The organism is Carboxylicivirga marina (assembly GCF_016612505.1).
Taxonomy (GTDB): domain Bacteria; phylum Bacteroidota; class Bacteroidia; order Bacteroidales; family Marinilabiliaceae; genus Carboxylicivirga; species Carboxylicivirga marina.
Genome location: NZ_JAENRR010000010.1, coordinates 1 through 57671, shown reverse-complemented (window position 1 = coordinate 57671; position 57671 = coordinate 1). Strand labels below are relative to the sequence as shown.

The window sequence follows — 57671 nt, the reverse complement described above, 5'->3', positions numbered from 1 at the left end:
TTCGTTGTCAAGTTAAATCCAATATCCCACATAAAGTCTGCCCTTGAAATTGGTTTAACATTAACTGCAAATTCGAAACCTGTATTTTCTAGAGATCCTACATTTGTAAAAATACCGTTAGTAAGGTTGGTTCCGGCAGGAACCGGAATAAAGTTTAATAAGTCTTTTGTTTCTCTATGGTAAAAATCCATTGTACCATAAATACGACCATTTAAGTAACCATAGTCAAGACCAATATTGTAAGTCGTTGTCTCTTCCCATTTAATTTCAGCATCATATCCTTCTGGACGTAGTGTGGTATAATATTGGTTTCCGAACAGGTACTGCGAACGCTCGTCTCCAATTGTATAACGTGGCATATATGGGTAATTCGAACCAATATCTTGCTGACCAGTTATACCATATCCAAGACGTAGTTTTAAATCGCTTAATGAATTTACATCTTGTAAAAAGCTCTCTTCCTTTATTTTCCATGCAAAAGCCAAAGATGGGAATAAGCCCCAACGTTGATCTTCATGAAAACGCGAAGAACCATCCTGACGCACAGTCGCGGTAAATAAATATTTATTTTGGAATGTATAATTCAAACGTCCAAAAAGTGACACTAAATAATACTCTGATGCATATCGTCCATCTTTCGTTTTATCTTTTGTGATATTCTCAGTTCCATCTTCAAAAAAGTTCATTTCATGAGTATAACCCTCCGTATGAAAATGCTGCCAAGAATATCCTCCCATAGCTTTTATATCATGGTCACCAATTGTTCTGGCATACTCTAAATAAAAATCTAACAATTTGTTCGTCTTCTCTTCGTTGTAATCCCTATAGAAACCACTAACTGGTAAATCATTAAACGTAGTCTGGGTCCATGCTGCAGTATTATCAGTATTCACTTCCCCATTAGTGTCTGCATAGTCTATACCAACATTCAAATTAGCTCTTAACTCAGGAAGGAAATGAAATTTATAATCAAATTGTGCATTACCAATAAAACGATTAACTGTATTCTCATCAGATTGCTGTTCTAATTGCCCAATTGGGTTTGACGGAGCCAATGTCATACGAGTTCCATCATTTGCTAACCAGGTATAATAACCACCAAACTGCTCATAAGCAGCCTCATCAACTCGAACTGGTTTTGTTGGATCAAAATAGACAGCTGTACCTATGGCTCCTTTATTAGCAAACGTATTGTCAAGAAGCATACCTTTTGCATTTAAATTTACTTTTAAATGCTTATTGAAGAATGAAGGGTTAAAACCAACAGAACCTGTGAAACGTTGCATGTTATCGCCTTCTAAAATACCATTTTGATCTGTAAAACCGACTGATGCTCTAATAGGGAAGCTTCCGGCAGTACCTGTAAAACCAACATTGTGGTCTTGGCTTACAGCTGTCGTATAAATAAGATCTTGCCAATCTGTATTGTAGATTTCTCCATTATATCCAAGAGCATTGGCGGCATCACTGTTCTCTCCATAATAAGAGCGAATTAAACTTGCATATTGGTCTGCTCCGTATACATCAATGCTATTAGCCTTTGTAGAAACAGACATATTTCCTGCATATGAGATACTTAATGGAGCACCTTCACGTCCTGTTTTGGTAGTGATAATGATAACGCCATTTGACGCACGAGAACCGTAAATAGCTGTTGCAGAAGCATCCTTTAAAACTGTAAATGTTTCAATATCATTTGGATTAACTGTCGTCAGTGGATTTCTCATACCTGCAATACTATTATCAACAGGGACTCCATCAATTACGATTAAAGGATCATTACTTGCAGAAAGAGACGATCCACCTCGTATACGAATTGTTGCTCCTGCGCCAGGCTCACCACCGGCACTTGTAATTTGAACACCAGGTGTGCGACCTACGAGTAATTCCTGTGGAGATGTAATTGCTCCTTTATTGAAGTCTTTTGTTGAAATTGCAGTTACAGAGCCTGTAGCATCTTCTTTTTTAACTGTACCGTAACCGATAACCACAACTTCTTCCATTCCAATCACATCTTCTTCCAATGCGATATTAATAGTTGTATTAGCAGCTACAATCTCTTGTGATTTATAACCGATAAATGAGAAAACTAATGTTTGCCCACTTTCTACATTTAAAGAATAATTTCCGTCAGGTGTAGTAATTGTACCTGTGGTGGTACCTTTTACTGCAACTGTTACGCCAGGTAATGGCATACCATCAACTGAGTCAGTTACTGTACCTGACACTGTTATTTGTTGCGCATTAATAGCTGAAAAGCTAAAAAGGGCAACAATAATAAACAGTAACTTAAAAAGATTTGACTGTCTTTTCATAAAAACTAGATTTTCATGTGTTGATAAAACATTTTTATTTATCATCTGAAACAAATTACAAATAGCAAAACTTGCAATTGCATTTCATTAATTAAACATCCGTTATCCGTTTTAAAGGATTTTTTAATTGTGGATTAATTGAGAAGTGACTCTGTTAATACCTTTAAAACTATGCTTAATTCACCACTAAGAATGCTACAAACATATGCAAATTATCATGAAGTATAAACATTTATTAACACTCAAATACATTCTTTTGCAGAAAAATTACCGCAAACGTTTGCGGTGTCGTTTGCGGTGTCGTTTGCAATAAAAACACCTGTTATAAAACATGTTTTAAAATTTTACACTTTTTGTTGTTTTTTAATTTTCACCTTCAGTTAATGTGATTTTATTATCTTTAGTTTTTATCAGCAAAGAATGAATCCATAATTGAAGTATGAAGTCACAACCTATCACAATAAAAGATATAGCCAGAATACTTGGCATTTCCCCATCAACTGTTTCTCGTGCCCTAAAAGATCACCCTGATATCAGCCCTAAAACCAAACAGTTAGTCCAAACATTTGCCGAGAAAGTTAATTACAGGCCCAATGCCTTAGCATTAAGTTTGCGAAGCAGTAAAACCAATACGATAGGCATAGTCATACCAGAAATTGTACACCATTTTTTCTCATCAGTAATTAGTGGTATTGAAGATGTCGCTTACGGCCGTGGCTACAATGCTATCATATGCCAAACCAACGAAAACTACCAGCGCGAAGTCATTGACCTGCAAGCATTAGTTGACAACAGAGTAGATGGCATTTTAGTATCAATGAGCAAAAACACCCATGAATTTACACACTTTGAAAACTTGCGTGAGAATGGCGTTCCAGTGGTATTTTTTGACCGGATTTGTGAACAGATTAGCTCTGATCGTGTAATTGCAGATGACTTCGAAGGTGCCCGCATTGCCACAAAGCACCTAATCGGTAAAGGTTGTAAGAAAATAATGCACCTGGCAGCCCCGCAACATTTATTAATAGGAAAAAACCGCAAAGAAGGCTTTACCAGTGCCTTAAAGGAGCATAAACTCGTAAGTGATGATCGCTATATTATTAAATGTGACACGCGCGAAGCTGTGTTTGCCAAGGCTGATGACATTATTCGTTTGGCACCGGAAATAGATGGCATATTTGCGGTTAACGACAGCACTGCTATAGCAGCTATGCAGGTACTACAACGCAATGGTTATTCAATTCCGAAAGACATCGCAGTAGCAGGTTTTGGAGATGGGCCAAATGCCAACATTGCCTATCCACCACTTACTACGGTTGAGCAAAAAGGATACGATATTGGTCAGGCTGCCATGCGCTTATTAATTGGCCATATTGAAGGCACGGTTGAAGATGAAGAATTCGAAACAAAGATATTTACTCCTGAACTGGTTGAACGCACATCGTCGCAATTGGGACATAACGTACGATAACGGCTAACACTTCGTAAAGCCTTAACTGCTAATATATCGCATTTCAATAATTATCAAAATCATAATATCAAGCCATTATCCGCAATAGATAATGGCTTTTTAATGTAAAACGTCTTATCGCTTTAAGCGAGTTACCATGATGATATCAAGCAGTTATTAAACACATAGTAATCTCATATTTAAGTCATACTAAACTCATATTAAATTCGAATTGAATCGAATTTAATATAGCTTTAATGTTAACTTACTAAGTATTAAATGTGTGTTTATACCAACAAAGGTATTAGCCTGGTTACAATCTATTATTTGGCTGTCTCTAATGAACCTCACATTTTTTTCAATGAAGTAGAATAGCATACTATTTAATGCTTAAAGGCTATTCAGGAAGTTTAAGGCTGATTTGAATAGTGTTATTGCAACAATCTGCTTTCAAACTGAAACGCACCGCAAACGTTTGCAGAAATATTACAACAATATTTTCCACTTTTTCTTCTGTGCATTAAAAGTATTTCCGCAAACGTTTGCAATAGGTAAATACAATGATTCCAATCAAGATACAACCAATCACCGCAACGACTTTCGCTGGCCGTTTTGTAATTTTTCCCTTAAGTTTGTTGTGGATTTAATTGAAAAGAGACTTACCTGTTAATACCTTTTATACTGCTTGTAGATTCTTTACAAGAGAATAGGTGTGATTTACCACTATTAAGTTTTGTTACCAGCATAAGCCGGTCTGCTATTCTTGAATAGTTGCCGCTTATTAGGTATTTTACAAAGAAAACATCGTAGTTATGAAACAATTACCAAAGTTATCATTTTGGCAAATTTGGAATTTAAGCTTCGGCTTTTTAGGAGTACAGTTTGGCTTTGCATTGCAAAATGCCAATGCCAGTCGTATTTTAACAAGCCTGGGAGCTGACCCGCATAATTTGTCATTCTTTTGGTTAGTTGCTCCAATAATGGGGCTTATTGTACAACCGGTTGTTGGTGCTGCCAGTGATAAAACCTGGACACGCATCGGGCGTCGTTCTCCTTATATATTAGGAGGAGCTATTGTTTCGATGATTGCCATGTTTTTTATGCCTAATGCGCCTTTAATAATGAAAGCAGGTGGTGCTGGTGTATTGTTTTTTGGTGTGGCTATGCTCGCCCTAATGGATGGTTCTTTTAATGTCACCTTCCAGCCTTTTAGGGCACTGGTTGCAGATATGACACCCGAAGAACAGCGTAACCTTGGCTATTCTGTTCAAAGCTTCTTAATTAATGCAGGAGCTGTTATTGGTTCTGCTTTGCCTTTTATTTTGGCAATGGGTGGAATCGAAAACAACCCGGAAGCAGGTCAAGTAGCACCATCGGTTATTTGGTCGTTTTATATTGGCGGCGCACTACTTTTGCTTAGTGTTTTAGTCACTGTAATTAAAACAAAAGAATACCCACCTAAAGAATTTGAGGCTTATAAAAACATTACACAAGAAGATAAAGAGAAGAAAGAAGGCTTTTTCACTTTATTAATGAATATGCCTAAAACAATGAAACAATTGGCAGTCGTTCAGTTGTTCTCATGGTTTCCATTTTTCTTATTGTGGGTGTATGCCACTACAGCCATTTCGCAGCATTATTATGGTGTAGCTGTTGATTTTAATGCAGAAACAGCTAGCGATGCTGAACGAGCTATTTTTAATAATGCAGGCGACTGGGTTAACTTGTGCTTTGCCATTTATAGTTTAACAGCCGCCTTGTTCTCAATCGTACTACCAAAGCTTATTAGCCTTACCAATAGAAAAACCATTTATGCCTTTTCTTTATTAGCTGGTGGCCTTGGTTTACTGTCCATGTATTTATTCGATGACAAAAACATGCTTGTCGTTTCAATGATAGGTATCGGAATTGCCTGGGCCGGTATTTTGGCCATGCCTTATATGATCTTGTCAGGAGCAATTCCAGCAAAGCGTATAGGAATTTACATGGGACTATTCAACCTTACTGTTGTAATACCTCAGATATTAAGTGGCGTATTTGGTGGCCCAATATTAAAAAACGTATTCAACGGCAATGGTATTTACATAATGGTACTGGCTGGTTCATTAATGCTTATCGGCTCTATAACCGTATTGTTTGTTAATACAAAAACTCAGGAACAGTCTTAATTACTTTTACTTATGGGACAAATTAAAGCTTGCTTATTTGATTTAGATGGAGTTATTGTTGATACTGCCAAGTATCATTATATAGCCTGGAGGGAACTGGCCGCAGAGCTTGGCTTTGAGTTTACCGAAGAAGATAATGAACGTTTGAAAGGTGTTAGCCGCATGACTTCACTAAACATCCTTCTTGAGATTGGAGGCGTGACATTAAGTGATGAAGATAAGCTAAAACTCGCAGAAAAGAAGAATGAAAACTATCGTACATTCATTTTGAAAATGCAACCAGATGAAATACTGGATGGTGCAGAAGCATTCTTAAAAGAGTTAAAGGCCAAAGGAATTAGAATTGCTTTGGGTTCAGCTAGTAAAAATGCCATGACGATCTTAGATCGTTTGCAATTAACACATCTTTTCGAAGCCATTATTGATGGCACTAAAGTATCAGAAGCAAAACCTGATCCTGAGGTATTCTTAAAAGGCGCAGAAGCTTTAAATGTTAAACCGGATGAGTGTGTTGTATTTGAAGATGCCGAAGCGGGCGTTGAAGCTGCCTTGGCAGGTAATATGAAGTGCATAGGCATTGGATCGCCTGATGTACTTGGCAAAGCAAATATGGTTATTGATGGCTTACACCAGATGAGCTTTGAGAAATTAATGGAACTAAACTAGTATTTACGTTTTTGATGAGAAGTGGCTTCTGCCATTAACTGAGAATCTTAAACCAATTACAATGAAGGAGTATTTAAAACACGATGAGTGGTGCATCATAGAAGAGGGCTTCAACCCTGATAACCATCAGTCTTCCGAGAGTATTTTTAGCCTCGGAAACGGTAAGATGGGACAACGAGCCAATTTTGAAGAAACCTATTCCGGACCATCTTTACAAGGCAGCTATGTAGCTGGAATCTATTACCCTGATAAAACACGTGTTGGCTGGTGGAAAAATGGTTATCCAGAGTATTTTGCCAAAGTATTAAACAGTCCAAACTGGATTGGAATTGACGTACAGGTTGATGGTCATTACCTTGACTTATACACCTGTAAAACTGAAAACTTCAAGCGTACCCTTAACATGAAAGAAGGGTATTTGCTTCGTGAGTTCACAGCGACCATGGACGACGGCAAAAAAGTGGAAATTTCAGCCAAGCGCTTTGTAAGCATGGCCGACACCGAAAATGGAGCTATCCGCTATTCGGTAACGCCGCTTAATTTCGATGGCAAGATAGCCTTTACTGCCTACCTGGATGGAGATGTTGAGAATGAAGACTCTAACTATGACGAGAAGTTCTGGAACATCATTGAGATGGAAGCACACAATGGCGAAGCGTATTTAGTAACAGAAACAAAAAAGCTAGGTTTTAGGGCCGCCTTTGGAATGAAAATAGCTGCCAGTATCGGCGATTCTAAGCTTAATATTTCTCCGGAGGTATTAAAAAAGGAAAGTTGGGTAGCTAATCGCATTGAAAGAACAGTAAAAGAAGGCGAATGCTTCACAATTGATAAAATTGCCGGTGTATGTAGTTCGCATAATTACTCAAAAGATGAATTACTTTCGGCGACTAAGAAAGTGACTGCCGCTGGTTTCAATAAAGGGTTTGATGCCTTATTGCTTGAACACATTAAAATGTGGGCCGATAAATGGGTACTAAGCGACATCCGTATTAAAGGTGATGTTGCAGCACAACAAGGTATACGCTTTAACATCTTCCACCTCAATCAGACTTACACGGGCGAAGACGAACGTTTAAATGTAGGACCCAAAGGATTTACCGGCGAAAAATATGGCGGCTCAACATATTGGGATACAGAAGCATATTGCGTTCCTTTCTACATTGCCACGGCACCTTCTGAAGTAACACGTAACCTTCTGGTCTATCGCTATAAGCACTTGGAAAATGCCATTAAAAATGCTGAAAAGCTAGGATTTAAAAACGGTGCTGCTCTTTACCCTATGGTCACCATGAATGGTGAAGAGTGTCACAATGAGTGGGAAATAACATTTGAAGAGATTCACCGTAATGGCGCTATTGCTTTCGCTATTCATAATTATATACGCCATACCAACGACGAGGCTTACCTGGCTGAATATGGATTGGAGGTATTGATGGGCATTTCTCGATTCTGGAGTCAGCGCGTTACCTTCTCCGAAGAACGACAGAAGTACGTGATGCTTGGTGTTACCGGACCAAACGAATACGAAAACAACATCAACAATAACTGGTATACAAATAAAATGGCGGTTTGGTGTTTGAAATACACCATTGAAGCATTGGCTAAAGTAAAAGCCATGAATGAAACTCGTTATAATGAGATAATAGCCAAAACTTCTTTCAACTACCATGAAGAAATACCAAGGTGGGAAGATATTATTGGCAATATGCATTTCCCGTTCAACGAAAAACTGAATGTATTTATGCAACAAGATGGCTTTATGGACAAAGAGCAAATTCTTGTTAAAGACTTAAACCCTGCCGAACGTCCAATTAACCAGTACTGGTCGTGGGATCGTATATTACGCAGCTGTTACATTAAGCAGGCTGATACTTTACAGGGCATCTATGTTTTTGAAGAGGAATATGACCTTGAAACCATCAAGCGAAACTTCGAATTCTACGAGCCTCGTACCGTTCATGAATCATCGCTATCACCTTGTGTACACTCTGTATTAGCGGCAAAAATAGGCGATTACGACAAAGCCTATGAGATGTATTTACGCACATCGCGCCTTGACATTGACGATTACAACCACGAAGCGCACGAAGGTTTGCACATCACAAGTATGGCCGGTACGTGGATGGCAATCGTTGAAGGATTTGGTGGCAAGCGTGTTCATGACGGACAGCTCTTTCTAAACCCTATTATTCCACAACAATGGCAAGAGTATTCGTTCCGTATTTCTTTTATGGGCAATGATTTGGAGGTTGTTGTCAATAATAAAGAGATAAGTATCATCTCTCATGCTCAGAATGATATAACGTTAAATGTATTTGAGCAAGAAGTTAAAGTATCACCGGGTCAATCAACAAGCATTGATGCGAAATAAAAACAACATCTTAATAAACTGAAGAAAGGAGCTTAAGGGCTCCTTTTTTTATGTTGAATAACTTGTATCTGCAAGCAGCCCTCAATTTTCTCCATATTCTGCTTTTACAAATTTGAAGGTTTCTTATCTTCCTCTTTAGGTTTAACGCAATAACCAATCACCAACTTGCATTAGTAGTTTACTTTCTTTATTTTGTAAATAAGCTACTTAGACCTATCTTACAAATTATCGGGATTATGAAAAGTCGTACCATCGTATTGCTTAAACTGTTCGTTTTTACAAGTGTCATTAGCATTGCTAATGAATTAAAAATTACGCCTGAAAATTGGTGGACTCACATGGAAAATAATAACATTGTTATTATTGTTGAAAATACGCCCATTGGTCTTAAAAAAATATCAGTCAACGACTCAAGCCTTCATATCATACAGCATTACCCAGCCGCTAATAAACAATTCCATATTATTGAGGCAGAAGTTTCAAAAAATGCAAGGCCTCAACTTGTTTATTTCACCTTCGAGTTTGAGCATCTTCCTCCAATTAAGAAACCCTTCAGAATTGAAGAACGAAAAGAACGCTTTTCAAAAACAAACCTTAGTGCTGGAGATGTTATTTATCAAGTGATTCCCGATCGTTTTTGTAATGGAAGCAGCGAAAATGATAACATAGAGGTATACTTTGAAAAAAAGGATCGTTTAAATCCCACCGGCATCCATGGAGGTGATATTGATGGCATTATCTCGCAATTAGATTATATATCACAACTTGGCTGTACTACGCTGGAGCTTATGCCAATATTAGAAAGTAATTTAATGATGAATTCCTATAAGCGCCTTGCTCCAACTAATTTTTATACGGTAGATAAACGTCTTGGCGAAATTAACACTTATAAAACACTTATAAATAGCTGCCAGGAGTTAAACCTTAAGTTCATCCAAACTTTTACACTTCATCAACTCGGCAATAAGCATCCTTACTTCCAAAACATGATTGACACCGAGTTTTTCAATAGTATTATTTATGACTTCAACAGCCCTGAACCTCATCCAAATATATTAGCTGATCCATACATTCCGGAGTCTATTAAGAGTCAAATTAGAAAACATTGGAGTCATAGTAATTTCCCAACTCTAAATCAAGAAAATCCATTGGTAAGACAATTACTGATACAGCACTTGATCTGGTGGACAGAAACAACCGGATTACAGTATATTAAAATTGAACAAGCACACAATAATACACCTCTATTTATTGATGAGTTATACAAGGCATTATCAAAAGAATATAACGATTTAACTATTGTTGCTGATAATCATGCAAGCAACTCAAGTGGCAGAGAGCAAACTTTAGATAAAGATATTCCTACAATACGTGTTAATTATCAATATCCGGCCATACTTCAGGATGCTTTCTCACCGTATGAAGATAAAGGAAGCGGCATAAATAAATTGTATCAATACCACTTAAATTTGACTAGTAGTCAAATGAATTCCAACATTATCATGCTGGATAACCATATTCTTAACCGAGCCTACACAAATGCTGATAATGACAACAAGCAATTGCAAATGATGATGGCACACTTGTTTACTTCGCCCGGCATCCCCTCTCTATATTACGGTACAGAATTGAAGATGAATGGCATTAAACGAAAAGGCTTGAGTAACCTGGCTCAGGACTTTACCGGCGGATGGCATGACGATGAGCGAAATGGTTTTACCGGCAGAGGTATGAATGACAGTCAGAAACAATTTCATCGCTTGATTAAGCTTTTACTAAACTGGAGAAAAGACCATTCTGAATTATTATCAGGCGAATTTATTCACTTTTATCCTCAAAATGAGGTGTATGCCTATGCACGCATTATGAATGATGAAGTGCTTATGGTTATAATTAACAACTCAAATAATGAATCATATCACTTAATAGAAGACGAGTACTCATCCGTTATTAAGGGCTTTAATTCATGTACTGAGATAATAAGCAATGCTACCTATCTAAAATTCAAAGACGTTGTGGTGAAACAAAAGTCTATTGCACTACTTTACATGCAACGATAGGTTAGACTACTGAAATCGAACTACATATAATATTAGCTTAACAAGTATTATAAGTTTTTTTAATTCTTTAAATACTGATGAGCCTTTTGGCATATCCAATGAGCCTTTTGGAGCAAAACATCATACCAAAGACGTATAGTTTTGTAATGTGATTAACCATTAAAAATCAAGACAGATGACAAGAAAACTGAAACACCCCTCGACTAAAAAGTATCATGAAGATCAGTTGGTTTTTATTCTTATGTCGTATCGCTTTAGGATCAATAGAATTGAGAAAATTATTGCCAGTCCTATTTTTGAGGCTCCTACACAAATAAGAAAGATTAAAGTTGAACTCGCTGAAATATTAAGGCAACTTAAACAACTTGGTTGGTATGTTCCCAACCTGCATAAACAATAGCATCTCCTTTTTTTTTAATTACTCTACGCTCCCTGTAAGCTCTCGTGGCTAATGGGGAGTTTTGTTTTCAAAGTATAGTTCATCATAATTCCATTGATGACAAAAGCAAGGTTTCTCCTTTATCGTTATTAAACCTTAACAAGTATTAATTTATTCTATATCAACATATTAATTGAAACTTTTCTACTGCATGTTCGTTAGGATTTTGCTAAGCAACCAAATATATGAAGGCAAAGTATAAGTTCTATCCAGATGATAAGCTATTGGCAGAGGCGTTTTATGGCCAATTATCACTTCAAGACTTGCAAAGAATAGTTCAACAGCAAGCTCTTAATCAGAATTTTAACAGTTTAATTCGCACTTATTCTGACATTAGAAGTGCCGAAATAGTTGTTAGCCTTAATAAACTTACGAACTACATCAATGAGCTAAAGTCTATTATGTCGAAAAAGCCATTTAGGTGGGCTATTGTTTCCAACAAACCCAATACCACTGCTTTATCAATGCTTATTAAAAATGATGAATTCTTTGATAAAAAAGTACAAATTTACAGTACACCTGGTTCAGCTCTTCGTTTCTTAGGTGTCAATATCACACCCCAAAACATTCTTAGTGCCGATTTTAATATTATTGAATAAACAATTACGGTTATTTACCGAACCACTTTCACTAATTGACTGCTGAACTTCCGGCTGCCCCTTGTAGTTTATTTCTCCAGAACCAATTATATGGGCATCAAGTGTTTTATTGACAGTTACATTAAACTCTCCACTACCATCAACAGAAGATGTACAAACCTCACTAATAACATTATAAGTATCAACAACCCCACTGCCTTCTATAGTTACATCATACAAGTCAACAGCAGACATTTCGCCGGTTGCCTGAATTTTACCACTACCTTCTAAATTAACAATCAGAGAATTAGCAAGCAATGAATTAAAAGCAATATCACCCGAACCAATAACTTCTAATTTCATTTCATTTTGATTGGCAAATTCATTAATTCTCACATGACCTGAACCAAGCATAACAGCTCCTTCAATTTCAGGAATTATTATATCAACCTGTAAGGCTAAATTTGTGACACAATCGGCCTCAAAATCGATACTCCAAACCTCATCTTTCACTTTGGTCCGTAATAAGTCAATAATATTAGCCTGTCCCGTAACCATTACTTTCTGCGTTTCTCCATATTGGATATTTACCTGCATGTCACCATAGGCCACAATACTGCTAAAATCATCCACCACAATTGTTTCTGTTATATTATCCCCTATTCCCTTGACACAATTTGTATCACAAGCAGAAAACAACACGATGCTAATCAACAGTACACCAAGACTTTCAACAACTCTCATACTTTCTTATTAAAATTTACAGTTTCTCCTACTATCAATTATTCGGCCAAAGATTAGCATTTCAATCGTATTAGAATAATAAATACTGGCAATCGCAAGATTAATTTGCTCAACAAGGGCATTCCGTTATATTTTTGTCATATGCAAAAGGTTAAATTATTGACTAAACATATTTTAAAAATAATGAGTCTTGGGCTAATTATTTCCTTCCAAGTACAGACGACAGAAGGGCAAGAGTTAGCAGACTCCATTAACCTCGTTTTGCAGCATCGGATTGTTGAAAATGATACTATTCCACATGTTAATCTTAAAGAAATACCAATCATTCCACCATATAAATTCAAAAATAAGCGACACAAACGACGCTATGGCAAGTTAGTCCGAAACATTAAAAAAGTTTTACCTTTTGCAAGAAGTGCCGGCGAAAGAATAAACGATATTAATGCACATTTAGCAACGCTTAGTTCTGAAAAAGAAAAGAAAGACTACCTAAACGAAGCTGAAGAAGAGCTCTTTAATGAGTTCGAAAGACCTTTGCGCAAGCTCACTTTTTCGCAAGGTCGATTATTGATAAAGTTGATAAATCGTGAAACTGGTGACACTACATATGAGTTAATAAAACAATATAAAGGAGGTGTTTCAGCTTTTTTTTGGCAAGGCATTGCCCGTTTGTTTGGTTCTAATTTAAAGTCGGAATACCATAAAGATGGTGATGACCAAATGATAGAACACATAATACTATTGATTGACAATGGTATTATTTAATGCTGCTCATAAACCCAATGTAGTTTACAATCTTTACTATCTTTAGCCACAAACTGAATAAGACGTTAATGACCACATCATCATATCCATCTAAATTACTCGAAAGTGCAGTTAATGAATTTGCTAAGTTACCAGGCATTGGAAAAAAAACGGCACTACGCCTAGTGCTACATTTATTAAGACAGGAAAAAGAAATGGCATTTAAGTTCGCTGACACAATACACCATATGCGTCAGGAAATTATGTACTGTAAAAGCTGCCACAATATATCTGATAGCGAAACTTGCCACATTTGTGCTGATGCCAATCGCGATAATACTCTTATTTGCGTTGTTGAAAGCATTCGTGACGTAATGGCCATTGAAAGCACACAGCAATTCACTGGTATTTATCATGTACTTGGCGGTGTTATTTCACCAATGGATGGAATTGGTCCTGATGATTTAACCATTGGACCTTTATTAGAGAAAATAAAATCGGGTGATGTTAAAGAAGTCATTTTCGCACTTAGCACCACTATGGAAGGTGATACAACTAATTTTTATCTGTATAAGAAATTTGAAAAATACAATGTAGCTACCACCACTATAGCCCGAGGAGTTTCTATTGGTGATGAATTAGAATACACAGATGAAGTAACCCTTGGACGCTCCTTAATTAACCGCTTACCATTTGAAAAAACTTTATAATATGACCTCAAAAAAGGCACTCAAACAAATCAAGCTGATATATTTCGTTGTAACATCACTTTTGGCGGTGTTCGCCATACTTTCATTTGCATTCGTATCCTTAAATGGCGCTGTTTATGTTTTGGAAGCAACAGATGAAAACAACCTAAAGTCACTCATTATCATATTAGCATTAACAGGCATACCTGCTTCTTATATGTTTCATTCACGAAAAATAAAACAGATTAACAAGGAGTTGACTACCAATCAAAAATTGATTCAATACCGCATGAGTTTCTTCATCAAGATTGTTACACTTGAGGGGATTTCACTATTAAGCCTTTTGAGTTATTTAATAATTGGCAGTATCAATCAATTATTAATATTTGGCTTGGTTTATATTGTTCTTGCCCTAAACTACCCTAGGAAAAGTAACATATTTGATGAATTAGAAATAACAGAACCTGAACTTTAAGCGATAACAATGATAATAGCAGTTGACTTTGACGGAACAATCGTTGACCATAAATATCCCCGAATTGGTAAGGAAAAAACTTTTGCCTTTGAAACTTTAAAATCGCTTCAGGACAAAGGACATCTACTGATACTTTGGACCATTAGAACAGGAAAAGAATTAGATGAAGCAGTTGAGTATTGTCGTAAAAACGGCATCGTATTTTATGCTGTTAATCGCACTCATCCCGAAGAAGAAACAAGTGATAACATTAGCAGGAAAGTAAATGCCGATGTTTTTATCGATGACCGCAATGTGGGTGGCTTTATGGGCTGGGGTGAAATTTGGCAATGGATTAATAAAGACGCTTCAAGTTCAGAAAAGGACAACTATCACAAACAATACCAGAAGGCCAAAAGGCAAACTTTGTGCGGATTTTTACAAGCTTTGTTTTGCAGGTAAATGAACATCTTACACAATAAAATACTTTAATATCTGTTTTATGTATTAAGTATTAAAAAGACGTTTATTTCAATGCAAATATCATTTATAGTCCCCCCTTCTTTTGATGACAACATGCCAGCCGAACGCTCAGCAGGTTGCACGAGAATGGTTTACCCCATGCCGAATATTTATGAACTGACCATTGCAGCAATATTCGAAAAAGAAAACTACAAGGTTGATTACTTTGATTTTGTAATAAAGAATGCAACTCCAACTGAATTTGAAGATAAAATCAAAACCCTTAGCGCTGATATTTTCTGTTTTTGGAGCGTTAACTTATCTATAGAAACAGATACTGAAGCATTCTCTGTTATAAGAAAATACCACCCGAATGCCTGGATTCTTTTTATGGGCCCGGCAGGAACATATTTTACTGACAAATTACTCTTTGACAAACAAACCATCATTGTTAGAGGCGAGCCTGATTTTAGTGTACTCCAAGTTGTAAAAGCAATAGAAGACAATACACCATTATCAGAGGTTAAAGGTATATCATACTTATCGATTGATAATGAAATCAAAAAAAACCAGACTCAGACATTAATTAAAAATCTGGATGACTTACCTTTTCCTGCAAGACATCATATCGAAAGTGTCACATATAGAAATCCTAAACTAAAGCGCTCTCCTTATACTTCGGTAGTCACATCCCGAAACTGTCCTTTCCAATGTATATATTGCGTACCCAGCTCGTTGACTTTCGCTCGCGAAATAGAGTCTAAGGATAGTAAAGGAAGTAAACCCCCCATTTATTTCAGAACACCTGAAAATGTAGAATCAGAACTAAAACTGTTAGCTGAAAAGGGATACAAAAGCATTGCATTTGTTGATGATAATTTCATCTTTAATACCAATCGACTAAGAGCCATCGTAGATGCTTTAAATAAATATGATTTCCATTGGGGTTGTCAGGCCAGAGCTGACGCCATAGATGAAGAAACAGCTCAGATTTTGGGTAATTCAAAATGCGATTACATCGATCTTGGTGTTGAATCATTTAACGATGAAATATTGAAATTTATTCGAAAAGGATTAAACCGAGAGCAAATATACAATGCGATTAAATTACTTAATAAATACAAGGTTCCGGTCAAACTGAATATTTTAATTGGCACTAGTCCCTTAGAATCTAAAGAAACTATTAAGGAAACTATACGAGAAGCCAAAAAACTAAAGGTAAGCCAGATAATGTTCAATATCGTATCTCCCTTCCCTGGTACTAAGTTTTATTCAATAGCTAAAGAAAACGGTTGGTTAAAGGAAGGCGAATATCGACCAACAGATGTGCAACGACACTCTATTCTTGAATACCCACATATAAGTGCTGAAGAAATGGAAAGAATTTTATTCAAATCGAATTTGCTTTTCTTCTTGCGCTCTTCCATTATTTGGAGGCATATTAAAGAATTTAGATCATTAAAAGACTTAACTAGTGCTTTTAAAGCACTTAAAATCAAATTTTTTGGCTAATGTCATTAAGCATTATCATTCTGACATATAACTCAGAACTCTGTATTCAACCCTGCCTTGAATCAGTTTTGAATGAGTGTTCTTCCATGCAATCAGAAATTATTGTAGTTGATAATAACTCTTCTGATTCTACAAAGGAAATTATTGTCAAAAAATTCCCCACTGTAAAGCTGATCCAAAACTGCACCAACCAAGGAGTTGCTAAGGCTCGTAACATTGGCATTCAATATTCGAGCGGTGAATACATTCTTATTCTTGATGATGATGTTATTGTACAAAACAACTCTATTAAAATGCTTCTTAACTTCATTAAAAATAATGAAAACACAGGTGTGGTGGGGCCTCAATTGGAAAACCCCGATGGTTCCATACAATATAATGGATTAGAAGTTCCTACATTTAAAAACAAACTCAAAAGGGTTTTAAACAAATTACTCCAACTACATCGCCCTAACAAATATGAAAAACAAATACTTACTAAAGAAGCATATCAACCAGGCTATTTAATTGGAGCAGTTCAACTTACCAAAAGAAGCATATTCAATAGAGTTGGTTTACTTGATGAAAAAATATTCTACGGTCCGGAAGATGCCGATTTTTGCATGAGGGTTAGAGCGTCGAATTTTGATATTGTCTGCCTGCCTAATGCAAGAATGACACATTCATACCAAAGACGCTCCTATCAAATTACACAATTACCAACTCTATTCAAACACTTTAAGGCACTATTGTATTTTTGGAAAAAACATCACATCACTATATTTGACTAAGTGTCAAACACCTTTATCCCCAATTCATTTGTCTGTCAGCAATGATTTTTGCATTTTTAATGCGAAGTATTTTAGCCGTTGACAAATAACCTCATCATGATAAGAAATCTATTGATTCTTCTTTTTTGCTGTTTTTTTATAATTGCCGAGGCATCGCGAAAAAAGCCACGTAAAAAAGATTTTGTCCCCATTGAAAACCTGATGCAAGCCGATGATTATCTGAAAGCATCAGAATTAATCGATAAACTACAAAAAAAGTATCCTGAAGATTCGTATTTGTATTTATTAGAAGGCATTTGTCTTTTAAATATCGACGGAAAAACAAAAGAAGCTATCCAACCATTATTATTGGCCCAAGAGCATTACGGCCTTTATTCTAAGAAAAACAACAATGCCATTGAGGCCAATTATTACCTGGGTCTGGCATACCATTTAAACTATCAGTTTGAAGATGCCCTAGATCTTTTTACGCAATTGCAAGATACAATTCCCGCTAAACGAGAATCCATACATCAGCAATTAAAGCAGCAGATTGATTACTGCGAGAATGCCATTTCACTCAAGCAAGATCCGGTCGATTTCAGAATTACCAACTTGGGACAAGCCATCAATTCTGAATACGATGAACATAGCCCAATTATTTCAGGTGATGAGAACCTATTGATGTTTACATCCAATAAACAAGGCCATAGTAAGCAAGGCAAAAGCACTCTTTTATATCCTGAAGATATTTATTCAAGCAAATGGCGCGATGGAGCCTGGCTACCCGCAACAAATGTTGGCAACTCAATCAACACAAGTGGATATGATGCCACGTGCAGCCTTAGTTCCGATGGTAAAACCATGATTTTGTACCGGAATAATGGAAATGGGGATTTATACATCTCAAAGCTTAGTAACGATAAATGGGGAAAACCGGTAAAGTTACCCAAGCCTATAAATTCTCCTCACGAAGAGTCTCATGCCGGCTTATCGATAGATGGTAATTCCATTGTTTTTACAAGCGATCGCCCAGGAGGCGTTGGCAACAAAGATATTTACATGGCACATAAGTTGCCTAATGGCGACTGGGGTAAAGTGACTTTATTGAACGAAAAAGTTAATACTCCATTTAATGAAGAAAGTCCCTTTTTATCGCACGATGGACAAACGATATTTTTTGCATCTGAAGGTCATAATTCGATGGGTGGATTTGATATATTCATGTCAGAAAAAGATATTAACGGACAGTGGCAGGAAGCCATTAACATCGGCTATCCGATAAACACGCCTGGTGACGACTTATTCTACATTCCTACCTTCGATGGTCAGAGAGTTTATTTTGCATCTGAAAGAAACGGTGGATATGGCCGATCTGATATATACATCATTGAATTTCCAGAGTCAGATGAACGTTCTTTAGCTGTTGTTTCGGGCTTTTTATTTACTGAATCCGGCTTAACTTCAGATAGTTCAACCATTTCCATTATAAATAAAGTAAGTGGCGAATTAGTAGGTACCTACAAACCTCAGACTCATTCAGGCAAATACACCATGATATTATCAACTGGAGTGCAGTACATCATGACCATTGAAACTCCAGGCAAGGTTAGTATTTCAAAGGAGGTTATTATCCCATATAGAGCCAACTATAAATCAAAAACAAGAGCCAGTTACCTTGATCCAATGGTCATAAAAAATGAAAGCGATTAATATACAATGGCAGCACATCTGTCATTAGAAGTAATACATTCATAAAAAAGTGAATAACATCGGGCATTAGCTACACTTTTTTAACTATTTTGCGAAGTCAATTTTAAACCAAACATTAAGTACTATAAGGCATGTTACAACCGAACGCACTAATCGTTGCACTATTACTGTTTATCACTCAAATTGCTTCGGCACAATCTGACACAAAAGTTGATAATAAGAAATTCAATGAAGCTGTTAAATTAGCAGATGATAAAGCCTTTGGAGAAGCCATCCAATTATTTTCTGAGATACTGGAAAATGATCCTCAAAACATACCAGCATTATACAATATTGGTAATTGTTACCTTAATACGTCGGACGGACCTGATACGGCCATTGTGTACTTCCAGGAAGCCTACGACTTACTTCAGGAAGATGAGAAAATTGGAGATGTTGGTGTTGACATACAGCTATCGATTGGTAAATCTCATCAATACTTATTAGAACACGAAAAAGCAATTACTGAGTATGAAGAGCTAATTGCCATTTTACCTGCCGAAGATGAATTATTGCGTTTGGAAGCCTTGCGTGAAATTGAAGTATGTGAAAATGCTATTGAACTCATGCAATCACCTGTAACCTTAAAGGTTAAAAACCTTGGGCCTACCATTAATTCAAAATACGATGATCACAGTCCGATGATTTCGGCCGATCAAAGCATGTTATTCTTCACATCTCGACGGGCATCCAGTTATAGCGAATTGTTATTTGACGGACAGTATGCTGAGCGTATTTATTCATCTTCGAAAGAAGAAGCAGAATGGAAAAAGGCTAAATCGCTGCAGGAATTATTCAATAAACCGGGACACGAAGCGGGTGTTGCTCTATCGGCACAAGCAACTGAATTGATTATTTATCGTCACGACGTTGATGGTGCTAACCTTTATGTAAGCTCCTATGATGGTTCGACATGGAGTGAGCCTGTAAAAATGAGAAGCCCGATTAATACGAAATACGAAGAAACACATGCTACAGCAACGGCTGATAAAAAAACATTGTACTTTACAAGTAATCGCCCAGGAGGCCTTGGTGGTTATGACATCTATCGAGTTAGAGAATTGCCCAATGGCGAATTAGGCAAAGCTGAAAACATGGCTGCCTTCAATACGCCTTACGATGAGGAAACACCAGTACTTCACCCCAATGGCAAAGTCATGTATTTTAGTTCTGAAGGTCATAACTCAATGGGACAATTTGACATCTTTTACAGTGTCATGGACGATGAAGGTAATTGGGGACCAGTCCAAAACATGGGTTACCCAATTAACACACCTGATGATGATTTCTTCTTTGTTCCGACCACTACCCCGAACATTGCGTACTATGCTTCGGCAAGATACGACGACAACTATGGTGGGTCAGACCTTTATTTGATTGAATATGAAGAGCCAGAAATTAATCGCCTGGCTGTTATCAAAGGTTGTATTAACGCTACTGATGATGCCCCAATCGAGAATGTGGATATTAAAGTAACACGCCAGGGAGAAAACGAAGTGATTGGTCATTACAAGCCTCATCCTGGGACCGGCAAATACATTCTTATACTTGAAGCTGATGGTAAATATAACATTGAGTATTCTGGTGAAGGTTTTGATGGTCAATCAAAAACCATTGATGTAACGCGAGAGATGACCTACAAGGGCACTAGCCAGACTAGTAATCTTGATGACGTGATGATGATAGCTGTAGCAGAACCAGAGCCTGAAGCAACAGAATCAGAAAATGTGTACGATACATCAGATGGTATTCCTTATTATACAGTGCAAATTCTATCTCTTAAAAAGCCAATTACGACATACGATATATTTGTTGACTTAGAACACGAGCAAATTACTGAATACAAATGTAACGATGGTTTCTACCGTTATTCGTATGGAGCTTTCAAAGGGTTTAAAGCAGCATTAAAAGGTAAAGACAAAGTGTTACAAACCGGTTTGTGGTTAGATAGCTTTGTTAGAAACATTGAGCAATATAATAACTTGACAGAAGACACACCTGCAGAATAATGGCAAAAGAAGAACTGGTATTAAGAGCTCTTGAACCAGAAGATATAGACCTGCTATATAAGTGGGAAAATGATATGAAGATATGGGAGGTGAGCAATACGCTCACCCCTTTTTCTAAGCACCAACTTGTAAAATACATTGAGCAATCGCAGCTGGATGTATTCCAAACCAAACAACTCCGATTGATCATCGAATTGGAAGTATCAAAACAAGTAGTTGGTATGATTGATCTTTTTGATTTTGATGCCTTCCATCAACGAGGTGGTGTTGGTATCATTATTCACCAGGATTATCGCCAAAAGGGTTATGCTTTTGAAGCACTTCAACTCTTTACCCAGTATTGTTTTAACAATCTGGCTCTCAACCAGCTTTATGCCAATATTTCAATCAACAATAATGCGAGTATTGCCCTTTTCGAGAAAATTGGTTTTGAAAGAATTGGCATCAAAAGAAAGTGGCGTAAAACAAAGGATGGTTTTGTCGACGAGTGTATGTATCAGATGCTAAAATAAGCTCCATTCGAAGCTATAAATTAACCATACAGCTCTTCGGCTCGCGGAATGACTTTAAGCAACTCATAATTCCCCTCTTCATCCAATAATTGAGCACAATAGTGTTGCAAGCCATTGGTAACAATCAGGTAATCTACATTTAACCTGGTATTATAGCGTGCCGCCTGATTAAACACCGCGCGGCTAACATTCACTTCTGGTGCTTTACATTCAACAATAACTCTGGCACAACCCTTTTTATCATACAACACAATATCGGCCCGTTGACTCAGACCATTTACCTTAACAAGCATTTCAACCGCTATTAAACCGGCCGAATAGCCTAATCCGCTCATCAGATAATGAATAAAATGTTGCCGCACCCACTCTTCAGGTGTTAAAACCACATATTTTTTTCGAACCTCATCAAATATTTGAAGCTTACCTCCTGATTGTTTCGTCCTGAACTTTACAGGCGGCAGATTAAGCGTTTGCATGCTCCCCTTTTTTTCAACAAAATAAATCAATTTCATTAGAAAAACTTACCTTAGCATGAAGAATAAAACCCTATTTGTGCACTTTATTCTACAGTGTCTGCCACTGAACTTTTGCACTTAACCTTAAAATTTATCTAGATGAAAACCAAAAAAGAAATTGTAGACAATTGGTTACCCCGTTATACCGAAAGGCCACTTAAAGACTTCACTCCCTATATTCTATTGACCAATTTTAATCATTACGTCGAGCTATTCTCAGAATGGTTTGATGCACCAATTTTGGGTAAAAATGGTAACATGCCTAATTGCAGTGCCAACGGCATTACCATAATTAACTTTGGTATGGGAAGTCCTAATGCGGCAACCATGATGGATTTATTAAGTGCTATTTCACCTAAAGCTGTACTATTTTTAGGCAAATGTGGTGGCTTAAAGAAAAAGAATGAACTGGGTGACTTTGTACTTCCTATTGCGGCCATTAGAAGCGATGGTACCTCTGATGATTATTTACCACCTGAGATACCGGCCTTGCCAGCCTTTAGTTTGCAGCGCGCCGTTTCAAGTGCCATACGTGACAATGAACTGGATTACTGGACAGGAACAGTGTTTACAACGAATAAGCGTGTGTGGGAATACGACGAACGATTCAAAAAATATTTGGAAAAAACACGAGCGATGGCTATTGATATGGAAACAGCTACTATTTTTACAGTCGGATTTTGCAATCACATACCAACTGGTGCTTTATTACTTGTTTCAGACCAGCCGATGATCTCAACAGGCGTTAAAACATCGGCCAGCGATAAGGTAGTTACTGAGAACTATGTTGAAAAGCACATACAACTAGGTATCAAAGCCCTATCAACCATTATGAACAATGGCAAATCGGTGAAGCACCTGCAGTTTGAAAGTTAAGAGATACATAAATGACCTTTGAGCAAATATTACAAGAGTTAAAACAAAAAACCTATCGTCCGATTTATTTTTTAATGGGCGATGAAGGCTATTTTATTGATGAAATTACTAATTACATTGCCAATAATGTATTAACAGAACAAGAGAAAGGCTTTAACCAAACAGTATTGTATGGCAAAGATGTGGATACAACGGAAGTTATCCATGCCGCCCGACGCTTCCCGATGATGTCACAACATCAGGTTATTATTGTAAAAGAAGCTCAAAACATACCTAAGATTGAAGATTTGGAGGTTTATGCTAATAACCCGCTAACATCAACTATTTTAGTCATTAACTATCGCTATAAGACACTCGACAAGCGTAAGAAATTCTATAAAAGCGTTGCCAAAAACGGTGTTTTATTTGAAGCCAAGAAGCTATATGACAACCAAGTACCTCAATGGATTAGCAATTATTTAAAATCTAAAGGTAAATCTATAGAACCGAAAGCTTCTGCTTTGTTGACTGAGTTTTTGGGTAGCGACCTATCAAAAATATCACATGAACTCGATAAGCTTGAATTAGCCATTGGCAGTTCTGTACAGCAAATAAATTCGGGCCATATCGAGAAAAATATTGGCGTAAGTAAAGACTACAATAATTTTGAACTTCAAAAAGCTGTTTTAAACAAAGATGTCGCAAGAGCCAATAAAATAATTCTTGCTTTTGGCAAAAATCCAAAGGCCTATCCTATTCAGATGACCACAGTTACGCTGTTTGGGTATTTTCAAAAACTATTGGCTTTTTATTACTTGCCCGATAAATCCAAAAACGCTGTAGCTTCTGCTTTAAAAATTAATCCTTTCTTTGTGGCCGATTACACAACCGGAGCACGAAATTATCCTGCTCGAAAGGTCGTTCAAATCATTAGTTTGATTCGTGAGTATGATATGAAATCCAAAGGTTTTGGGAGTTCAACAACCGAATCGGGAGAGCTATTGAAAGAATTAGTTTTTAAAATAATGCATTAGCTTTTATTATTATTAATGATAAATGATTAATAATCAATAGCAACCAGCACCTAAAGTTGGACATTAATCATTATTCACTAACAATTAATCATTATCATGGATATTTCATTTATCATTATAATCGTGATTGTTTTGGTTAGTATCGCTGGCTTTAACCAGGCAGAGCTAATCTACAAGTACCAATTTAACGCCTGGCAAATTAAAAACCGCAAAGAGTACATTCGATGGATTAGCCATGGTTTTTTTCATGGCAGTTGGATGCACCTATTTATTAACATGTTCGTTTTGTGGTCATTTGGCAGACCTGTTCGGATGTACTTCATGCAAAGTTTACCTGGCAATAGCAGTATTGTATTCCTGTTTTTCTTTTTTTCGGCTATTGTGATATCAAGTATATACTCTTACCTTAAAGAGAAAAATAATTATAACTATAATGCAATTGGTGCTTCAGGCGCTGTGTCGGCAGTTGTTTTTGCCAGCATTCTATACGATCCATTTCGCATCATTTACTTGTATTTTATTCCAATTCCCGGCATATTATTAGGTATTGGATATTTAATCTATTCGCGAGTAATGGCAGAGCGTAATGCTGACAACATTGGTCATGATGCCCATTTTTGGGGAGCTGTATATGGATTTGTATTTCCGATACTTCTTAACCCATCATTATTAGTGCGTTTTTTTAAAGAGTTATTATCAATTTTCTAATATGAAGAATAAAGCAGTATTTATCGACCGAGATGGTGTTATTAACAATGACGAAGGCCATTATTACATTTATAAAGTGAAGGATTTCAAACTAAATCCAGGCATTATTGAAGGATTACAAACCTTGCAGGATGCCGGTTACAAACTGTTTGTAATAACTAACCAAAGTGGCGTTGCCAAAGGTGAATATACCGAAGATGATGTTGAAATAATCCATGGTCACTTCCTTCAAATGATGTTCGATAATGATATTCGTATTACTGATATATATTATTGTCCGCATCATGATTCGGTTGAAGACTGCGACTGTCGCAAGCCTAAACCAGGCATGATTGAGCAAGCCATTGACGAGCACCAAATTGACAAAAAAGCGTCTTATTTAATTGGTGATTCCGACAGAGATATTGAAGCAGGTAATGCAGCCAGTTTAAAAGAATGTTTTAAAGTGGAAAAAAACAGCTCCATCGTTTCTGTGTGCCAAAACATTGCCAAGCTTTAATGAACGAAAGCCTTTACATATTACTTAACGGCAATCGAATATCTGGCGACAAAGCCATTTTTAAGGCCAGCAATCGGGCCTTCAAATTTGGTGATGCCCTATTTGAAACCATTCGCTGTATGCATCAGAAGCCAATGTGGTTTCACGACCATTATCAACGGCTCATAAATGGTATGAGCTTACTAAAAATGGATATCAAAAGCTTGCCGCCTGCATCAATTATTGAGGAGCAAATCACCTCATTAATCCAGAAAAACAAATTATTTGGAGATGTCAGAACAAGGCTCACCATCTTTCGCGAAGATGGTGGCCTGTACACTCCACTGAGTAATAAAATAAACTACCTCATAGAAGTATCTCCCCTGTCAAGTAATGGCTACCAGCTCAACCCTAAAGGTTTATTGCTTGACATTTATGAGGAAGAAAGAAAACCAACAAATCGATGGTGCCATTATAAGTCGGCCAATGCTTTATTGTTTGTTATGGCTGGCTTGTTCAAACAAGAACAGAAAAAGGATGATGTCTTAATTGTGAATACTAACAATCAAATTATAGAAGGACTGGCTTCCAACCTGTTCTGGATAAAAGATAATATTATTTTCACTCCCATGCGTTCGAGTGCTTGTGTGGATGGTATAATGCGCAAGCAACTTATACGGATATTACGAGAGCATCAGTATGTTGTGCAGGAAGTTAGCGGCACTAATTATGACACTTTGCATCAGGCTGATGAAATATTCTTAAGCAATGCTATTCAGGGCATTCAATGGGTAGTAGGATTAAAAGATAAACGCTATTACTGTAAGCTCAGTAAGGCTATCAGTCGCTTACTGAATGAAGATGCCTCTAGTTATATGTCGGATTTTCAGGAAAATTAGTCCAGGCCTTATATACATCTCCTAAGTTCTCCATAGCTTGTTTCCAGATATGGTCAATATCATCATTCATCACTAAGTCATCGTCTACATCAGCAACTATCCACGATTCCTCTTCAATTTCATTTTCTAATTGTCCCGGTGACCAACCAGAATATCCTGCAAAAAATTTGACTTGGGTATGATCGGCAACTCCAGTATTTATCAAGTCCTTAATAACCTCAAAATCTCCTCCCCAATATAAGTTATCTGTTATCTTCACCGAATCAGGCACTTTATCACCCAAGCTGTGAATAAAATATAAAGTATTGGAAGCAACAGGCCCGCCAACATAGAGCTCACCTTTAAAATTAAATAAGTCCTCAATGACTTCATCAGGATATAACTCCGATGATTTATTTAGCACAAAGCCCACAGCTCCTTCTTCCCCATGCTCGGTCAGTATTACAATTGAACGATTAAAGTAAGGACCTTGAAGAAATGGTTCTGCAATCAATATTCGTCCCCTGGCTGGTTTCAAACCCGGCTTCTGGCCTTTAAATATGTCAAAATCTAAACTTTTCATATCTAAAACATCTTGTTTAAATGTAACACTTTTAATTAAAGGTTGTACACCTCACTTTGTTCTTTCCTCAATAAAAACAGGCTATTCGCCAAAAGAAACAGCAATTTAACACGCTCATTTTCTAATAATTGTGCTTATGAAAATTAACCTTTAATTTTTCTTCAAGCCCAATTCAATCACCATTAGAGCACTCATTTTTTATTAAATGATTGAATTTCAATACAAATTCTATAGCATTATTATCAGGAATTGTATTATTAATATTATTAACTTGGATGCTTTCTTCTGTTCAAATACAGATGGAGCATTATTTATAAGTCATACTGTCTACCCAATGAATCGTAAGCAATTTCAAGCATTTATTTATCTTCTGATTTCATTTTTATTTACCTCAACTATTGCAGGTTACGCCAATGATTTTAAGCAGGAACACTTGGTTTTACCACCTGCCATCATGAAAAATATTGAAACTACAATCCAGATAAAAGGCGGCCATTCATCGGATTTCATCGAACCAATTTTACTTATCAATGGCATTAAAAAAGAATTAGACAGTAATGAAAACGGATTGTTTATTAAATACACCTTTAGTGAAAAAACTGAACTCCAACTAATTCAGCAAAACCATATTGAACGAAGAGATATCACACCAATTCCTCTATGGTTATCGATTTTACCGCCTTTAATCGCCATACTAATGGCACTTATAACCAAAGAGGTTTTTTCATCCTTATTTATTGGACTATTAATTGGCACAACAGTCATCTATAAATATTCGGGCATTGGCTTTTTTGTCGCCATATTCAAGGGTGCCTTTGCTATTATTGACACCTATTTAATGCAAGCTCTTTTAAGTCACGAGCATTTATCAATTATTATTTTTAGCATGCTCATTGGGGGAATGGTGACACTCATCTCACTCAATGGTGGCATGAGAGGTATCGTCAATATCTTGTCCAGATATGCTAATAATCGGCGTTCGGGGCAGATGATTACTTATTTGATGGGCTTGTTAATTTTCTTTGATGATTATGCCAACACATTGGTTGTGGGTAACACCATGCGCCCTGTGACAGATAAACTGAAAATATCAAGGGAAAAGCTCGCCTATCTTGTGGATTCAACCTCAGCTCCCATTGCTGCAATTGCTTTTATTACTACCTGGATTGGTGCCGAGCTAAGCTACATTCAACAAGGAATTGCCGAAATTGGGCTTGATGCTTCTGCCTATTCAGTATTTCTTCAATCGCTTAAGTACTCCTTTTATCCTTTGTTAACTTTATTATTTGTGCCCTTGCTCATTTGGCAGAAACGTGATTTTGGTCCGATGCTCAAAGCTGAAAAACAAGCCATACAAGCAAAGCCAGGCGATTTTGATAAAAAGAAACGGTCGCCACAAATAATGAAGGAATTGGAATTAGCCGATGATGTTATACCTCGCTGGTTTAATGCTGCTATTCCAGTACTAATTGTAGTCATTGGCACACTTGCCGGCCTTATTTATACAGGTTGGGACGTAAATGTATGGGGAAATTCATCTCTTAATTTTACCACTAAATTGTCTCAAACAATAGGCGATGCAGATGTTTTTAACGCGCTTATCTGGTCATCACTGGCAGGTGTATTTGCTGCTTTAATACTTACAACTTCACAACGCATCCTAAACCTAAAAGAAAGCATTGAAGGACTGATAAATGGTTTTAAAACCATGTTTCATGCCATACTTATTTTGTCACTTGCGTGGTCTTTGGCTTTATTGACAGACCATTTGCATACAGCTGAGTTTATAACCGGTCTATTAACGGCCATCAACATTAGCCCGCAATTTATACCTGCACTAACCTTTGTGTTTGCAGCAGCCATTGCTTTTAGTACTGGTTCCAGCTGGGGTACAATGGCCATTATCTATCCATTGATTTTACCAGCCATCTGGAAAATTGGATTAGAAGCAGGCATGAATACCGAAGAAATTCTGCCCTTGTTTTACAATGCTGTCTCTTGTGTTTTAGCGGGATCGGTTTTAGGCGATCACTGCTCTCCTATATCTGATACGACCATATTAAGTTCACTGGCTTGTTCGTGTAACCATATTTACCATGTCAGAACTCAAATGCCATACGCTTTATTGGTTGGAAGTACGGCCGTAATTGTTGGCACGCTTCCATCGGCCTTTGGCTTTCCAGTTATACTATCCTACTTATTAGCTGCTGGTATTTTACTGGCCTTTATCCGCTTAAAAGGAAAATTAATCTAAAAAAGAAAGCTATCAGCAAACAGAAAATCGCTGATAGCTTTTTTTATCATTATCATATCAGAGCGACTAATAAATCGCAGGGAAACGCATCGGTTCCGACTCTGCCATTAGCGCATAAATGGCCTCATACACATCTTCCGCATTTGGGTTACTAAAATAATCCCCATCTGTTCCATAGGCTGGTCGATGATCTTTGGCTGTCACTGTTTTTGGCGACGCATCGAGGTGGTAAAAGCCTCCATGCTCTTCAACTACCTTGTGCATCATATATGCAGTTGCACCTCCCGGTACATCTTCATCAAAGAATACCACGCGATTTGTTTTCTTAATTGATTCAAGGATTGCTTTATTGATATCAAATGGCAATAGTGTTTGAACATCAATCAGTTCAACCGAAATACCAATTTCAGCCAATTGTTTTACTGCATCTTCGGCAATGCGCACACAGGAACCATAAGTAACCAATGTGACATCCTTACCTTCAGTGATAATCTCTGGTATACCTAATGGCACTTTGAATTCGCCAATATTTGAAGGCCTTTCTTCGCGCAAGCGGTAGCCATTTAAGGGCTCAATAACCAAAGCCGGATCATCGGCTGCCAATAGTGTATTGTAGAAACCTGCAGCTCGTGTCATATCTCGTGGCACACATACATAAACACCACGAATTGAATTAATAACCATGCTCAATGGTGAACCACTGTGCCAGATACCTTCTAATCGGTGACCGCGAGTGCGCACAATAACCGGTGCTTTCTGCCCATTTTTAGTACGATAGCGTGTTGTTGCCAAGTCATCGCTCATCGTTTGCAAGGCATACAATAAATAATCAAAATATTGAATTTCAGCAATCGGACGAAGCCCGCGTAGAGCCATTCCAATTCCTTTACCTAAGATGGTGGTTTCACGTATGCCTGTATCTCTAATTCGCAATTCGCCATACTTGGCCTGCATCCCTTCAAGCGTCTGATTAACACCTCCTAAAAAGCCCGTATCTTCACCAAAAGTAACCACCTTGGGATTTGTTGCGAAAATATGATCGAAGTTATCACGTAATATCTCACGACCTGGCACCTTTGTTGATTCTTCATCAAAAACAGGCTGCACAGGTGTGACCTTCAGGGCTGAATGATCATCTTCGCTATACAGCCACTTGCTGTAATTCTCCCAACCTTCATCAAAGTATTTTTTAACCCATGCCTTAAGCTGCGATTTCATCGTATCAGGCTTTTCGCAGGCAGCACAGTAATGGCGTAGCACTTTGCGCGCAGCACTCAGAATTTCTTTTCTGTTTAAGGATAAACTCGATTTCAATTCAGCCACAATGGCATCAATTTTATCTTGCTTTATCTCACTACACACACAATTTTTACGGGTAATATTATCCAACAGCTCCTTACGCTCAGCTTTAAAAGCTTCATTAAACTCTTTAAAAGCCTCTTTTTGCGCCGTTCTGACCTCAAGTGCTGATTCCTCTTCTATCGTATCCAATTCTTCAACAGATGCCAAATTACTATCAATCATCCATTGACGCATTTGCACTAAGCCATCGTAATCTTTTTCCCACTGCAAACGCTCTTCAGATTTATAACGTTCGTGAGATCCACTGGTTGAATGGCCTACCGGTTGCGTTAACTCTTCAACATGAAACAAAACAGGAACATGTTCTTCACGGCATCGCTTTATACCTTTTTCATACATCTGGCAAAGGCCTGCATAATCCCAGCCCTTGGCTGTATAAATTAACATCCCGGTTTTATCTTTGGCACCTTTTTCAAAGCCATTCATGGCTTTACTGATGCTTTCTTTGGTTGTTTGGAACTTCTTGGGTACTGAAATACCATAACCATCGTCCCACACCGAAACGGCCATTGGTATTTGTAATACTCCGGCAGCATTGAGCGTTTCAAAAAAGTGCCCCTCCGATGTACTGGCATCACCAATTGTTCCGAAGGCTACTTCGTTGCCATTAATACTAAACTGGTCAAATTGTTTTAATTCAGGATTATTACGATACAGCTTAGAGGCCATTGCCAAACCAACCAAACGCGGCATTTGACCAGCTGTAGGTGAAATATCTGACGAAGTACACTTCATATCAGTGAGGCGCTTCCAATTCCCCTGCTCATCAATAATACGCGTACCAAAATGGTTATTAAATGAACGTCCTCCATTATCGGGATTTAATTCTGTTCGTGTTTCTCCATATAATTGGGCAAAAAATTCTTTTGGCGTTGTCATTCCAGCGGCCAAAATAAAGGTTTGATCGCGATAATAACCCGAGCGCCAATCGCCATTTTTAAACTGCTTGGCCATGGCAATCTGGGGGATTTCTTTGCCATCACCAAATATTCCGAATTTTGCTTTTCCTCCAAGCACTTCTTTACGGGCCAATAAGCTCATATTACGGCTTACACATGCAATTTTATAGTCGGTAATTACTTCTTTCTTAAACTCAGTAAAACTGAGTTCACTTTCTTCAACTGACATATAAATGAATTTTTACTGTTTTTAGTTGCTTCGACACAAATCTAACGAGAATGTCTCATATTTTATTGGGCATCTATCAAACATATGAAAGAGGTGGTTTGTTTGCCTTATAAACTGAGATGATAGAAATTCTAAAACTCAGTTTGAAATAAAGAGCTGATTTACATAGCCTGTTCATATTTTATCGCGTGAATAAAATTTACTGATTATGGAATTCCATCTTCATTTCAATGAAGTTTGATACTGCAAATCAGTTTTGTATAAATTTTAGTAGTTTTGTACCGAATTAAAAAGGAGAAATTATGTGGCCTGTATTATTATTGAGTATTGCATTGATGGGAATCGTTTTTGTGCTGATGGCAATCCGTATTTTATTGCAGAAAAACGGTAAGTTTCCGAATTCTCATATTGGAGGAAATAAGGCTTTAAACGACAAAGGTATTTATTGTGCTACCACACAAGATAAGCTAGCTCGTAAAGAAGCGATTAAAATTAAACCGCTTAAACTGGATGGCGATTTTGAAAGCCAAACAACCAGTTGTTGATTTGAATAATAAAAAGCTGACAAGACTTGACATAAATTAAAAAGAGGTTTTCAAAATTTGAAAACCTCTTTTTAATTCAACTATTTGCACCCAAACCCAACACATATTATTTCGTATATGTCAATTATATAATTGAGCCATTAATCTTCAAGCTCATCACACATTTCTTCACGGTATATTTGCCAAGCCAGTTTGTTAATAACTTGTTTTGACAAGTATAGTTCTTTCATTGATGCGAATAAATCAGCTAAAACCTCCTGAGAATCACCAATTAACTCAGATAGTTGTATTGGGGGTTCATCACTGAGCATTATCTGTAAATCTTTATTCTTATGCATAAACATGCAGTCGATACTTGTTGGCTCTTCACCATCTAATATGATGACATTAACAATGGCATCTTCGCGCAGTTCTCCTCCTTTATATACCACATAAACGAATTTATTATCCTCATCAAGCATTTTTACAATTCGCACATCGCCAACCTGTATTTCGTATTCGAATTGTGGTTTAGGTTTATCATCAACCATATTAATGCTTAACGAAACTTTTTCACTGTATAGAGTGTCACCTTCGGCATTTTCTAAAGAATAACTCAGCATAATAGTATCACCAAATTGTCTAATCACTTTAATAAAGTACTCTTCAGTAAAACCAAACTTTGACGAACTCTTCGTTTTAAAATAGTTACTTCGGGTTTCATTCACCCATAATTCGCCGGCGTATTCCTCATCAACATCAAAACGGGTGGCCAATTCATAATTATGGCCTGTACGCATTTTGTCGGCTTCATATAAAAACTGTGACGTTGTTATTTTAAGATTATTGGTCCATTCTTCCTCTGGATCATATTTAAAAAGCGAAGCCGGCTTTTTTACTTTTTCAAAAGGCAGATGAAGTATCAGAAGATCACTGTCTTCTAACCACTTAAAATACCACTTACAGCCCGCCTTTAATTTTGCAGCACTTTCATCAACATCCTCAACTGGATCATATTCATAAACACCGGCAATATCTTCAAGATAAATGCTATGAGCAGGAGCATCATCTGTAGTTGTAGCTTTTGTAGTTGAAGTTCGATTAAATAATTCATACGCATTTGAAGCCTCAATGGCTTCTACCGCATTATCGATATTTAATGCTGCTTTGTTAACAGCCTCTTCTAAAGAAAGTGATTCAGGATTTTGCTCCGGGCCTTGATTTGATTTCTCACATCCACTAATTAAAATGGCGGCTATTACTAATATCCACCATAAACTTGCAACTTTTTTCATAGGAACTCGGTTTAATTTGGTCTTCAAATTTGATTCATTTTCTCATTGAAGTTGCAAGTTAAAGCGAGATTTAGTGCTTGTCAATAATGAATTTAGAAAAACCTTCGGTCATTTTTATTTCGTAATCTTCATCTTCTCCATCCAATATAAAGTAGGCTTCCAGATCGTTTACCTGTCCAGCTATAACCTTGCTTTTTTCATAACCCAGCACCATAAAAGCTGTGGCGTAAGCATCAGCCGACATGCAATCTGGCGCTAAAACAGAGACGCCAAGCAAGCGATGGTTAACCGGGTAACCCGTAAAAGGACTTATGGTATGTGCGTACTTCTGACCGTCTTTGACATAAAAATTGCGATAATTACCCGATGTGGCCAAGGCAATATCTGAAATAGCAATTATCTCTTGTAACTGACGATTTAAAACTTCTGGATCATCAATGGGTTTATCAATTCCGACACGCCATGCAGAAGCTTTTGGATTGTGACCTTTTACACGCATTTCGCCACCAATTTCCACCATGTAGTTTTTAACATCGAATGACTCTAATACTTCAGCCACAACATCTACGGCAAAGCCTTTAGCAATTGCACTGCCATCAAGCATTATTTGCGGCTTCTCCTTAACGATACGGCCGTTACTCAGACTTAGCATATCCATGCCTACATAATTCATTATTGAATCAATTTGAGCGTCGGTGACACTATCTTTCTTTGAAAAACCAAAGCCCCAGACATTGACCAATGGTGCCACCGTCATATCAAAAGCCCCACCTGTGGCGGCAGTTATCTCTTTTGCCGTATTAAAAACCTTTCTAAAATAGATATCCGTTTCATTAGAGGTGTTACGGTTAATTTTACTAATTACCGACTCTTCTTTATAGGTTGACATGGACCAATCAAATGCATTTAAGGTACTTTGAATGGTATCAGATAAATCTTGGTTGCACTCATAGGTCATGTGATAAATAGTACCAAAAATAAGACCTTCGGTGCGGATGAATTCTTTATTAGGCTGGCAAGACTGAAGTAAAAGTAAAACTACAAATACAAATGCGATTAAAACTTGATATATCTTCATGGATGTATTCTTTTTGGCAAAGGTGAAAAAGCCTGTTGTATTTTCCTAATCAGGAGTGAATATTAAGGTCTTAAAAATGTATACCCTGCTCACAAGGGGAAAGTGTGAGCAGGGCATACATTAATCTGAGTAATGGCATTTAGAAACCCGTTGCAGAACCTACTGAATTATTTTACTGAATTTCTTGTCGTAAATGAAACATGTCACACACGCATCAAGCTCCATATCAAAATAACTTACTGTCAATGACTCAATGTTATGTTTTAGACAAATGATTTACTTAAAAACTTGCTCTGGCCTTTTATTACAATATCATTGGGATAAGAATAGGGACTAGAATGGTTAGTACGATACCACTAAACAGTGCAACAACAGCATACTCTTTTCCTGAAAACTTTGTAATAACCGGCAATGTTGTATCCATTGATGTGGCGCCCGAACTGGCTATTGGTGACATTTTGCCGAATGCCTTGACCAGAACCGGAGCTAACAACAATGACAGTAACTCACGGGAAATATTAGAGAGTAATGCAATAACACCCAATATTGAATCGTAGGTGTTTGATATGATAATACTTGAGAGACTGTAGTAACCAAATCCGGCTCCCACAGCCATTCCTTCTTTAAAAGATTCTGATATAGTCCAGTAAGCAATTCCTGACCCGATGATACTGCCTGCACCAATTGATATCGGCACCAACAACAAGCCCAGGTTGGCTTTTTTCAATATGTTTATTGATGATTCATCCATACCAAGACTCACTCCCACCAAGGCCATAAGGCCATATAATGCATAAGTACTTAAATCATTTTCCAACAATACTTTTGGTGTAAAATTGTATATGGACAATAAACACCCCACAACAAAAAACATTACGGTAATCAGTGTTCCTTTCATACTTTAAAAAATTGACGATAAACAATGTATGATAAAGCTATACTTCCAGCTATGCCTCCAAAGGTTAACACCACAGCCTTTCCTCCAATCACATGAATGTTATCTATCACTTGCTGATTGGCACCAATTGAGATACCCAAAAAAAGTAACAATACCCATATCATTACAGTGATACTTTTCTCTACTCCACTTCGCCAATTGCTGTTTTTCCGCAATAGGAAGCCTAGCAGAATCCCTCCGCCTAAAAATAACAAGGTCTCCATATTCGTTAATCGCTTACTTATTATATGTGTATTTTACTTGCTTTAATGTTTCACTCGCATTAGCCGGACTTAGTCGGAAACCAAATGAATAGTTACCTGCCGGAACTCTATATTGCGGATGCGCCTGTGCACGCCATCCCCAGGTTGTATCGCCACCTACACCCATGTGTTTGTGATCAAGACAAACCGTGATGCGTTCACCTGGTTCAATATCTGTACCATGCGCCATCTGACGCTGTCCTTCATGCTCAAGTTCAGAAAAATCGAACTGCTGAACATTGAAAGCCAAAGGATCGTCTGCAACAACAAGTATCCCTTCACCTGCCTGGTTAGTTAACGTGAACCAGCTAACATCTTCTTTCAGTCCCGTTTCCTGTGGGCGTACATATGGATAATACTGCTCCCATACCTTGCCATTATAAACACCTTTTTTCATGCCTGATTTTCGGTCGGCATAACTTTCCAGAGGCCCACGACCATACCATTGCAGATTATCATATTCGGCTGATATTTTAAACATCAACCCAATACGGGGCAGTTCTGGCAGTGATGAATTTATAGAATAATCAGCACTTACATTGATATCTCCACTTTCAAATATCTGATAGTTAGTCATTACATACGAACTGTCCTGACTTAAAACCTGCTTCACGCTCAGTTCAACCCAATCGTCCATTGTTGTTACTTTTGTATCAACAGCCTGCCACGTTGTGGTTTTCCATGACGCACACTTAAGGTTCATGCCCCAGGCTAAATCATTCTCGGTTGGCGCTCGCCAGAAACTGGGTTGCAAAGAAGCCTCCAGCATGTTTTTACCAGCTACCTGCCATTGAATCATTTCACCTGTTTGCTTATCAAACACCAGCTTAGTTGATTTATTGGCAATGGTAATCAGTCCTTTTTTATCGCTTACCTTATAATTCGACTTGGTCGGATTGGTAATTTCTTTCTCAAAAGTCTTGATTGCAAACTGATCCCAACCCATTTCATGCCCTTGTGCGACAAGCGCAACTGCCTTCTTATTGTGCATATAAAAAGTGATTAAGTACTCACCACTTGTTTGCTCTGGTAAGTCACCATAATCAACAGAAAAATCTGCGCTTGCTTGCGGATCGACCTGAGGCATTTCAATACGCTTCGTTTGCAATACCTCATCGTAATAAGAGATGGTATAACTTATGTCATAATCATCCGTTCCAATAAAATTAAATCGGTTCCACAGCTTAAATTTACCTTTTGAGGCATCAACTGCTTTTACTTGCAATGGCTGATACACCTTTTTAACCTCATAAATATGAGGGTTAGGCTTACGATCGCTGGTCACTAAACCATTGGCACAAAATGACGAATCGTTGCTGATTCCTACATAACCCAAGTCTCCTCCATAGGCATAGTAAGGCTTGCCATCATGATCTTCTCGAGTAAAAGTCTGATCAGCCCAATCCCATATAAAGCCACCTTGAAGACTTGGCTCACTATCAATTAAATCCCAGTATCCTTGCAAGTTACCAACTGAATTCCCCATTGCATGCGCATATTCACACAAAATGTAAGGCTTGGTGTAATCGCCTTCAATGTACTCGCGCATCCAGTCAATGGTGGCATACATGGGTGCTGTAATATCGGTATGATCTTTTGAACGTGCCTGCTCATACTGAACCGGGCGCGATTGGTCTCGAGACTTAATCCAGCCATAGGTCTGTTCGAAATTACTGCCATCACCAGCCTCATTACCTAACGACCACATAATGATGCTCGGCTGATTTTTAGTACGCTCCAACATGCGCTGAGTACGATTTAAATGCGTAGCTAACCAAGCAGTATCTTTTGCTAATGACTCTTCGCCATACCCCATGCCGTGTGATTCTATATTGGCCTCATCAACTACGTATAGTCCATATTCATCGCACAATTCATACCAGCGAGCCAAGTTAGGATAATGTGATGCACGCACAGCATTGAGGTTATATTCCTGCATCAAGCGTATATCCTTTATCATGTCTTCCTCACTTAAGATATTTCCGTTTATAGCAGAGTGTTCATGCCGGTTAACACCACGAATGGTCACGGGCTGACCGTTAACCAATAATTGGCGGTTTTTAATTTCTGAAGTTCGAAAACCAATACGACGTACAGTTGACTCCAGCGCATTCCTTTTTGCATCGTATAAAGTCAGGCGTAAAGAATAGAGGTTTGGTGTCTCTGCTGTCCATTTTTTAACATTAGGGATAACTTGCTCCAATGACAAGTTAATTTGTTTTTGTGTTCCTTTTACTACTTGTTTGCCAGAAGCTACAAGGGTATTGCCATCAAACAATTCCATGTGCACCTGCAGCTTTTCTTTATTAGTACGATTTAACTCCACATCAACATTGAGTGTGCCATCGGTGTAATTATTATTTAAGCCAGCATGCACAAAAAAGTCGCGCATATGATTAGGTGTACGAGCTACTAAATACACATCGCGTTCTATACCACTCATCTTCCACATATCCTGATCTTCAAGATATGAACCACTGCAAAAACGATACAGCTCAACGGCCAGGTCATTTTCACCTTTTTGAAGGTATTCGGTAATATCAAATTCCATTGGCGTTTTCGAGCCTTCACCATAACCTACTTTTTGCCCATTCACCCATAAGTACATAGCCGAATTAACCGCACCAAAGTGAATAATTATATGCTGCCTATCCCACGATTGCGGAATTGTAAACTTACGCTTGTAGGAACCAACCGGATTATGGTCAACGGGTACAAACGGAGGATTAGGTTCAAAAGGATAAGGTACATCGGTATAGATTGGCGCCGAATAACCTTGCAACTCGATATTGGCTGGCACTTTCATATTATCCCAATTACTAACATCATAATTGGGTTGGTAAAAGTTTTTTGGTCGTTTTGTTGGCGCCACCGACCAGTTGAATTTCCAAGTTCCGTTTAATGATTGATAGCGGTCTGAGCCCTGCCATCCCTTCGCAAATGCGTCATCAGGATTGTCATAAACATAAAAAATAGCATGAGGAGCCAACATGTTAATGGCGAACACATTTGAGTCTTCCCAATCGTGCATTTTTTGCCCCTGGCTCATCTGAACCATTCCGAGCAATAATATAATCGATAGTAATTGATTCATCATTATTAATTTGAAACCATTTATATTCTAAAACAACATTATTATGTGGGCTGCACTCCAGCTAAAATGAAAGGCATTTAACCCTTCTTTGCTTAAGGGATGGTAGTTTTCGCGTATTGGTTCCTGAGTATAAGCCATCCCCTTGGCACTCTCCACCATTTTTTGAGCCATCTGTCGTGCTTCAGCTTCAAAGCCATAATTATTCATCCCAACAATACCGAAGTATGCCTGATCGAGCCACACAGGACCACGCCAGTAACCCTTTTGTGGATTAAACTTCTCGTGGGCGGCACTTAATGTTGGAAATGGCATTGGTGTATTAAATCGGCTTGCATCCATAATGACTTTTACCACTTCCTTAGCTTGGTCTTGAGTCGCTACATTGTTATAAAGCGGTGCCCATCCTTCGGGACCTTGTATGCGTATTTTATCCTGACTTTTTAACTCCACATCATAAAAGAATCCGTCCTCTTCAGAATACATTACGTTTTGAATCTGCGCCTTTAATACTTCGGCATCATTGGCATACTTTCCAGCAACTGCCTTATCATTCAGCAGCTCGGCTATTTTTTGAATATATAATTTCTCTTGAACCAGATAGGCATTTAAATCGACTGATTCCTGATTAATAGAATAAGCCCCTTTGCTATTTTCAATGATAACTGCTTCATCAAATCGAACAGCGTTATCCATACCACTCTCCCATGCTGCAGCAATACGGGTTCCATCGGTAGAACCGTATTCGCATAAGCCATTCTGGTCATGATCACGATTGATGTACCACCACTCGTGATACTTTAACAACTTTGGATATAGTTCCTTTAGAAATTCAATATCTTTAGTTTGCTCGTATACTTCATATATACACCACCCTGATAAAGGAGCCTTGGTATTACGCCAGTTAACCCCTTCGATATCTAAGTCTCTGAAGAAACAATCCGCAATCATTCCTTCTTCATTCTGATAATCGTACATGGCACGTATATGGTCTTTTGCCAGCTGTCCTTCAAAAGGAGCAATGGCGACTGCATGTTTCCACGAATCCCAGGCCCATAAGCCCTGAAAGTATGGCGTCGCATACGATGGAACTATCCCCTGGTGATAGATGTCGCCTGCAGCACTGCGCCAGTTGTGCATCAATGTTAGTAAAGATTTTACGGCTAACTTATCGTATTTATTAACATCTAATAATCCGGCCCCTGAACCTTGAAATAAGGTTTTAATATACTTATTCCAACGTTCTTCATTTGCTGTATAAGCTGGCTTTACATCCTTAATAAATACCTGGTTGGCATTGGTATATTGTGCTCGCTCAGTTTCATTAAAAGTATATGAAAACACCGCTGTTATTGTTGTACGCTCACCACTTTTTAGTTGCAATTCTTCATCGATATAAGCATAAGTCGTATCAGCTTTTTGAATATTATTACCATTGAATAATAATTGTGCTGACTCATTCTCATTGATGTCAATTTGTAAGGCATTTCCACTAATTTGCATAGATGCGTTCAGTTTACCAAAAACACTCCCGTTCCAACCTAGCTGAACTTCCTGATTACTACCTTTATTTGTTACATCTGCAGTAATAACGGTGCTCCGTTCATTAACATTAAATAAATAAAGTTCAACCTGTAAATCATTAAGTTCAAAGCTTTGTTTTAATAAACCTGGGTAAAAAACATTGGCTATATTCTCAGCTTCGGAAAGGTTCAGTATTTCATTGTTGACAACATCCTTAATTTGCAAACCAAGAATGGAAGGGCTCAACCAAAAGCTTTGCTGCTGACGCATTAAGTATGGACCTGCGAAATTCCCAAGCTGACCATTCTCTGCTTCTTGATTAAGGCTAAATGAATGCCATGTTCCCAAATCGGAAAAAGAAGATACTCCATATTGTTGTGGAACGGTGATTGTGCCTTTTAAGTTGAGTACATCAGGGTAATCATACCGATCAACACCTTTATTTTGCTGAACTTGCTCCTGACACGATACAAACAGTATGGTAATGACATAACCAAGAATTAACTTTTTCATTGTAGAACGATTAACAGTGAAACATTTTTTTACAATGCTAATGTCTAAAGTATTATTTGAAAAGTGAAGTGTAAGACCTCTATACCAACTATACAATTAAAAGGACAATAACCAATATTACATATTAAACTATCCCACAGCACATTAGATAACACTACTGCTAAATTAACGCTATCAGTTTTTTAATTGATGTAGAGGTAAAACTCTACAATAAAACTAGAGTTTCATAATGAAATCTTTAAGCTGTACGCCTTTTTCGAGGTGTAATTTTTTACGCAATCGATAGCGACTCATCTCAATAGATTTGACTTCAACGTGGTATTTTTCAGCCAGTTCTTTGGATGTTAAATCATTGCGAATATCAACTAGTAATTGCAATTCCTTATTGGTTAAATCGGGAAATTGGGATTGTACCCGGTACTTGAAATCCTTGATAAACTTATCGGATAAAATGCTGGAGTCGGAATACTGATTGAAAGCTTGTTCGAATTTACGCCAGGCCTTCTTCACATCAGCCGAAGAAGATTTACTAACATCTTCAGCAACTTTTTTAACCAGTTCATTACGTTTCGACATGGTTAATGCCAATGTTTCTATCGCCTCATTTTTATAAGCCAGCTTACTGCTTAACTCAGCTTGTAGCTCCTCTTTTTCATCAAGCTCTTGCTTTAACAGCTTTTGTCGTAGCAATGAGCGTTCGGCTTTTGATTTAAATACATAGTACAAAATACCAATCACAATTATCGCTAATGTAATACCCACAAAGACTAATATTTGACGGTTTAAGGCAATTTTTTGTGCTTGCTCAATCAAGAGCTTATCTTGTTTTATTTTTTCATCTTGTACCTCAATCAGGTAGTTCATGACCCCTTGCACATTCCGATTATTAATTTTCTTGTAAAGTTGAATGTACTTATTCTGATAACGATAAGCACTTTTTAAATTGCCTATAACGCGTTCATACTCATAGCGCACTTTATAATATTCAATCAGGCTAAAACTGTAAGATGTTTTATAACTGACATTTTCAGCCTTATCCAAATAAGCTTTGCACTTTTCGTAATCAAGAGTATTCAAATACACTCTTGAGAGAAGCGAATATGTTTCTAACAATCCTGAAGCAACACCTGAACTATTCTCGAGCGATTGATGCAAAAATGTTTCAGCTTTCACCCAATCTTCATAATGAATATAGATAATACCCATATTATTTTGAACGGTTGATAGTAATGACCGATTCTGCTCCTCACTACTATTGAGAATAAACAGGGCCTTTTGAAAAAAACCAAGTGCCCGTTGGTAATGATTAGAAGAAAGTGCATTTAACCCCAAGGCATTGGTGTACAACACCTCTTCTGATAAATTAGCGCGCAATTGAGCAATTTCGAGTGCCTTTTGGTGATATGGTACGGCATATTGATAATTACCGATATCAAAGTATATCCATCCGATGGTGGCCTGAATATCCTGATAAAGGCGACTGGTGTCGCTTTTAGCAAACAATTCGTTGCCTTTTAGTGCATAAAACAGGGCTGTGTGATATTGATGCTTGTACAGGTAGGATTGTGCCAGATTCCAATAGGCATAGCCTTTATCCTTAATGTCGGTGTCGCTTATCTTTGTGAGAACCTTTTGAGATATCAGAATGCAGCTATCGGGCATGCTTTCCTGCATTTTTGAAGCGGTTTTAAGCTGTTGATTTACCGTTTGGCTATCAACACCCACATATACTAACAAAAATGAAAAAAACAGTAGGATACGCTTCATAAATGACTGGTATAATTAAGCAACGTTTTCAACATATACAGCAAGGATCGCATCCTTGCGATAAATACAAGTTAAAGATGCGATCCTTATATTGAATAAAAAAGGTGCAGATTAGAAATCCACACCTTTTAGTATTATTTACGATCCGAAATCATCGAAATCAACCATTTCATCTGGTACTCCTAAATCGTACAGCATTTGTGTTACTGCATCGTTCATCATTGGAGGTCCACATAAGTAGTATTCGATATCTTCCGGCTCCTCATGTTTGCTTAAGTACTCGTCATGAATCACCTGGTGGATAAATCCTGTTGAACCTTCCCAGTTATCTTCTGGCAATGGTTCAGACAAGGCAATGGTGAATTTAAAGTTCGGGAACTCTTTCTCAATCGCACGGAAGTGATCTTCGTAGAAAATCTCTTTACGTGAACGAGCTCCATACCAGAACGTCGCTTTACGACCAGTCTTTAATGTATGGAATAAGTGGAAGATGTGTGAACGCATTGGCGCCATACCAGCACCACCACCAATAAACATCATCTCACGCTCAGTTTCCTTAATGAAGAATTCACCATAAGGTCCTGAAACCGTCACTTTATCACCTGGCTTACGCGAGAAGATAAATGAAGAACAGATACCTGGATTTACTTTTTGGAACCCACCTGCAACTCTATCCCAAGGTGGAGTTGCAATACGGATGTTCAACATCACAATGTTTCCTTCTGCAGGGTGGTTAGCCATTGAGTAAGCACGGTATGTTGGTTCTGGATTTTTCATCGTTAGGTCAAACATGCCGAATTTCTCCCATTCGCCACGGTATTCTTCTTCGATGTCCATGTCCTTGAAGTCAACATCAATCTTAGGCACATCAATCTGGATGTAACCACCCGATTTAAAGTCTAAGATTTCACCATCTGGCAACTTCACCACAAACTCCTTAATAAAGGTAGCCTGACCATCGTTAGATACCACCTCACACTCCCACTTCTTGATACCCATAATTTCCTGAGGTATCTGCATGGCCATGTCTTCCTTCACCTTTACCTGACAAGCTAAACGCCAGTTATTGGCCTGCTCTTTACGTGTAAAATAACCTGTTTCGGTAGGTAATATTGAACCGGCACCGCTATCTACCTGACAGCGACACATAGCACATGTACCACCTCCACCACAAGCTGATGGAAGGAAAATTTTATTATCACCCAATGCCGAAAGTAATGTCTGACCCGGGTCTACTACCAATTCTTTCTCACCATCATTAATGTTGATTGTCACTTCGCCTGATGGCATCAGTTTTTTCTTAGCGTACAATAATATCGATACCAGAGCCAGGATAACCACCAGGAATATCACAATACTGGTAAGAATGACCATTGTACTATTTATTGCTAATAATGTCATTTCTCTTAGTTTTACTTTTTACAACTGAATACCCATGAAACTCATAAATGCCACACCCATCAGTCCGGTTACAATAAAAGTAATACCTAAACCTCGCAATGGAGCAGGTACATCAGAATATTGAATCTTTTCGCGGATAGCAGCAATACCTACAATAGCTAATAACCATCCAATACCGGAACCAACACCGAATACAGTGGCTTCACCAAGGTTGGCATATTCGCGCTCTTGCATAAATAAAGAACCACCTAAGATGGCACAGTTTACTGCAATCAGCGGTAAGAAGATACCCAATTGAGTATATAGTGTAGGTGCAAACTTCTCAACAACCATCTCAACCAATTGCACCATAGATGCAATAACTGCGATAAACATGATAAAGCTCAAGAAACTTAAATCATATTCCGCGAATAGCGGTTCCTGCACACCTAATAAATTATCTAACCATACCAAAGCACCTTCGCTCAATACATAGTCATTAAGCAAGTAGTTTACCGGCACGGTGATACTTAATACAAAAGTTACAGCCAATCCTAAGCCTAAAGAGGTATTCACGGTTTTTGATACTGCCAGGTATGAACACATACCAAAGAAGTAAGCGAATACCATGTTATCAATAAAGATTGACCGGATAAATATATTTATATAATCCATTTTTCTGCTTTTTTCTAATTACGATTCTATCAAATCTTTATCTCGAGAACGCTGTACCCAAATGATGATACCTACCACAACCAAAGCCATTGGAGGTAAAATCATAAATCCATTGTTGGCATATCCCCACTCGTAAAATACATCAGGAATAACCTGTATCGCTCCTAGTCCTGGTAATGTCAGGTTTCCGGTGCCGAATAACTCACGGAAGAAAGCCACAACAATCAGGATAAAGCCATATCCAGCACCATTACCAATACCATCCAATACGGCTGGCCATGGTTTGTTACCCAAAGCAAAGGCTTCCAAACGTCCCATGATGATACAGTTGGTAATAATCAATCCAACAAATACCGATAACTGCAGACTCACTTCGTAGGCAAAGGCTTTCAGCACCTGGTCAACAATAATTACCAATGATGCCACCACTACTAATTGTACGATAATACGAATTCGTGAAGGAATCGTATTACGCAGAAGTGATATAATCAGGTTAGAGAATACCGTTACAAACATTACAGAAATAGACAATACAATTGCCGGTTCTAACTTCACTGTTACTGCCAAAGCAGAACAGATACCCAATACCTGAATGGTAATAGGGTTTTGTGCTCCCAGAGGAGTTGTAATCAGCTTCAGATTCTTGGCTGAGAACAATGGTTCTTTTTCACTACTCATCGTCACAATATTTTTAGTTCTTTAAAAACTTTTCATATCCTACGAGACAGTCTTCTAACATCGTACCCACACCAACACTGGTGATGGTACCACCTGAGATACCATCCACTTTGTGAAGGTCGCCCTGTGACTGTCCTTGTTTAACTACCTCAATAGAAGCAAATGATCCGCCCTGGTCAAACAACTGCTTGCCTTTGAAAGGATCCTGGAACATAGGCGTTGTAATTTCAGCACCCAAACCAGGTGTCTCACCTTTGTGACCAAAGATGGCTCCAAATACAGTGTTTTTATCATCGTTCAATGATACATATCCCCAGATTGGACCCCAAAGGCCTTTTCCTCGAACAGGAATGATGTATTTTACTGAACCATTGTCAAGCTTACACTCATAAATAGGGTAAGCACGCTCAGCATCGCTCTTTTTCACCTCTTTGGCCAAATCAACCGTAAAAGCTTCCATTCCACTTTGCTTCTCACCATTGATGTTTAACACGTAGGCATTAGAACCGATGTATTTTTCAAATTTCACTTCAGCATCTGCTGCTGTACTTTCAATCTGCACCGACTTCAGGATGTCCATTTTTTTGGCAACAGCCGCATTTTTATCCTGCATTGGTTTTAACGATTGTGCTAAGAAGGCCAAAATGGCCGCTACCACAATCACCATAACAGATGCGTACAGAAAAGTATAAGTATTTCCTTGTCTATCCATTTTACTAATTATTTAGGCAGCTACTTTAGCTCTTTTTAAACGTCGTTTGATATTTCCTTGTACCACATAGTGATCAATTAACGGTGCGAATGTGTTCATCAATAAGATGGCTAACATCACGCCTTCAGGATAAGCCGGGTTGAATACACGAACCATGATGGCTAAGAAGCCAATCAGGAATCCGTAAATCCACTTACCTCTTTCGGTACGTGTTGCCGAAACCGGGTCGGTTGCCATAAACACAGCTCCAAAGGCAAATCCACCTAAACAGATGTGATGTAAAGCATCAACCTGCATTAAGGCATTTGCACCCCATAGGTTGAATAATAAGCCCATTACATAACCACCAGCAAAAACTGATACCATGATTTTCCAGCTTCCAATACCTGTATAGATTAATATTGCTGCACCAATTAAAATGGCTAATGTTGATGTTTCACCAATTGAACCAGGAATCATACCGATAAAGCTCTCAATAATTGAATGACTCGGTGCCATATTTGAAGCAGCCTCACCCAGTGGAGTGGCTCCTGAGAAACCATCTACTACACCTTCTCCTTTGGTTAAACCAGAAATCCAAACCTGATCACCCGACATTTTAGATGGGTAAGCAAAGAATAGGAAGGCACGTGCCACTAGAGCTGGGTTCCAGATATTCATACCTGTACCACCAAATACTTCTTTACCAATCACTACTGAAAAAACAGTTGCCACAGCCACCATCCACAATGGAATATCAACCGGCAATACCAAAGGAATTAACATACCTGAAACCAGGAATCCTTCTTGTACTTCGTGACCACGCATTTGAGCAAACATAAACTCAACACCTAAGCCAACACCGTATGATACAATGACTATTGGTAATACTTTTAAGGCTCCATGACCAACTTCGGCCCAAAATGAAGCATCAACACCCATTGCCAGGAAATGCTGGTAACCGGTGTTCCATATACCAAATAGCAAGGCCGGAATCAATGCTTTCACAACCAAGGCCATGGTACGTTTCAAATCAACTGCATCGCGCACATGAACACCATTTTTGCTTGTCGTATTAGGTACAAAAAACAAGGTTTCCAAGGCATCGAAGGTCGAATGAAATTTCTCAAACTTCGCGCCCTTCTGAACGTGAGGTTTGATGTTATCTAATAAATTTCTTAACGCTTTCAATGTATTTTTAGTTTAATAGTTATTAGTCAGTGCTCAGTAGTTGAATCACTAACTACTACTGTCTTCTGACTACTGACTAATTTAACTTAACTCTTTAATCATTAAATCAATACCCTTACGCAATGTGGCTTGCAATGGCTGCTTTGAAGTACACACAAACTCACAAAGAGCGATGTCCTCTTCGGCCAATTCATAAATACCTAACTGCTCCATTTTGTCGATGTCTTCAACCAAAATAGCTCTGAACAAAAATTCAGGAAGGATATCCATTGGTAATACCTGATCATACTGACCTGATACAACAAAAGAACGCAAACCACCATGCATATTTGCATCTAATTTGTATTCTTTCTTTTTACACATCCAGCTAAAGAATGAACGCGACATACTGAATTTACCGAAACCAGGCATGGCCCATCCCATAAACTCATAATAATCACCTTCAGGAATAACTGTTACTTGTGAATGATAAGTACCTAAATACCCATCTTCATCAATATGTGATCCGGTTAATACGTTACCACTAATGAAACGAAGTTTATCTTCCGTTTTAACATTGTCTTTCACCAATGTAGAGATGCTGGCGCCTAATTTTGTGCGGTAATAACCCTTCTTTTCAACTTCACTTCCTGCTAGCACTACAATGCGGTTTGCATCATAAATACCTTCAGTAAATAACTTACCAATAGCTACAATCTCCTGCGGCTGAGCTACCCATACTACTTCGCCTTTGTTAATAGGCATGGTATGATGAATCTGAACACCTACATTACCAGCCGGGTGTGGGCCGTCAAATGCATTTACAGTTACACCTTTTAAGTTATTAAATACCTTTGAAGCAGCGTCGTTCTGAACACCTACCTGAACATTGTCACACAATTGCTTTACCACATCAATACCGGCTTGCAATGCCTCTTCCTGACCTGAAAGGATGAAATCCATATCGGGTGCTAAAGGAGCACTGTCGAAACCTGAGATGAAGAAGGCCTTTGGTGTTTCAGTGGCATCGGCAATAACATCATAAGGACGCTTGCGGATGAATGGCCACAGACCAGCAGCTTGCAATTTCTCAACGATTTGTTCTTTTGATAAGTCGGCTGGTTTAGCTGTTTCAAATGTTTCATTTTCATCTGAACCATCAGCCTTTACAACTACTTCAAGGATTTTACGGCGCTCGCCACGGTTAATCGCAGCCAACTCTCCACTAACAGGAGACACAAATTTTATTTCAGGACGTGTTTTGTCGAAAAATAAAACTGTACCCGCTTTCACCTTGTCCCCAACTTTTACAGCCATTTTAGGAACCACACCATGGAAATCGGTAGGTTTCACAGCAAAAAGCTCGGGTAATTCAGCCTGACCAAAAACTTTCTCGGCTTTACCGATAAGTTGGATATCAAGACCTTTTTTGATTTTTATTACCTCTGACATGTTTGAAAAACGGTTTTTTTATTTTTACGCGCAAATGTACTTATTTTTATCACTAATCCATCTATATTGCGTTTGCAAAACTCATAATTCAATGGTTTATTTTTACAAATTCAACTATCTAGATACTTTATTTGAGATTTTTTTCTCTTATATACCAAATACAAAAAGGCTGTCTATTGCCTTTATTGCCATTTCAATCATTGGTGGTCAGTACGTTTGGAGCAACAACCCTGTACAAACTGCCTCAAATATTAAAACCGTTCAGTTGTACAAAAAAGGATGGAGTATGTCCTATCCCATCATTAACCTTTACCCTCAAGAGCAACTCACTTTAGAATTTGACGACTTTGCTTACGATTCAAAAAACTACCAGTACAGCATCATTCATTGCAACTCAAACTGGGAAGAATCAAACCTGATGCAAACAGAATATGTCGATGGTTTTATGCCCAATGCCATTCAGGATTACCAATATTCATTCAATACCACGTTTGACTATATCCATTACACATTGGATTTTCCGAACAGAGATATAAAACTGTTATTATCAGGCAACTACATCATAAAGGTATTTGAGCTAGGCAATGAAGATAACCCGATTCTGGTTCGTCCGTTTTATGTTTCTGAATCGTTAGTGAGCATATTACCCCGTATCAAATACACCTCCAACTCTAATTTCAGAGCATCAATGCAAGAGGTGAATTTCACCATTGAACATCCTAATTTCAGAATAAATAATCCGCGTGATGAAATAAAAGTGGTGCTGCAGCAAAATGGTCGATGGGATAATCAAATTGATGATTTAAAACCCTTATTTATTCGCCACGAAGAGTTGGATTACTCCTATAATCGCGAGAATTTATTTGATGGCGGTAATGAATATCGCTGGCTCGACATAAGAAGCACCCGCTTTGCTCCTGAACATGTTGAAGGCATCTCTTTTTTCGATCCTCATTATCATTTCACCCTGTTTCCGGATAAATACCTGAGTCAAAAACCCTATTTCTATCGAGAGGACTTTAATGGCAAATATTACATTGAGGTAAAAGAAAATCGTGACCCGATGATTGAGGCCGATTACACCTATGTGCATTTTAAATTCCCGGTGAAGGCGCCTTATGTTGATGGACACATCTATGTAACTGGTGGATTGAATGACTGGCAACTGAACGATGCTAACCGCATGGAGTATAACTTTACTACACGTATGTATGAGCTAAGCATGCTTCTTAAGCAAGGTTTTTACAACTATCAATATCACTTTTTAGAAAACAACTTCACCAAAGCAGAAGTAGAGCGATTCGAAGGCAGTTTTGGTCAAACCGAAAATGATTATATCATATACGTTTATTACCAAAGTGTGGGCGATAATTACGAGCGCTTGATTGGGGTTAATATTTCCAATTCGTTGAAGTATAGCATGAAAAAATGATGGCGGGTTATGTGTTTTGAGTTTCCCCCATCGGCTTGCGCCACTTCCCCATGGGGAAGTTTGATTTACAGCTTTGAATATATTATACCAAACACATTTCCCTTTTGTCTTGAGAAAAACACCTAGTTTAGAATAAGTCTAAGAACCAATATATAGAAATATTTCTATATTTATACATGAATATATCTATGTATTTATATCTACATATAAAATTACGGTTCTATGAAAAAAATCTATGTAATTACGCTGGTTATCGGAATGTTATTTCCATCGATAACCCATGCTACCGATGGCTACTTTGGGGTAGGCTATGGAGCACAAAATAAAGGTTTAGCGGGTGCTGGCGTAGCCTGGTACAAGTACTCACTAATGAATGGCAACCCTGCTGGTAAGGTATTTTTAGGCAAACAATACCAAGTTGGCGTTGGCTTCTTTAATCCAAATCGTCAGTATACTGTTACAGGTAATCCATCTCCTCAACCAGCATTTGGTTTAATGCCAGGTACCGTAGAGAGTGATTCTAAATTATTTGTCATGCCTAGCATGGGTGCTAACTGGATGATAAATGAGAAAAGTAGCTTTTCGGCAACACTATTTGGCAATGGTGGTATGAATACGGATTATCCGGCTGCAACATTCCATGACCCTACTTCATCTACAACAGGGGTTAATTTGGGACAGATGTTTTTGGGCTTAACCTATTCCAGAATGCTGGGGGAAAAACACAGTTTAGGTATAACAATACTTGGAGCGTTTCAGTATTTTGAAGCGAATGGACTGGCTATGTTTGGTATGATGTCAATGGATGATACTAAATTAACAGGCAATGGTCACGATAACTCTTATGGCATTGGGTTCAAACTGGGTTACTTAGGCCAGCTAACCGATGCTTTGTCAGTTGGCGCGAGTTACCAGCCCAAAATGGGCATGAGCAAATTTGATGAATATGCAGGCCTATTTGCCGAGCAGGGAGACTTTGATATCCCGTCAAACTTTACCATTGGCGCTGCCTACCATTTGAGTGACAAGCTGACTGCCATGTTCGATTTCAAACGCGTCAATTATTCTGAAGTGGCATCAATTGGGAATCAAATGATTCTTCCAATGCTTCCTGATGGTTCAATGAATCCGGATTTTGCACCACTTGGAGCAGATGGCGGTTCTGGTTTTGGATGGAACGATATTAATGTATACAAAATTGGTCTTGAATTTGACAAAGGAAATAGCTGGGTATTCCGTGGTGGATTCTCACATAACGATCAGCCTATACCGGAAAGCGAAGTCATGTTTAACATCTTAGCACCTGGCGTAATCGAAGACCATATTACTTTAGGCTGCTCCAAAGCTTTTGGAGAATCGGGCAAAGCTCTCCATTTAGCAATGGTATATGCTCTACCTGCATCAGTATCAGGAATGAATCCGATGGATCCTGCACAGACTATTGAATTAGAAATGAATCAATTTGAATTAGAAATTGCATTCACCTTTTAAATAAACAATCTTATGTTATTCAATAGCCAGCTATTTATAGTCGGCTGTTTTTGTTTTAATATCTCCTTTTGAATACCCTCATCCAAGAAATTGCCACAACCCTCACATGCAAGTTTTACCTTGGCGATAGCAGATTATTTCCTACTTCATGATTAGCATCATCCTAACAAATACTTCATAACCTCTAGAATGGATAAAACTCATCATATATCCAATTTTACACCTTTTGATAGGCATAATGAACGTACTTAATGCAAGCTAATATGGCATCGCTACATAAATAACACATCCAATAGTTAGTATTGCATACCATTAATACACCTTATCGTCCTTTAACAGTACACACTCAACAAAAGAGGCTTGCCGTAAAAAGCAAGCCTCTAATTTCATCGCGATTCTACTTATTATTCTATTTTCTCATCATCACCTTATGATGCATTACTTCTCCCGCCACTTCTGTTCTAATCATATAAAAGGCACTCCCCAGATCTGGCAGATCAATTCTTATTTTATCTCCTTCTTTTTCGAGCTCACCAGCTTGATACTCCCTTACTATACTACCAGATTGAGAAAGTAGTACAACTGACACTTCTTTATCCCCAAATAAAGCCGACTCAATAAATACATAATTAGCAGCAGGATTCGGATAAACTCGAGTACTCGCATAAAGATCTGCTTGCTCTAAATCAGTAGGAACCGTCTCGATTTTAACAATATCCATATCCACTATAGCATCAACCTCAAAATCAACATGTTCATAATTGAACGCCAATTCCGTTATTAGTAACTCATGTGTTGAAACCAAAGTTAAGCCTGCAACATCAACATAAATAGAGTAATTTCCGTTTGCAATGTTACTTATTTCGTAATAGCCATTTGCATCAGTTGTTACATAATCAACAGGCAATCCACTAACTTCATCGATCAACATTACCACAGCTCCAACTACTGGTGGTTGAGTGGATTTTAAAGAACCATTATCATAGGTTATCTGACCTTTTGCTTTTCCATTACCCACCTTATCAGCAGCTGGAATTTCAAACATATCTAACTCAATACTACGACTTTCAGAACAAGCCAAAGTAATAAATTCCGCCTCTTGCCATTTATGAGTCATATTGTAATAGCTATGCATTACACCAGGATACTTTTGTTTGGCATGATCATCCAACTTAACATACACGATATAAACACCTTCTTCAATATTAGTAAAGTTAAAATAACCATTACCCTGCATTCTAACTGACGCCACTTCTCTATAAGGATGATCTGTTACATCTAACAACACCACATCGGCATCATCAGCATCAACAGTACCTTTACTATACGAAGCCGTACCTGATAAAGAGGCTTTACCTTCTTCCTCTACTGTGGTTAACCAGCTGCCCGAGCAACCATTAACATCCCTTACAACAACATCATATGTGCCTGCACTCAGGGCTGTAAGATTCTGTTCAACTGAACCATTTGACCAATCGTAAGTATAAGGAGCAACTCCTCCTTCAATATTAATTGATATGGCACCCGAGGCATTTCCATTACAAGAAGCGTTTGATGAAATACCACTAATTGTTATAGCACTTAGAGGTTCATTTACTACATAAGACTCAGTAGCCGTACATCCATTAACATCTGTGATAACTACATCATACGAACCACCACTTACGTTAACCAGGTCTTTGCTTGTTTCCCCATTACTCCATAAATAACTATAATCACCTGAACCGCCACTTACAGACAAGACAATACTTCCGTTGGATTCACCAGCACAGGTCACATCTTTGATTGTTCCTAAAGTTGCAATAGCACCTGATGGCTCATTTACCGCATAAGACTCAGAAATGGTACACCCGTTAATATCAGTGATAGCTACATCATACGAACCTCCGCTCACATCAACCAAGTCTTTGCTTGACGCTCCAGTACTCCATAAATAAGTATAATCACCCGAACCGCCACTTACTGATAATACAATACTACCGTTTGATTCTCCGGCACAGCTTACATCATTAATAGACGATTCAACAGATATTAAACTTGATGGCTCTGTAACTACGTATGACTCAGAAATGGTACATCCGTTAATATCTGTGATAGCTACATCGTACGAGCCACCGCCTACATTAACCAAGTCTTTGTTGGTTGCTCCATTGCTCCATAAATAAGTATAATCACCTGAACCACCACTTACTGATAATACGATACTACCGTTCGCATCTCCGGCACAGCTTACATCATTAATAGACGATTCAACAGATATTAAACTTGATGGCTCAGTCAAAGTAAAGTCGGCTAATGAACTACAGCCATTGGCATCCGTTACATTTACTCTGTAGTATCCTGCTGCTACACCTGATAAGTCCTTCTCGGCACTACCCGTATTCCATTCATAAGCGTAAGCCTCTTTACCACCACTCACTTCTAACACAATACTACCATTGGCTTCGCCTTTACATGTGGCATCAGTGGCAACACCACTCACTAGTAATGCCTCTGGTTCAGTTAAGGTTTCTGCCAACTCAACAGCACATCCTTGTCCGTCGGTAATAGTGACACTGTATTCACCGGCGCATAAATTATTTCGGAATGGGGCACTACCACCATCACTCCATGAATAAGAATAGGTACCATCTCCACCAGTTCCTTGTGCAATGGCATAACCATTACACATATCGGCACAAGTAATAGCTGAAAGATTTATACTGCCGCTTATGGTGGTCAGATAGTTGAGCTCCGAACTCACTGTAGCTGAACAACCACCAGCATCGGTCACTGTTAAAGTATAGCTACCGGCAATTAAATCAGAAATATCAGCTGATGATGCGCCATTGGACCAACTGTAAGTGTATGGTTGCACACCTCCACTAAGCACTGGCACCAATGCTCCATTGCTCAGGCTCTCACATGTAGGCTGTGTAGCTGTCAGGCTTAACGCCAATGGCTCAGGACTAACAATCTCTACTGTTTCTGTGACTGAACACAGCAGGGCATCCGTGACCGTTACTGAATAAGTTCCTTCAGCCAGCTCATCAATACTGGCTTCTGTTGCGCCGTTTGACCAGCTGTAAGTGTATGGTGCGCGCCCCCCCGTTACATTTGCCGATGCCGAGCCATTGTTAGCATCCGAACAGCCAGGGTTAATCGTTGTCACACTCACAAGCAAAGCTTGCGGATCAGCTAATTCAACATCTAGCGTTTGTGAACAACTCATGGCATCCACTACAGTCAGACTATAGTTTCCAGCAGTAAGCGCAGAAATATCTTCTGTTGTCTCTCCATTACTCCAATTGTAAGTATATGGCCCTGTTCCTCCTGATACGGTCAGGTCAATGGAACCATTATTATTTCCAGTACAAGTTGGTTCATTTAGCAATGAGGTTACCACAATCGCATCCGGTTCTTCTACCTGGGCTATCTCATTTTCCACGCAACCATTGGCATCAGTAACGGTCAGGTAATAAAATCCACCAGACAAGTTAGCAGCGTCTTTGCTTGTTTCTCCATGATCCCAGCTGTACGCATAAGGTTCTATTCCTCCCGAAATTTCAGTACTAATCCCACCATCGGCAGCTGCACCACAAGTGACATCTGTTGGTGTTAAACTTATGGCCATAGCTTCCGGCTCATTAATCGTAAAGGTAGACTCTGCATTGCAACCATTGGCATCTGTTACGGTTACGGTGTATGTATCCTGACATAAGTTAAACTGGAAAGTACCAGTTGCTCCATTGCTCCAACTATAGGTATATGGCGCTGCTCCACCACTAGCCGAAGCCATGGCAACTCCATCGCACTGGCCGGCACAGTTGACATCGTAATTATCCATGACAACAGATAGTGTTGATGAAGTGGTCACCGTATAGGTTTCCTCCACTGAACAGCCATTGGCATCAGTTATCATCACTGTATAATCACCCTCTGTTAATGCATTGATATCTTTTGTTGCAGCTCCGTTTGACCAACTATAGTCATACGGTTCAGTACCGCCGGTAACTGATAATGTGAGTGCACCATCATTTCCATCAGCACATGTTGTTTGTTGAACACTAGCTGTTACAGCCAACAATTCAGCCTCTACCAAAGTAACTTCCGTTGTTTCGCTTAATGCATTGGCATCCGTCACAGTAACTGAATAGATACCAGCCGCAAGATCTGTTAAATCTTCACTTGTTGCAGCATTAGACCATAGAATTGTATATGGTGCCATGCCTCCTGTTATCGCCAAATCAATGGCTCCGTTACTTCCACCAAAACAGGAAATATCTGTGGCTTGAAGTGATAAAACAAGGTTATCAACACCATCTATATATACACTGTCTTTCTTTGCATTCAGGTAGGCATCCCGCACAGTAATATAATGCCAACCTTTGGTCAAGTTATCAACTGAAGCAGTTGTTGCTCCGTTGGACCACTGGTAATAATACGGCGCTACACCTTGTGTGACAGTTACAGTAGCCGTACCATCTGTGCATGAAGAACAAGAGGCGTCTGTGCCACTCACGGCCAACTTTAATTCTGGTATGTTGATTTCAATGCTGTCAATAATGCTACAGCCGCTTGCATCCGTAATCGTTACAGAATGATATCCATTACTTAAGCCTGTTGCCATCGCATCTTTGCTTCCATTTTGCCAATGATATAAGTAAGGTTCAATACCTCCAGCTGGCTTAGCCCAGGCAGTATCAATTGAAGTGAACAGATTAGCAAAAATCTGACTATTCATCATCACGGTGTCTATCGCCGTATGTGAACATCCCGAAGGAGCAGTTGCTGTCAGTTCCACTTCAAACATACCTGCGTCTGTATATTTATGCGAAGGATTTTCTGAATCAGATACCATGCCGTCTCCGAAATCCCAGTTATAAGTCATTGTGCCGCTTTCAATGCTACTGTTATTTGTGAAAGTAACAGCTTCACCGTAACAGGCATCCTCAAAGCTGAATGAAGCATGAGGCGTAGACAGTAGATTTACCTGCTTAGTCGTGTCACCATAACAACCTACATCAGAATAAGCACGAAGCGTTACATTATAAATACCTGAGGTTTCATAGATATGAGTAGGATTCTGAACGTATGTCGTATCTCCATCATCAAACATCCACTCATAGGCAGTGATAGCTCCACTTGATACACTGGCACTTCCGGCGAAAGGAATTTCACTTCCCGCACAATCAGCAGAGAAATTGAAATTCACTTCCGGCACGTCACTACTAAAACGGGTAACTCTTAAGGTGTCATTGTTAATATTATCATCGTGCGTACCAATCAACCAGATTTTAAATTCATAAGAACCATGTCCTGCCAGGTTTTCCTTGGTATCGAAAGTATATTGAATGTCATTACTAATTTGTCCCGGCACGGTTCCCTTAACAACCGGTCCACCATTTACCTGGTAGGCAATCTGCAAATCAACAAATGGAATATCGCCAAACTGCTTTAAGAGAACGGTAACAGAATCACTTGTACTTAACCCGCAATGTAAAGTAGGACTTACCAGCTGAGTAATACCAAAATCCACCAGGTATTCATCCGCACCAACATCGGGCGCAGCTTGATTCCTAAGCTCTCCATCAATATCGAGAGCGATGTCTGCCGCTGCTATACCAGCCCCATTTATTGAGCGCTGCGATGGACGTAAATCTGTTTCACTCAAAAAGAATGGATTGAGCACTTTTGAGTTGGCGTCTGCATTGATGGTTGAACCCCAGGATTCCAAATCAGAATACAGTGTACCTAAGTACTCTCCGAACTCATCACCCGAACTGTAAAAATCATTGTAATCCCAATCAGAACCAGCGATACTAACACCCAATTTAGCCGCCAGCCCTCCACCATTATTGGCAAAAATATTATTCTTAACCGTGTAGTTACTACCTCCCAATACTTCCAGACCAACACCATTGACCACATCCGTACCGGTAATATTAATGGAGTTAAAAACGATTTGCGAACCGGAACCTTTTTCCTGCAAGCAAATTCCCTTGGCAATGCCAACCCCTTCGGCTTCCACAAAATTATTGGCCACCAGGTTATCGGCACCGTTGACAATAATGCCTGTTCCAGCCTGAATATTCAAAAAGCGGTTTTCAGTGACTGTGGCATTATTGGCGGTTATGTTGATACCATCGCCAGCCACAACACCATTGACAGTGTTATGCGTGTACAAACCACCAGTACCTTGCACATTTAGGCCTCTGTTTCGAATATTTGTAATAGTGTTATTTCGTACTTTCCAATG

The 57671-nt window shown here is 38.4% G+C and carries 44 protein-coding genes (1 of these 44 running past the window's edge); 25 read left to right on the top strand and 19 right to left on the bottom strand.

What is annotated here, in order from left to right; all coding sequences use genetic code 11:
• Window positions 1-2315: the 5' portion of a SusC/RagA family TonB-linked outer membrane protein gene (locus JIV24_RS06255; RefSeq protein ID WP_234445728.1), read on the bottom strand. The gene continues 688 nt to the left of window position 1, outside the view; the window shows 2315 of its 3003 coding nt (coding positions 1-2315); the start codon lies at window positions 2313-2315; its stop codon lies beyond the left edge, outside the window.
• 439 nt (window positions 2316-2754) lie between these two features.
• Between JIV24_RS06255 and JIV24_RS06250 the strand changes: the two genes are divergently transcribed.
• From JIV24_RS06250 to JIV24_RS06220, 7 genes are all read left to right on the top strand, one after another.
• Complete coding sequence (locus JIV24_RS06250; protein WP_200464164.1) at window positions 2755-3786, top strand: LacI family DNA-binding transcriptional regulator; 1032 nt, start codon at window positions 2755-2757, stop codon at window positions 3784-3786.
• Between the two features lie 791 nt (window positions 3787-4577).
• Window positions 4578-5933: an MFS transporter gene (locus JIV24_RS06245; protein ID WP_200464163.1), complete on the top strand. Its 1356-nt coding sequence runs from the start codon at window positions 4578-4580 to the stop codon at window positions 5931-5933.
• Window positions 5934-5945: 12 nt separating this feature from the next.
• Window positions 5946-6599, top strand: a complete 654-nt coding sequence (gene pgmB / locus JIV24_RS06240) for a beta-phosphoglucomutase (protein WP_200464162.1) — start codon at window positions 5946-5948, stop codon at window positions 6597-6599.
• Between the two features lie 61 nt (window positions 6600-6660).
• Complete coding sequence (locus JIV24_RS06235; RefSeq protein ID WP_200464161.1) at window positions 6661-8973, top strand: family 65 glycosyl hydrolase domain-containing protein; 2313 nt, start codon at window positions 6661-6663, stop codon at window positions 8971-8973.
• Between the two features lie 236 nt (window positions 8974-9209).
• Window positions 9210-11033: an alpha-amylase family glycosyl hydrolase gene (locus JIV24_RS06230; RefSeq protein WP_200464160.1), complete on the top strand. Its 1824-nt coding sequence runs from the start codon at window positions 9210-9212 to the stop codon at window positions 11031-11033.
• Window positions 11034-11208: 175 nt separating this feature from the next.
• The gene (locus JIV24_RS06225; RefSeq protein WP_200464159.1) at window positions 11209-11433 is read left to right on the top strand and encodes a hypothetical protein; all 225 of its coding nucleotides are present in this window, start codon (window positions 11209-11211) and stop codon (window positions 11431-11433) included.
• Window positions 11434-11657: 224 nt separating this feature from the next.
• Complete coding sequence (locus tag JIV24_RS06220; RefSeq protein ID WP_200464158.1) at window positions 11658-12071, top strand: hypothetical protein; 414 nt, start codon at window positions 11658-11660, stop codon at window positions 12069-12071.
• On the opposite strand, the gene JIV24_RS06215 is transcribed toward JIV24_RS06220, so the two are convergent.
• On the bottom strand, window positions 12012-12794 hold the full coding sequence (locus JIV24_RS06215; RefSeq protein WP_200464157.1) for a head GIN domain-containing protein: 783 nt from the start codon (window positions 12792-12794) through the stop codon (window positions 12012-12014). The two genes, JIV24_RS06220 and JIV24_RS06215, sit on opposite strands and share 60 nt — an antisense overlap.
• Window positions 12795-12935: 141 nt before the next feature.
• On the opposite strand from JIV24_RS06215, the gene JIV24_RS06210 reads away from it, so the two are divergent.
• The 9 genes from JIV24_RS06210 (at window position 12936) to JIV24_RS06170 (ending at window position 21677) form a co-directional block, all read left to right on the top strand.
• Complete coding sequence (locus JIV24_RS06210) at window positions 12936-13559, top strand: DUF4294 domain-containing protein (protein WP_234445727.1); 624 nt, start codon at window positions 12936-12938, stop codon at window positions 13557-13559.
• A gap of 68 nt (window positions 13560-13627) precedes the next feature.
• Window positions 13628-14248, top strand: coding sequence for a recombination mediator RecR (gene recR, locus JIV24_RS06205; protein ID WP_200464155.1), 621 nt, complete (start codon window positions 13628-13630; stop codon window positions 14246-14248).
• Window position 14249: 1 nt separating this feature from the next.
• The gene (locus JIV24_RS06200) at window positions 14250-14702 is read left to right on the top strand and encodes a hypothetical protein (protein WP_200464154.1); all 453 of its coding nucleotides are present in this window, start codon (window positions 14250-14252) and stop codon (window positions 14700-14702) included.
• 9 nt (window positions 14703-14711) lie between these two features.
• Window positions 14712-15143 carry a BT0820 family HAD-type phosphatase gene (locus JIV24_RS06195; protein ID WP_200464153.1) on the top strand — a complete coding sequence of 144 codons (432 nt, stop codon included), beginning with the start codon at window positions 14712-14714 and terminating at the stop codon, window positions 15141-15143.
• A 72-nt stretch (window positions 15144-15215) separates the two neighbouring features.
• Entirely contained in the window at window positions 15216-16655 is a 1440-nt protein-coding gene (locus JIV24_RS06190) for a B12-binding domain-containing radical SAM protein (RefSeq protein WP_200464152.1), read from the top strand.
• Window positions 16655-17425 carry a glycosyltransferase family 2 protein gene (locus JIV24_RS06185; RefSeq protein ID WP_200464151.1) on the top strand — a complete coding sequence of 257 codons (771 nt, stop codon included), beginning with the start codon at window positions 16655-16657 and terminating at the stop codon, window positions 17423-17425. Before JIV24_RS06190 ends, JIV24_RS06185 begins: the two co-directional genes overlap by 1 nt.
• Window positions 17426-17521: 96 nt before the next feature.
• Window positions 17522-19117, top strand: a complete 1596-nt coding sequence (locus JIV24_RS06180) for a PD40 domain-containing protein (RefSeq protein ID WP_200464150.1) — start codon at window positions 17522-17524, stop codon at window positions 19115-19117.
• A 131-nt stretch (window positions 19118-19248) separates the two neighbouring features.
• Window positions 19249-21165 carry a PD40 domain-containing protein gene (locus JIV24_RS06175; RefSeq protein WP_200464149.1) on the top strand — a complete coding sequence of 639 codons (1917 nt, stop codon included), beginning with the start codon at window positions 19249-19251 and terminating at the stop codon, window positions 21163-21165.
• On the top strand, window positions 21165-21677 hold the full coding sequence (locus tag JIV24_RS06170) for a GNAT family N-acetyltransferase (protein WP_234445726.1): 513 nt from the start codon (window positions 21165-21167) through the stop codon (window positions 21675-21677). Before JIV24_RS06175 ends, JIV24_RS06170 begins: the two co-directional genes overlap by 1 nt.
• A gap of 20 nt (window positions 21678-21697) precedes the next feature.
• Here the strand turns inward: JIV24_RS06170 and JIV24_RS06165 are convergent, their stop codons facing one another.
• A complete protein-coding gene (locus JIV24_RS06165; protein WP_200464208.1) occupies window positions 21698-22153 on the bottom strand; it encodes a type I restriction enzyme HsdR N-terminal domain-containing protein in 456 nt (151 codons plus the stop codon).
• Between the two features lie 138 nt (window positions 22154-22291).
• Between JIV24_RS06165 and JIV24_RS06160 the strand changes: the two genes are divergently transcribed.
• The 5 genes from JIV24_RS06160 (at window position 22292) to JIV24_RS06140 (ending at window position 26166) form a co-directional block, all read left to right on the top strand.
• Window positions 22292-23068 (top strand): AMP nucleosidase, encoded by a 777-nt coding sequence (locus tag JIV24_RS06160; RefSeq protein ID WP_200464148.1) that lies wholly within the window; start codon window positions 22292-22294, stop codon window positions 23066-23068.
• An 11-nt stretch (window positions 23069-23079) separates the two neighbouring features.
• The gene (holA, locus tag JIV24_RS06155) at window positions 23080-24081 is read left to right on the top strand and encodes a DNA polymerase III subunit delta (protein WP_200464147.1); all 1002 of its coding nucleotides are present in this window, start codon (window positions 23080-23082) and stop codon (window positions 24079-24081) included.
• Window positions 24082-24177: 96 nt separating this feature from the next.
• Window positions 24178-24789, top strand: a complete 612-nt coding sequence (locus JIV24_RS06150) for a rhomboid family intramembrane serine protease (RefSeq protein WP_200464146.1) — start codon at window positions 24178-24180, stop codon at window positions 24787-24789.
• 1 nt (window position 24790) lies between these two features.
• The gene (locus JIV24_RS06145; RefSeq protein WP_200464145.1) at window positions 24791-25288 is read left to right on the top strand and encodes a D-glycero-alpha-D-manno-heptose-1,7-bisphosphate 7-phosphatase; all 498 of its coding nucleotides are present in this window, start codon (window positions 24791-24793) and stop codon (window positions 25286-25288) included.
• On the top strand, window positions 25288-26166 hold the full coding sequence (locus JIV24_RS06140) for an aminotransferase class IV (protein WP_200464144.1): 879 nt from the start codon (window positions 25288-25290) through the stop codon (window positions 26164-26166). The genes JIV24_RS06145 and JIV24_RS06140 overlap by 1 nt, the downstream gene beginning before the upstream one ends.
• On the opposite strand, the gene JIV24_RS06135 is transcribed toward JIV24_RS06140, so the two are convergent.
• The gene (locus tag JIV24_RS06135; protein ID WP_200464143.1) at window positions 26135-26728 is read right to left on the bottom strand and encodes a YqgE/AlgH family protein; all 594 of its coding nucleotides are present in this window, start codon (window positions 26726-26728) and stop codon (window positions 26135-26137) included. The genes JIV24_RS06140 and JIV24_RS06135 overlap by 32 nt on opposite strands.
• Before the next feature lie 334 nt (window positions 26729-27062).
• Between JIV24_RS06135 and JIV24_RS06130 the strand changes: the two genes are divergently transcribed.
• Entirely contained in the window at window positions 27063-28982 is a 1920-nt protein-coding gene (locus JIV24_RS06130) for a Na+/H+ antiporter NhaC family protein (protein ID WP_234445725.1), read from the top strand.
• A 66-nt stretch (window positions 28983-29048) separates the two neighbouring features.
• Here the strand turns inward: JIV24_RS06130 and JIV24_RS06125 are convergent, their stop codons facing one another.
• A complete protein-coding gene (locus JIV24_RS06125) occupies window positions 29049-31472 on the bottom strand; it encodes an alpha-ketoacid dehydrogenase subunit alpha/beta (RefSeq protein WP_200464141.1) in 2424 nt (807 codons plus the stop codon).
• 302 nt (window positions 31473-31774) lie between these two features.
• Between JIV24_RS06125 and JIV24_RS06120 the strand changes: the two genes are divergently transcribed.
• Entirely contained in the window at window positions 31775-32017 is a 243-nt protein-coding gene (locus JIV24_RS06120) for a hypothetical protein (RefSeq protein WP_200464140.1), read from the top strand.
• A gap of 140 nt (window positions 32018-32157) precedes the next feature.
• Here JIV24_RS06120 and JIV24_RS06115 read toward each other — a convergent pair whose 3' ends face one another.
• From JIV24_RS06115 to JIV24_RS06055, 13 genes are all read right to left on the bottom strand, one after another.
• Complete coding sequence (locus JIV24_RS06115) at window positions 32158-33291, bottom strand: hypothetical protein (protein ID WP_200464139.1); 1134 nt, start codon at window positions 33289-33291, stop codon at window positions 32158-32160.
• Window positions 33292-33361: 70 nt separating this feature from the next.
• Complete coding sequence (locus JIV24_RS06110; protein WP_200464138.1) at window positions 33362-34369, bottom strand: FAD:protein FMN transferase; 1008 nt, start codon at window positions 34367-34369, stop codon at window positions 33362-33364.
• A 304-nt stretch (window positions 34370-34673) separates the two neighbouring features.
• Window positions 34674-35267 carry a lysine exporter LysO family protein gene (locus JIV24_RS06105; protein ID WP_200464137.1) on the bottom strand — a complete coding sequence of 198 codons (594 nt, stop codon included), beginning with the start codon at window positions 35265-35267 and terminating at the stop codon, window positions 34674-34676.
• Window positions 35264-35530: a LysO family transporter gene (locus JIV24_RS06100; protein ID WP_200464136.1), complete on the bottom strand. Its 267-nt coding sequence runs from the start codon at window positions 35528-35530 to the stop codon at window positions 35264-35266. Before JIV24_RS06100 ends, JIV24_RS06105 begins: the two co-directional genes overlap by 4 nt.
• 13 nt (window positions 35531-35543) lie before the next feature.
• Window positions 35544-38663: a glycoside hydrolase family 2 TIM barrel-domain containing protein gene (locus JIV24_RS06095; protein WP_200464135.1), complete on the bottom strand. Its 3120-nt coding sequence runs from the start codon at window positions 38661-38663 to the stop codon at window positions 35544-35546.
• A 27-nt stretch (window positions 38664-38690) separates the two neighbouring features.
• Window positions 38691-40697 carry an MGH1-like glycoside hydrolase domain-containing protein gene (locus tag JIV24_RS06090; RefSeq protein ID WP_200464134.1) on the bottom strand — a complete coding sequence of 669 codons (2007 nt, stop codon included), beginning with the start codon at window positions 40695-40697 and terminating at the stop codon, window positions 38691-38693.
• A gap of 216 nt (window positions 40698-40913) precedes the next feature.
• Window positions 40914-42464: a tetratricopeptide repeat protein gene (locus JIV24_RS06085; protein ID WP_200464133.1), complete on the bottom strand. Its 1551-nt coding sequence runs from the start codon at window positions 42462-42464 to the stop codon at window positions 40914-40916.
• A 138-nt stretch (window positions 42465-42602) separates the two neighbouring features.
• Entirely contained in the window at window positions 42603-43865 is a 1263-nt protein-coding gene (nqrF, locus tag JIV24_RS06080) for an NADH:ubiquinone reductase (Na(+)-transporting) subunit F (RefSeq protein WP_200464132.1), read from the bottom strand.
• Between the two features lie 18 nt (window positions 43866-43883).
• On the bottom strand, window positions 43884-44519 hold the full coding sequence (gene nqrE / locus JIV24_RS06075; RefSeq protein ID WP_200464131.1) for an NADH:ubiquinone reductase (Na(+)-transporting) subunit E: 636 nt from the start codon (window positions 44517-44519) through the stop codon (window positions 43884-43886).
• Window positions 44520-44537: 18 nt separating this feature from the next.
• Window positions 44538-45197 (bottom strand): NADH:ubiquinone reductase (Na(+)-transporting) subunit D, encoded by a 660-nt coding sequence (locus tag JIV24_RS06070; protein ID WP_200464130.1) that lies wholly within the window; start codon window positions 45195-45197, stop codon window positions 44538-44540.
• A gap of 13 nt (window positions 45198-45210) precedes the next feature.
• On the bottom strand, window positions 45211-45909 hold the full coding sequence (gene nqrC, locus JIV24_RS06065) for an NADH:ubiquinone reductase (Na(+)-transporting) subunit C (protein WP_200464129.1): 699 nt from the start codon (window positions 45907-45909) through the stop codon (window positions 45211-45213).
• 12 nt (window positions 45910-45921) lie between these two features.
• Complete coding sequence (locus JIV24_RS06060) at window positions 45922-47079, bottom strand: NADH:ubiquinone reductase (Na(+)-transporting) subunit B (protein ID WP_200464128.1); 1158 nt, start codon at window positions 47077-47079, stop codon at window positions 45922-45924.
• Between the two features lie 81 nt (window positions 47080-47160).
• A complete protein-coding gene (locus JIV24_RS06055; protein ID WP_200464127.1) occupies window positions 47161-48510 on the bottom strand; it encodes a Na(+)-translocating NADH-quinone reductase subunit A in 1350 nt (449 codons plus the stop codon).
• Window positions 48511-48601: 91 nt separating this feature from the next.
• Here JIV24_RS06055 and JIV24_RS06050 point away from each other — a divergent pair, with 91 nt between their 5' ends.
• Both JIV24_RS06050 and JIV24_RS06045 read left to right on the top strand, forming a co-directional pair.
• Window positions 48602-49942, top strand: a complete 1341-nt coding sequence (locus JIV24_RS06050; RefSeq protein WP_200464126.1) for a type IX secretion system plug protein — start codon at window positions 48602-48604, stop codon at window positions 49940-49942.
• 222 nt (window positions 49943-50164) lie between these two features.
• Window positions 50165-51433, top strand: coding sequence for an OmpP1/FadL family transporter (locus tag JIV24_RS06045; RefSeq protein ID WP_200464125.1), 1269 nt, complete (start codon window positions 50165-50167; stop codon window positions 51431-51433).
• Between the two features lie 409 nt (window positions 51434-51842).
• On the opposite strand, the gene JIV24_RS06040 is transcribed toward JIV24_RS06045, so the two are convergent.
• A partial coding sequence (locus JIV24_RS06040) for a PKD domain-containing protein (protein ID WP_200464124.1) occupies window positions 51843-57671 on the bottom strand: 5829 nt, incomplete at its 5' end.

Excerpts from the sequence above, each read along its gene's own strand:
- JIV24_RS06115 (WP_200464139.1), bottom strand. The coding sequence starts at position 33,291 with ATGAAAAAAGTTGCAAGTTTATGGTGGATATTAGTAATAGCCGCCATT.
- JIV24_RS06125 (WP_200464141.1), bottom strand. The coding sequence starts at position 31,472 with ATGTCAGTTGAAGAAAGTGAACTCAGTTTTACTGAGTTTAAGAAAGAA.
- JIV24_RS06165 (WP_200464208.1), bottom strand. The coding sequence starts at position 22,153 with ATGCAAACGCTTAATCTGCCGCCTGTAAAGTTCAGGACGAAACAATCA.
- JIV24_RS06210 (WP_234445727.1), top strand. The coding sequence starts at position 12,936 with ATGCAAAAGGTTAAATTATTGACTAAACATATTTTAAAAATAATGAGT.
- JIV24_RS06225 (WP_200464159.1), top strand. The coding sequence starts at position 11,209 with ATGACAAGAAAACTGAAACACCCCTCGACTAAAAAGTATCATGAAGAT.
- JIV24_RS06095 (WP_200464135.1), bottom strand. The coding sequence starts at position 38,663 with ATGAATCAATTACTATCGATTATATTATTGCTCGGAATGGTTCAGATG.
- JIV24_RS06120 (WP_200464140.1), top strand. The coding sequence starts at position 31,775 with ATGTGGCCTGTATTATTATTGAGTATTGCATTGATGGGAATCGTTTTT.
- nqrE (WP_200464131.1), bottom strand. The coding sequence starts at position 44,519 with ATGGATTATATAAATATATTTATCCGGTCAATCTTTATTGATAACATG.
- JIV24_RS06235 (WP_200464161.1), top strand. The coding sequence starts at position 6,661 with ATGAAGGAGTATTTAAAACACGATGAGTGGTGCATCATAGAAGAGGGC.
- JIV24_RS06055 (WP_200464127.1), bottom strand. The coding sequence starts at position 48,510 with ATGTCAGAGGTAATAAAAATCAAAAAAGGTCTTGATATCCAACTTATC.
- JIV24_RS06245 (WP_200464163.1), top strand. The coding sequence starts at position 4,578 with ATGAAACAATTACCAAAGTTATCATTTTGGCAAATTTGGAATTTAAGC.
- JIV24_RS06090 (WP_200464134.1), bottom strand. The coding sequence starts at position 40,697 with ATGAAAAAGTTAATTCTTGGTTATGTCATTACCATACTGTTTGTATCG.
- JIV24_RS06045 (WP_200464125.1), top strand. The coding sequence starts at position 50,165 with ATGAAAAAAATCTATGTAATTACGCTGGTTATCGGAATGTTATTTCCA.
- JIV24_RS06105 (WP_200464137.1), bottom strand. The coding sequence starts at position 35,267 with ATGAAAGGAACACTGATTACCGTAATGTTTTTTGTTGTGGGGTGTTTA.
- holA (WP_200464147.1), top strand. The coding sequence starts at position 23,080 with ATGACCTTTGAGCAAATATTACAAGAGTTAAAACAAAAAACCTATCGT.
- JIV24_RS06145 (WP_200464145.1), top strand. The coding sequence starts at position 24,791 with ATGAAGAATAAAGCAGTATTTATCGACCGAGATGGTGTTATTAACAAT.
- nqrF (WP_200464132.1), bottom strand. The coding sequence starts at position 43,865 with ATGACATTATTAGCAATAAATAGTACAATGGTCATTCTTACCAGTATT.
- JIV24_RS06220 (WP_200464158.1), top strand. The coding sequence starts at position 11,658 with ATGAAGGCAAAGTATAAGTTCTATCCAGATGATAAGCTATTGGCAGAG.
- JIV24_RS06160 (WP_200464148.1), top strand. The coding sequence starts at position 22,292 with ATGAAAACCAAAAAAGAAATTGTAGACAATTGGTTACCCCGTTATACC.
- JIV24_RS06150 (WP_200464146.1), top strand. The coding sequence starts at position 24,178 with ATGGATATTTCATTTATCATTATAATCGTGATTGTTTTGGTTAGTATC.
- JIV24_RS06130 (WP_234445725.1), top strand. The coding sequence starts at position 27,063 with ATGAATCGTAAGCAATTTCAAGCATTTATTTATCTTCTGATTTCATTT.
- JIV24_RS06180 (WP_200464150.1), top strand. The coding sequence starts at position 17,522 with ATGATAAGAAATCTATTGATTCTTCTTTTTTGCTGTTTTTTTATAATT.
- JIV24_RS06100 (WP_200464136.1), bottom strand. The coding sequence starts at position 35,530 with ATGGAGACCTTGTTATTTTTAGGCGGAGGGATTCTGCTAGGCTTCCTA.
- JIV24_RS06185 (WP_200464151.1), top strand. The coding sequence starts at position 16,655 with ATGTCATTAAGCATTATCATTCTGACATATAACTCAGAACTCTGTATT.
- JIV24_RS06175 (WP_200464149.1), top strand. The coding sequence starts at position 19,249 with ATGTTACAACCGAACGCACTAATCGTTGCACTATTACTGTTTATCACT.
- nqrC (WP_200464129.1), bottom strand. The coding sequence starts at position 45,909 with ATGGATAGACAAGGAAATACTTATACTTTTCTGTACGCATCTGTTATG.
- JIV24_RS06200 (WP_200464154.1), top strand. The coding sequence starts at position 14,250 with ATGACCTCAAAAAAGGCACTCAAACAAATCAAGCTGATATATTTCGTT.
- JIV24_RS06135 (WP_200464143.1), bottom strand. The coding sequence starts at position 26,728 with ATGAAAAGTTTAGATTTTGACATATTTAAAGGCCAGAAGCCGGGTTTG.
- JIV24_RS06085 (WP_200464133.1), bottom strand. The coding sequence starts at position 42,464 with ATGAAGCGTATCCTACTGTTTTTTTCATTTTTGTTAGTATATGTGGGT.
- recR (WP_200464155.1), top strand. The coding sequence starts at position 13,628 with ATGACCACATCATCATATCCATCTAAATTACTCGAAAGTGCAGTTAAT.
- JIV24_RS06230 (WP_200464160.1), top strand. The coding sequence starts at position 9,210 with ATGAAAAGTCGTACCATCGTATTGCTTAAACTGTTCGTTTTTACAAGT.
- JIV24_RS06250 (WP_200464164.1), top strand. The coding sequence starts at position 2,755 with ATGAAGTCACAACCTATCACAATAAAAGATATAGCCAGAATACTTGGC.
- pgmB (WP_200464162.1), top strand. The coding sequence starts at position 5,946 with ATGGGACAAATTAAAGCTTGCTTATTTGATTTAGATGGAGTTATTGTT.
- JIV24_RS06140 (WP_200464144.1), top strand. The coding sequence starts at position 25,288 with ATGAACGAAAGCCTTTACATATTACTTAACGGCAATCGAATATCTGGC.
- JIV24_RS06070 (WP_200464130.1), bottom strand. The coding sequence starts at position 45,197 with ATGAGTAGTGAAAAAGAACCATTGTTCTCAGCCAAGAATCTGAAGCTG.
- JIV24_RS06170 (WP_234445726.1), top strand. The coding sequence starts at position 21,165 with ATGGCAAAAGAAGAACTGGTATTAAGAGCTCTTGAACCAGAAGATATA.
- JIV24_RS06215 (WP_200464157.1), bottom strand. The coding sequence starts at position 12,794 with ATGAGAGTTGTTGAAAGTCTTGGTGTACTGTTGATTAGCATCGTGTTG.
- JIV24_RS06195 (WP_200464153.1), top strand. The coding sequence starts at position 14,712 with ATGATAATAGCAGTTGACTTTGACGGAACAATCGTTGACCATAAATAT.
- JIV24_RS06190 (WP_200464152.1), top strand. The coding sequence starts at position 15,216 with ATGCAAATATCATTTATAGTCCCCCCTTCTTTTGATGACAACATGCCA.
- JIV24_RS06050 (WP_200464126.1), top strand. The coding sequence starts at position 48,602 with ATGGTTTATTTTTACAAATTCAACTATCTAGATACTTTATTTGAGATT.
- JIV24_RS06110 (WP_200464138.1), bottom strand. The coding sequence starts at position 34,369 with ATGAAGATATATCAAGTTTTAATCGCATTTGTATTTGTAGTTTTACTT.